Source organism: Caballeronia sp. LZ062, from assembly GCF_031450785.1.
Lineage (GTDB): Bacteria > Pseudomonadota > Gammaproteobacteria > Burkholderiales > Burkholderiaceae > Caballeronia.
Map to the genome: position 1 here is coordinate 969,748 of NZ_JARTWB010000002.1, position 57,671 is coordinate 1,027,418.

Sequence of the window (57,671 nt, forward strand, 5' to 3'; positions counted from 1 at the left end):
GAGGCGCGGCAGGTCATGATCGAGCGCAATCTGCGGCTGGTCGTCAGTATCGCGAAGGGATATCTGAATCGCGGGGTGCCGCTGCTCGATCTGATCGAGGAGGGCAATCTCGGCCTCATGCACGCCATCGAAAAATTCGATCCGACGCGCGGTTTCCGCTTTTCGACCTATGCGACGTGGTGGATACGTCAAAGCATCGAGCGCGCCATCATGAATCAGGCGCGCACGGTGCGGCTGCCGGTTCACGTGATTCGTGAACTGAATCAGGTGCTGCGCGCGAAGCGCCATCTGGAGAAGAATTCCGCCAACGCGAACGATCCCGTGGCGCCCGAACGCCGTGACGCCAGCATCGACGACATTGCGTACCTCACCGGCAAGACGCCCGAGGAAGTCACCGACATTCTCGCGTTGAACGAACACACGGCTTCGCTCGATGCGCCGCTGGACCTCGATCCCGGCAGCAGCCTGCTCGACCTGCTTTCCGACGATCAAAGCCAGTCGCCGGACGCCGAAGTGCAGCACCGCGAACTGGAAACGCTGACGCGGTTGTGGCTGTCGCGCTTGTCGGACAAGCATCGGCATGTGATCGAGCGTCGTTTCGGACTCAATCACATCGAGCCGGCCACGCTCGAAGAGCTTGCCGACGAAATGGGCCTCACGCGCGAGCGTGTGCGCCAGATTCAGCAGGAGGCGCTTGTCAGGCTCAAGCGTTTCTTCGCGTCCAACGGCGTTCGCAAGGACGCCGTGCTTTGATGCTTCCATGGCGCCCGCGCGGGCGTCGCATTTGTTTTGCCGCTTTCGCAGGATTCAATGACACCGATTCTCGTATTCGACATCGAGACGATCCCTGATGTCGACGGCATTCGCCGTCTCGAAGATTTGCCCTCCGATCTTTCGGACCGCGAAGTCGCCGACTATGCGTTTCAGATGCGCCGTGAGCGCGTCGGCAACGATTTTCTGCCGCACCATTTGCAGCGCGTCGCGGCCATTTCCTGCGTGTTCCGCGACAACAACGGCTTTCGCGTGCGCTCGCTCGGCGCGCCCGGCGACGGCGAGGCGGCGCTGATTCAGTCGTTTTATCGCGTGATCGAGAAATACACGCCGCAGCTCGTTTCATGGAACGGCGGCGGTTTCGATCTGCCGGTGCTGCATTACCGCGCGCTCGTGCACGGCATCACCGCGCCACGATATTGGGATCTCGGCCAGGACGACCGCGAATTCAAATTCAATAACTACATCAGTCGGTATCACATGCGGCATATCGACCTGATGGACGTCCTCGCGATGTATCAGGCGCGGGCCAACGCGCCGCTCGACGCGCTCGCGAAGCTTTGCGGCTTTCCCGGCAAGCTCGGCATGGACGGCGGCAAGGTGTGGGACGCGTTCTGCGACGGCCAGCTCGACGAAATTCGCAACTATTGCGAGACCGATGTCGTCAATACGTATCTGATGTATTGCCGCTTTCAGTTGATGCGCGGCGGCTTTTCGGCCGACGAGTACAGCGACGAAGTCAATTTCGTCAAAAACGCGCTCGCGCAGGAAACGTCGCCGCACTGGGCCGAGTATCTCGCCGCGTTCGGCCGATGAGTTCTTGACGCTTCGTCTACAATCTCGCCTTCGCTATCACGTCAGTCAGGAAGTACGCAGGTGTCTGAAGCCGCTCGAAAAAATCCGCATCGCCGCCGCGCGGCGCCCGCGAAGTCCGTCACGCCCGATCCGTCGTTCGTCGCGCCTGAAATCGAAATCGACGCGCTCGATATGGACGCGCGCGGCGTCGGCCGCACGGTGAACGAGGACGGCGAGCCGGGCAAGGTCATTTTCGTGGAAGGCGCGCTGCCGGGCGAGCGCGTGAGCTATTCGAGCTATCGCAAAAAGGCGAGCTTCGAGCAGGCGCAGGTCGTCAAGGTGCTGCGCGAAAGCGTGATCCGCACGCGCCCGAAATGCCAGTTCTTCGGCACGTGCGGCGGCTGCTCGATGCAGCATCTGGACGTGCGCGCGCAGATCGCGGTCAAGCAGCGCGTGCTGGAAGACAATCTGCAGCATCTGGCGAAACTGCGGCCCGAAACCATGTTCCGGCCGATTCACGGCCCGTCGTGGGGCTACCGTTATCGCGCGCGGCTCACCGTGCGCCATGTCGAAAAGAAGGGCGGCGTGCTGGTCGGCTTCCACGAGCGCAAAAGCAGCTACGTGGCCGACATGACGAGCTGCGAAGTGCTGCCGCCGCACGTTTCCGCGATGCTCGTGCCGCTGCGTCATCTGGTGGCGGCGCTTTCGATCCGCGATCGCATGCCGCAGATTGAACTGGCGGTCGGCTCGGACGTGACGGCGCTCGTCCTGCGCATTCTCGAACCGCTGACAGAAGCCGACGAAGCCCTGCTGCGCACGTTCGCCGACGAGCACGGCGTTCAGTTTTGGCTGCAGCCGAAGGGCCCGGACACCGTCTATCCGTTCTATCCGCTCGACCGCGAACTGGCTTACACGCTGCCGGAGTTCAACGTCCGCATGCCGTTCAAGCCGACCGACTTCACGCAGGTCAATCATCAGATCAACCGTGTGCTCGTGTCGCGCGCGTTGAGCCTGCTGGCGCCGGCGCGCACCGATCGCGTGCTCGATCTGTTCTGCGGCATCGGCAATTTCACGCTGCCGCTCGCGCGCGTGTCGCGGGAAGTGGTCGGCATCGAGGGCAGCGAGGCGCTGACGGCTCGCGCCCTCGAAAACGCGAAGGCGAACGGCGCCGATGGGCACACGTCGTTCGCGTGCCGGAATCTGTTCGAAGTCACCGCTGACGACATTCGGGCGCTCGGCCGCTTCGACAAGTTCCTGATCGATCCGCCGCGCGAAGGCGCGCTCGCGGTGTCGAAGGCGCTCGCGGACATCGCGCAAAGCGGCGACGACGCGATTCTGCCGAAGCGCATCGTCTACGTGTCCTGCAATCCGGCGACGCTCGCGCGCGATGCCGGCCTGCTCGTGCACGAGGCCGGCTACCGGATGAAGGGCGCGGGCGTCGTGAACATGTTCCCGCATACATCGCACGTCGAATCGATTGCGCTGTTCGAGCGCGACTGACGCGTCGCGCGTTTCAGCAGGCAAAAAAAACCGGCCCGAAGGCCGGTTTTTTTTGTCTCAGCGAAGCGTTCCGCGATCAGTTGCGGTTGCCGCCGAAGATGCCGAGCAGCGCCAGCAGGTTCGTGAAGACGTTGTACAGATCGAGGTAGATGGCGAGCGTCGCGCTGATGTAATTCGTCTCGCCGCCGTTCACGACGCGCTGCACGTCGAACAGCATGTACGCGGAGAAAATCACGATGGCGAGCACGGAGATCGTCATCATCAGCGCCGGCAGTTGCAAGAAGATGTTCGCGAATGCGGCGAGCAGGATGACGATCACGCCCATGAACAGGAACTTGCCGAGGCCCGAGAAATCACGCTTGCTGACGGTCGCGATGGTCGCCATGGCCGCGAAGATCACGCCCGTGCCGCCGAACGCCATCATGATGAGCTGCGGCCCGTTCGAGAAGCCGAGTATGAAACTCAGCAGACGCGAGAGCATTAGGCCCATGAAGAACGTGAAGCCGAGCAGGACGACCACGCCCATGCCGCTGTTCTTCGTCTTTTCGATCGCGAACATGAAGCCGAACGCGATGGCGAGGAAGGCGATGAAGCTCATCGCCGGGCTCGTGGCGGCGAACAGCGAAAAGCCTGTCGCGACCCCGATGTACGCGCCGAGCACTGTCGGCACCATGGAAAGCGCCAGCAGCCAGTAAGTATTGCGCAGCACCTTGTTGCGCACCTCGACCGAGGTGACGGCGCCAGTGCGGCCGAAGCCGTAGGGTGATTCGTTCATGGTTTCTCCTTGCTCCAATTGTCCGTCGTTCAGTTGTACCGCGACATTCTGGTTACATGGGATCGTAACGTCGCTCTCTTAAGCCAAAATTAGTACCGCAATGGTGCACGGCCGATTCCATTGCGATACCGCGTTTTGCTCCAATATGGCCGCGGCGCGCGCAGAATTCAATGCTTGCCCGCTCTATTTCAGAGCCTGTATGCAGCCAGCCTACGCATGCTTTGATCCTTACGGCGTCGTAAGGTTTCAATCGCAATCATACATCGCTTCGTGCTACAATTGTCGATTCGTTTTAATCCGTAAACCGTTCATTTTTTGGAGTTTTTCATGGCGATCGAGCGCACCCTGTCGATTATCAAGCCGGACGCAGTGGCAAAGAACGTTATCGGCCAGATCTACAGCCGTTTCGAGAACGCTGGTCTGAAGATCATCGCGTCGCGCATGGTTCACCTGTCGCGCGCCGACGCGGAGAAGTTCTACGCGGTGCACGCCGCGCGTCCGTTCTTCAAGGACCTCGTGGAGTTCATGGTGTCGGGTCCGGTCATGATCCAGGTGCTGGAAGGCGAAAACGCAATCGCACAGAACCGCGACCTGATGGGCGCCACCGATCCGAAGAAGGCTGACAAGGGTACGATCCGCGCCGATTTCGCCGACAGCATCGACGCGAACGCCGTGCACGGTTCCGACGCTCCGGAAACGGCGCGCCAGGAGATCGCGTTCTTCTTCCCTGAAGTGAACGTCTACTCGCGTTAATTCATGTGTTGGTCGCCGCGCCTGTCAAAGGGCGCGGTCAAACGCGCCTCAGCACAAGAATAGCTGCAAAAAAAGTTGTGAATAAGCAGGAATTTGGCGCGAACGGTCCCGGGCGAATGTCCGGGCTTCGCAATCTGGAAATGGCAGAACTCGACATGACGAGCAGCAGCACCGTCAATCTTCTCGATCTCGACGCCGCCGGGCTGGTCGCTTACTGCGGTAGCCTCGGCGAAAAGCCGTTTCGCGCCAAGCAATTGCAACGCTGGATCCATCAATTCGGTGCCGACGACTTCGACGGCATGACGGATCTCGCGAAATCGCTGCGCGAAAAACTCAAGGGCCGCGCCACGCTGGCGATGCCCGACATCATTCGCGACCACGTTTCCGCCGACGGCACGCGCAAGTGGCTGATCGACGTCGGCAACGGCAACGCGGTCGAAACCGTGTTCATCCCCGAAGAGACGCGCGGCACGCTTTGCGTGTCGTCGCAGGCGGGTTGTGCGGTCAACTGCCGGTTTTGCTCCACCGGCAAGCAAGGCTTTTCCCGCAATTTGACGACCGGCGAGATCATCGGCCAGTTGCGCATGGCGGAGTTTGCGTTGCGCAAGTCGCTCGGCCGCGAAGTCGGCGGGCCGGGCAAGGGCGAGCGCGTCGTCACCAACGTCGTGATGATGGGCATGGGCGAGCCGATGCTCAACTACGACGCCGTCGTGCCGGCGATGCGCCTGATGCTCGACGACAACGCTTACGGCCTGTCGCGCCGCCGCGTCACGCTCTCAACGTCCGGCGTCGTGCCGATGATGGACCGGCTCGCGGCGGATCTCCCCGTGGCGCTCGCGGTGTCGCTGCACGCGCCGAACGATCCGCTGCGCGACATGCTCGTGCCGCTCAACAAGAAGTATCCGTTGCGCGAGCTGATGGCGGCCTGCCAGCGGTATCTGAAGGTCGCGCCGCGCGACTTCATCACGTTCGAGTACTGCATGCTGGACGGCGTGAACGACAGCGAGGCTCACGCCCGCGAATTGCTCGCGGTGACGCGCGACGTGCCGTGCAAGTTCAACCTCATTCCGTTCAATCCGTTCCCGGAATCCGGCCTTACGCGCTCGAAGAACGAGCAAATCAAACGGTTCGCGCAGGTGCTGATCGACGCGGGCGTCGTCACGACGGTGCGCAAGACGCGCGGCGACGACATCGACGCGGCATGTGGTCAGCTCGCCGGTGCGGTGCAGGATCGCACGCGGCTCGCCGAGCGCACGAACCGCTCAGGAAGCAAGGTGATCGAGGTGCGCGCGGTCTGACGGGATCGCGGCTGCCCGGGCGTCGACATGGCGCGACGGCCGCGATCAGGCAGCGACCATGAAGCGAACGCCGCGCGAAGGCGAACATTTTGTTATAAAGCGGTCTGCAACGGCGCCAGGGTTGTATCGTTCAGTGCTTTGGAAACTGACGGCGCAGCAGCGCAATATAAAAGAATCGATGCGAGGAATTTGGGATGAGTGAGCCGCAACACCCGACGCCTTTCGGCAGTCATACCGACGAAATGTCCGGCGATCAGCATGATGCCCGGACGCGAGTCGGAGGGGCGGCATCGCGCGAAAGCCAGCCGGTGACGCTGGACTCGCTGCAGGCAGTCGGCGCGCGTCTCGCGCAGCTCCGAAGCGCGAAAGCATGGTCGATCGACGACGTTTCGGCCCGGCTCAAGGTGTCGCCGCAGAAGCTTGCCGCGCTCGAAGAGGGCGATATCAGTCAATTGCCCGACCGGACGTTCGCCGCGGGCATCGTGCGCAGCTACGCCAAAATCCTTGGTGCCGACCCGGCGCCGTTCACGCAGGCGTTCCGCCGCGATGGCATGCCGGTCGAGCACAATCTGAAGGTGCCGGCCTCGTCCGGCGCGGGATTGCCGCGCGGCCGTGTGTCCGTGCCGCTCGGTAATTCGTCGGGTCGCAAGCGTTCGTGGCTGTGGGGCGTTCTGGCAATCGTCGCGGTGCTGGCAGTGCTCGTGATGTGGCACACCGGTGGCGATTCGTCGGCATGGCTCGCGCGGATCAAGTCGAGCACGGGCGCGGGAGTCGCCGCGACGTCGGGCGACAAGCCCGCGGCGTCGCAAGTCGCGACGCCCGACGAAGCCGCCGCCGCGAATACCGGCGAGGCGTCGCTGCCCGAAGTGGCGGCCGCGCCCGGCGAGCAGCCGATGCCGCGTCCGCTCGGCACGAACGCGCTGCCGGCGTCGTCCTCGACGATCACGGCGGTGCAGGCTGCAAGCGCTCCCGCAACGACCGCACCGGCGCCGAAGGCAGCATCGGCGGCTGCGGCTGCGGCTTCGGCGGCGACGGTCGCAAGCACCGGCAAGGGCGCGAACGCCGTCGAACTGAAAGTGAAGGAAGATAGCTGGTTCAGCGTGCGCGGCAAGGACGGCAAGGAAGTGTTCTCCGGCCTCGTGCGTGCGGGCAGCACACAGCGTGTTCAAGGCGAGGCGCCGTTCAAGGTGACCGTCGGAAACGCGCGAGGCGTCGAATCGCTGTCGGTGGACGACGAGCCCGTCGACGCCAAGAAGTATTCTTCCGCTCGCGGAAACGTCGCGCGCTTCTCGCTGCCGTAAGGAAATCATGCGGGCGGCTTGAGGCCCCGCGCGACGCGCGGACAAGTCAGGGGCGTCTCGGTATTGGCCGTGACGCCCGTTCGAGGTTCCATTCAAGCAACTTCCGCTGCCTTGCAGCGCCCCGGTTGCCATAGGGTTTTTCGATGCAATCCGAAGCTCAATCCCTGATCAGCAGCAAAGTGTGTTCGACCGAGCCGGTCTTCGGCGGTCCGTTGCCGCGCCGTTCGTCCCATGCAGTGGACGTGCGCTGGGGCGGCCAGCTCGTGACCATCGGCGGCGACGCGCCCGTTCGCGTCCAGTCGATGACCAACACCGATACGGCCGACGCCATCGGCACCGCGATCCAGATCAAGGAACTCGCGCAAGCCGGCTCCGAACTCGTGCGCATCACGGTGAATACGCCGGAAGCCGCGGCCGCCGTCCCGCATATTCGCGAGCAACTCGACCGCATGGGCGTGACCGTGCCGCTCGTCGGCGACTTCCACTACAACGGCCACTTGCTGCTGCGGGATCATCCCGCGTGCGCCGAGGCGTTGTCGAAGTATCGGATCAACCCGGGCAACGTCGGTCAGGGCGCCAAGCGCGACACGCAATTCGCGCAGATGATCGAAGCGGCCATCCAGTACGACAAGCCGGTGCGTATCGGCGTGAACTGGGGCAGTCTCGATCAGGACCTGCTCGCGCGCATGATGGACGAAAACGCCGCGCGCGCCACGCCGTGGGAGCTCCAGAGCGTGATGTACGAGGCGTTGATCCAGTCGGCGATCGGCTCTGCGGAGCGCGCGGTGGAATTGGGGCTCGGACGCGACAAGATCATCCTGTCGTGCAAGGTGAGCGGCGTTCAGGACCTCATCGCTGTTTATCGCGAATTGGCGAAGCGCTGCAGCTTCGCGCTGCATCTCGGCCTGACCGAGGCCGGTATGGGCTCGAAGGGCATCGTGGCGTCCACGGCGGCGCTGTCGGTGCTGCTGCAGGAAGGCATCGGCGACACCATTCGCATTTCGCTCACGCCCGAGCCGGGCGGCGCGCGCACGGGCGAAGTGGTCGTCGGACAAGAGATTTTGCAGACCATGGGCTTGCGCTCGTTCACGCCGATGGTCATTGCGTGCCCCGGCTGCGGGCGCACGACGAGCACGCTGTTCCAGGAACTCGCGTCGCAAATCCAGACGTACCTGCGCAGCTCGATGCCCGTCTGGCGCGATCAGTATCCCGGCGTTGAAAAGATGCACGTCGCCGTGATGGGCTGCATCGTCAACGGCCCGGGCGAGTCGAAGCACGCGAACATCGGCATCAGCCTGCCGGGTTCGGGCGAAAATCCGGCCGCGCCCGTGTTCGTCGACGGCGTGAAGGTGAAGACGCTGCGCGGCGAGCGCATTGCCGAAGAATTCCAGCAAATCGTTAGCGACTACGTCGAGCGCACTTACGGCAAGCGCGTCGAAACGTCCGCGGCATCAATCTAAAGACAGATGACTGAACAGAAGAAACGGCTCGCGAAGCTGACGGGCGTGAAGGGCATGAACGACATCCTCCCGCAGGATGCCGCGCTGTGGGACTTTTTCGAGACCACCGTGAAGTCGATGCTGCGCGCATACGGCTATCAGAACATTCGCACGCCGATTGTCGAGCACACGCAGCTTTTCACGCGCGGCATCGGTGAAGTGACCGATATCGTCGAGAAAGAGATGTACAGCTTCACCGACGCGCTGAACGGCGAGCATCTCACCATGCGCCCGGAAAACACGGCGGCCGTCGTGCGCGCGACTATCGAACATAACCTGCTGTACGACGGTCCGAAGCGCCTGTGGTACATCGGCCCGATGTTCCGGCACGAGCGTCCGCAGCGCGGGCGTTACCGCCAGTTCCATCAGGTCGGCGTCGAGGCGCTTGGCTTCGCGGGTCCGGACACGGACGCCGAAATCATCATGATGTGTCAGCGTTTGTGGGACGACCTCGGGCTGACGGGCATCCGTCTCGAACTGAACTCGCTCGGTCAGGCAGCGGAGCGCGCGGCGCATCGCGAAAAGCTAATCGCGTATCTGGAACAGCACGTCGATGTCCTCGACGAGGAAGCGAAGCGCCGTCTCTACACGAACCCGCTGCGCGTGCTCGACACGAAGAATCCGGCGATGCAGGAGATCGCGCAGAACGCGCCGAAGCTCGTCGATTTTCTGGGCGAAGAGTCGCGCAAGCACTTCGAAGGCGTGCAGCGGCTGCTCAAGGCGAACAACATTCCGTTCACGATCAACCCGCGTCTCGTGCGCGGGCTCGATTACTACAACCTCACCGTGTTCGAGTGGGTGACCGACAAGCTCGGCGCGCAAGGCACGGTGGCGGGCGGCGGGCGCTACGATCCGCTGATCGAGCAGCTCGGCGGCAAGCCGACCGCCGCGTGCGGCTGGGCGATGGGCGTCGAGCGTATTCTCGAACTGCTGAAGGAAGAAAATCTGGTGCCGGAAGCCGAGGGTACGGACGTCTACGTCGTGCATCAGGGCGAGCAGGCAGCAGAGCAGGCGTTCATCGTGGCCGAGCGTCTGCGCGACACGGGGCTCGACGTGATTCTGCATTGCAGCCCGGACGGCGCGTCTTCCAGCTTCAAGTCGCAGATGAAGAAGGCGGACGCGAGCGGCGCGGCGTTCGCCGTGGTGCTGGGCGAAGACGAACTCGCGCAGGGCATGATCGGCGTGAAGCCGCTGCGCCGCTCGGGCGGCGAAACATCCGATGCGGAAAAGAACGAACAGGTGAACGTTCCGGCGGAAGACTTGACCGAATACCTAATCAATGCGATGGTTGCAACCGCCGCCGACGAGGATGCCTAATAGATAGGCATTGCAGCGCAGCCGGGCGCATTCGGCGGAGCGGCGTGAGAGCGCATTAAGCGCATGCAAGCACGTTCCGCCATCGCGACACGCGAACGAAGGGCAATGAAACGCAGGAAGGAATAGCTGGACGATGAGTTACCACGACGAACAAGAATCGCTGGAAAGTGTCAAGGCCTGGTGGGCTAAATGGGGTAACGCCACGACGTGGATCGTGCTCGTGGCGCTCGTCGTTGCGGCTGCTTTCAACGGCTGGAATTACTGGCAACGCCGTCAGGCTGCCGAGGCGTCAGTGCTGTACGACCAGCTTCAGCAGGCCGTGAACGGCAACGATCAGAAGCTGGTCGCGCGCGTCGCATCGGACATGGAAGACAAGTTCGGCCGCACCGCTTACGCCGAGATGTCCGCGCTCGCGGCGGCGAAGTCGCTGTATATGGCAGGCGACACGGCCGGCGCCAAGGCGCAGTTGCAGTGGGCCGTCGATCACGCGAAGGACGACGAGTACAAGCAGATCGCAAAGCTGCGCCTCGCGCTCGTGCTTTTCGACGAGAAGAACTACGACGCGGGCCTGAAGCTCCTCGCCGATGCGCCGCTCGATGCGTTCAAGGGCGTCATCGCGGACCGCCGCGGCGATCTGCTCGCCGCACAAGGGAAACGCGACGATGCGCGCACTGCCTACAAGACGGCGCTCGAAGCATTACCGGCGAACGACACTTCTGCGCGGCAACTCGTCCAGTTCAAGCTCGATGCGCTCGGCGGCTGATTCGCATCGCTTCCGACGTCCGGCGCTTCGTTAGCGCCGGAGCCGTTTCGCCAATCAAGCCGCCGCGCCGTGCATCGCCCGTAAGCGATCCGCGGCTGCGCCGGTCAACCGAATTCACCCATTCATGTTGCGTCCACCGATGATTCAATTGAAACGCTACGCCGTGCCGTTCGCCTGCGCGATGACCGTGCTACTGGCCGCCTGTTCGTCGACCAAGGACGAGCGGCGCGTGCCGACTCCGCTCGTCGATTTCAAGCCGGTGCTCAACGTCAACCAGGCGTGGAAGGCGAGCGTCGGCAAGGCCGGCCGCTATCTGTTCGCGCCGGTTGCCGTGGGCGATGCCGTCTATGCGGCGGGCGAAAACGGCACGGTCGCGAAGATCGATGCCAAGACCGGGCAGGATGTCTGGCGCACGAAGCTGAAAGATGATCTGTCGGCGGGCGTCGGCAGCGACGGCAATCTGACCGCGGTCGGCGGGCTGAAAGGCGCGGTTTACGCGCTCGGATCCGACGGCAAGCAGTTGTGGACCGCGATTGCGCCGGGCGAGATCATCTCGCCGCCGCTCGTCGGCAACGATCTCGTGATCGTGCGCACCATCGACGGCAAGGTCATTGCGTTCAACGCGCAGACCGGCGAGCAGAAGTGGATCTTCCAGTTGCGCGCGGTGCCGTTGAACCTGCGCGTGGCCGCCGGCATGACGTTCGCCGGCAGCCAGGCGGTGCTCGCGGGCTTCCCGGGCGGTAATTTCGCCGCCATCAATCTGCAAACGGGCGATGCCTACTGGCAAGCGCCGGTGTCGTATCCGAAGGGCGTGACCGAAGTCGAGCGCATCAACGACGTGACGGGCGCGCCCGGCCTCGTCGGCGCGCAGACCTGCGCGGTCACGTTCCAGGGCAAGATCGGCTGCTTCGACGCCAATTCGGGCCGTCCGGTGTGGGAGAAGAACTTTTCGAGCGACAGCGGCCTGGCGCAAGACGAACAAATCGTCGCGGCGGGCGACGACTGGTCGGTTGTGAACGCGTTCCGTGCCGCTGACGGTTCGCCCGTCTGGAAGAGCGACAAGCTCAAGAATCGTCAGGTCAGCGTGCCGTTCATCCTCGGGCGCGCGGTCGTTTTGGGCGATTACAAGGGCTTCGTCCATTTCCTCAGCGCGGACAACGGCGAACTCGTCGGTCGCGCGCCGACCGACGGCAGCCCGATCACCGCTGCGCCGGTTCTGGCGGGCAATACGCTCGTCGTCCAGACGCATGACGGTGATCTCTACGGCTTCCGTCCGCAGTAAGTTCCAAGAAAGGCGCTTCGGCTCGCCCGAGACGAAGCGCCGCAAAAAGCCGTGCTGACGGGTTCGTCCGCGTGGCAAGCAGCAAGCGGAGCGCGTCCACCGTGCGCGCCCGACGACACTACCTGATACGCAGGGCGTGACAGAACATAGCGCGTCGCGCGGTGACGCGGCGCGAGAATAGCCCTCGGACTGGCAACAGACCGGCGCACCGCGCCGATGCTCGACCGCTACGCGCTCTCGCGTGGCGCGAGCCAAATCCATGCTAATTTTCGACAAGCGCAGCCATTGCGCGGCGTATGCGGGACGACCTGTCCCATCGCACGTTTCGCGTCCGCCTTGCGTTCAACCGTGAACAACATCTGATGAAACCCGTGATTGCCCTCGTCGGGCGCCCCAATGTGGGGAAATCGACTCTCTTCAACCGGCTGACGCGCTCGCGTGATGCGCTCGTCGCCGACCTGCCCGGCCTAACGCGCGACCGCCACTATGGCGAAGGCCGCGTCGGCGGCGAACGGCCGTATCTCGTCGTGGATACGGGCGGCTTCGAGCCGGTCGCGAAAGACGGCATCCTGCACGAAATGGCGCGCCAGACGCGGCAGGCCGTGGAAGAAGCGGACGTCGTCGTGTTCATCGTCGATGGACGCAACGGGCTCGCGCCGCAGGACAAGTCGATCGCCGACTATCTGCGCAAGACCGGCCGGCCGCTTTTTCTCGTCGTGAACAAGGCCGAGGGCATGAAGTACACGGCGGTCGCGTCGGATTTCTACGAGCTCGGTCTAGGCGATCCCCGAGCCATCTCGGCCGCGCACGGCGACGGCGTGACGGAGATGATCAACGATGCGCTCGACATCGCCTATGCCGGTCAGCCCGAGGAAAGCGAGGAAGAGAAGGCGCAGCATGGCGTGAAGATCGCTATCGTCGGGAGACCGAACGTCGGCAAGTCGACGCTCGTCAATACGCTGATCGGCGAAGAGCGCGTGATCGCGTTCGACATGCCCGGCACCACGCGCGATTCGATCTATGTTGATTTTGAGCGACAAGGCCGCAAATACACCTTGATCGACACGGCCGGCCTGCGTCGTCGCGGCAAGGTGTTCGAGGCGATCGAGAAGTTCTCGGTCGTGAAGACGCTACAGTCGATCTCGGATGCGAACGTCGTGATCCTGCTGCTCGACGCGCAGCAGGACATCTCGGATCAGGACGCGCACATCGCGGGTTTCGTCGTCGAACAGGGACGCGCGCTGGTGGTTGGTGTGAACAAGTGGGACGGTTTGGACTCGCATGTGCGCGAGCGCACCAAGGCCGATCTCACGCGCAAGCTCAAGTTTTTGGACTTTGCTAAATTCCACTACGTCTCCGCGCTGGAGAAAACCGGCATCGGCGCGCTGATGAAATCGGTGGACGACGCCTACGCCGCCGCGATGGCCAAGCTGCCGACGCCGAAGCTCACGCGCGCGCTGATCGAAGCCGTCGAGTTCCAGCAGCCGCGCCGCCGCGGGCCCGTACGGCCTAAGCTTCGCTATGCGCACCAGGGCGGTCAGAATCCGCCGATCATCGTCGTGCATGGCAACGCGCTCGATGCGGTCACCGATACCTATAAACGGTATCTGGAAGGGCGCTTTCGAGAAACTTTTGGACTGGCCGGCACTCCATTGCGCATAGAGTTCCGCTCGAGCAAGAACCCTTATGCGGACAAGGACTGAGAGCCGCTTGAGTCAAGCGTTGCGGCCCGATTGGCCGGGTGGCCGATCTCTTGCGGAAACGAAAATCAGCTATAGTGTAGCGATTGTCGGCGGATCTCTTTTTCTTCGTCCACAATACTTCTAACCTGCAAAAAAATACGGAGTTTGCTATGAGCAACAAAGGGCAATTGTTACAAGACCCGTTTTTGAACGCACTGCGTAAAGAGCACGTGCCGGTGTCGATCTACTTGGTCAACGGCATCAAGCTTCAAGGGAACATCGAATCGTTCGACCAGTACGTCGTGTTGCTCAGAAATACGGTCACCCAGATGGTCTACAAGCACGCCATTTCTACGGTCGTGCCGGCCCGTCCGGTGAATTTCCATCCGGACGCCGAATCGTCCTAAACCTCGTCGCGACCGGCGGCAAGATCGCACTTAATGCGACTCGCCGGTCGCTTCAAAACGAATACATCAATTTGATTAACGCCGCACTCGTCGGCATCGACTTCGGCAAGATCGATTTCGAAGCCAGTCTCGAAGAACTCAGTCTGCTCGCAGAAAGCGCGGGCGCCCATCCCGCCGTTACGCTCACCGGACGCAGGTCCAGTCCGGACGCCAAAATGTTCATCGGCAGCGGAAAGGTCGAAGAATTGCGCCTTTCCTGCGAAGCGAACGACGTCGAACTCGTCATCTTCAATCACGCCCTTGCACCGGCGCAGCAGCGCAATCTCGAGGTGGCGCTGAACCGCCGCGTGGTGGATCGCACGAGTCTCATTCTCGATATTTTCGCGCAGCGCGCACGCAGCCACGAAGGCAAACTGCAGGTCGAACTGGCCCAGTTGCAGTACCTGTCGACGCGGCTCATTCGCGCGTGGACCCACCTCGAACGGCAGAAGGGCGGCATCGGCTTGCGCGGTCCCGGCGAAACGCAGCTGGAAACCGACCGCCGCCTGATCGGCGAGCGCATCAAGGCGCTCAAGACGCGTCTCGCGAAGCTGCGCCGTCAGCACGGCACGCAGCGGCGGCAGCGCACGCGCAATCGCACGCTGTCGGTGTCGCTCGTCGGTTATACGAACGCCGGCAAGTCGACGCTCTTCAACGCGCTGACCAAGGCACAGGCCTACGCCGCCAATCAACTCTTCGCCACGCTCGACACCACTTCGCGCCGCGTGTTTCTCGGCGAAGAGGCGGGGCAAGTGGTCGTGTCCGATACGGTGGGCTTCATCCGCGAGCTGCCGCACCAGCTCGTCGCCGCATTTCGCGCGACGCTGGAAGAAACCGTCCACGCGGACCTGCTGCTGCACGTCGTGGATGCGTCGAGCCCCGTGCGCCTCGATCAGATCGATCAGGTGAACGAGGTATTGCGCGGCATCGGCGCGGAGTCGATCCGTCAGGTTCTCGTCTTCAACAAGATCGACGCAGTGCCGGAACTCGCGGCCCGCGGCGAAGCGGTTGAAAGGGACGAGTATGGTAATATTTCGCGCGTCTTTTTAAGCGCGCGCACCGGTCAGGGACTCGACGCGCTGCGCGCCGCCATCGCCGAAATTGCTGCGGCCGAAGAAGGGGTACCCGAAGAAAGCTTACCCAGCGTGCTCGCCGAAACACAACCGCCGGCGGAACCCTCGGATGCGCCGGAAGCCACGCAGTCCGCGCAATCCGGGCCGAACGAGACACACGACGCCAACGCGCAGCCGGAAGACCACCGGCCAGCCGAACAACGTGACGGCCACAAGGTTCCCGAGCACGGACACTGAACTGCTCCGCAATACCGACGCGGCATCGAACCGGCTGTCTAATGGTGAATCACCGAGTGAACGATTACAACGAGCGGACTAACAGGCAGCGCATGCGTGCTGTCTTTTCGATCAACGATCCGCGCTGGGGGCGAGGCGACGGCAATGGTGTCAAGAACGATGCGAAGCGTCCGCAGGACGGCAAGCGCGGCAATGGCAAGGAAGAAGGCCCGCCCGACCTCGACGAGATGTGGCGCGAATTCAACCGCCGTATCGCGGGCATCTTCGGCCGCAAGCCGGGCGGCGGCATGCCGCGCGACAACGGCCGCGGAACCAAGATCGGGGTCGGCATCGTCATTGGCGTGCTGATTGCCATTTATCTTGGCAGCGGCGTGTTCGTCGTGCAGGACGGGCATGTGGGCGTGGTCTCCCAGTTTGGCCAGTATCGGCAGACGGTGCCGCAAGGCATTCACTGGCGCCTGCCGTATCCGTTTCAGTCGCACGATATCGTCGATACGTCGCAGATCCGCTCGGTCGAGATCGGCCGCGGCGTCGCGCTCGCGCAGGGCAACGTGCGCGATGCATCGCTGCTGACCAACGATGCGGACATTCTCGACGTGCGCTTCGCCGTGCAGTACCAGATCAAGTCGCCCACCGACTTCCTCTTTCGCAATCTCGATCCCGACCAGAGCGTGACCGAAGCCGCGCAAGCTGCCATCCGCGAGATCGCGGGCGCATCCGCGACGGACGATCTGCTCTACAAAGACCGCGACACGCTGCGCGCGCGTCTTGCCGAGACCATCCAGCATTCGCTCGACGCCTACCGCACTGGCTTGCAAGTGACGGGCGTCACGGTGCAGAGCGTGCAGGTGCCCACTCAAGTGCAGGCCGCGTTCGAAGAAGCGTCGCGCGTGCGGCAGGACAACGAGCGCGCCCGCGACACCGCCGAAGCCTACGCAAACCAACTGCTGCCGCGCGCGAAGGCCGATGCCGCGAAGATGATCGACGAAGCGACCGCTTACAGCAATCGCGAAGTCACGCAGGCGCAGGGCGACGCCGAGCGCTTCAAGCAGGTCTACGCCGAATACTCGAAGGCGCCCGCCGTCATTCGCCAACGCATGTACCTGGACACGATGCAGCAGATCTACTCCCGCACCACGAAGGTTTTCGTGGACAGCAAGGCTGGCAACAACGTCGTGTATTTGCCGCTCGACAAGCTCGTCGAAGCGAACCGGCAGCAGGCGAAGGACGCAGCCGCGAACACGGGCGACGCCGCGTCGGCCAGTGCGCCCGCCGCCGCGAACGCCGAAGTGCGCCCCCAAGGCGCGACGGCCGCTTCGGCCGCTGCGGTGCCCGCGAGCGGGGCGGCAGGCGCGAGCGCGCCGAACGCCGCGAGCGGCGCAGGCGATCCGCTGCGCTCGCGCGACGCGTTCCGCTCGCGCAGCCGTCAAGACGACCTGCAGTAAGGAGCGCCGAACATGAATCGAATCATTGCGCTCGTGGTCGCTGTCGTCGTCGTGCTGTTCATCGGCTCGTCGATGGTCTTTACCGTCGACGAACGGCATGCGGGCGTCGTTGCCGCGCACGGCGACAGCAACCCGCATCTCGACGGTCCGGGCCTGCATTTCAAGCTGCCGCCGCCGTTTCAGACGCTGACCCTCATCGACACGCGCACGCTCACCATCGACGAGGGCGGGGCAGACCGCTTCACCACGTCCGACAAGAACGAAGTGCTGGTGAACACGGTCGTCAAATATCGCGTGGCTGATCCGCTCAAGCTCTTCGTGAGCAACGAGAAGAACACGCAAAGCGCGCAAGAACGCCTGACCGGGCTGATCCGCACGGCGCTCGCGAGCGCGTTCGCAAATCGCACGCTCATCGATGCGCTCGCCAATCAGCAGACGCTGGAGACCGAGGCGCAAAAGGCCGTTGAAGGCGCGGCGTCGGCGTTCGGCGTGCAGCTGGTCGACCTGCAGATGGCGCGCGTCGACTTTCCGTCGGCGGTGGCGGATTCCGTCTACAAACGCATGATCGCGGCGCGCCAGCAAGCGGCCGCGAGCGAGCGCGCGAAAGGCACGGCGGACGCCGACAAGATCAAGGCCGACGCAGAGCGCGAGCAGCAGCAGATTCTTGCCGACGCCTACAGCCAGGCGCAGTCCATCAAGGGCGAAGGAGACAGCAAGGCGGCAGCCATCGCCGCCGATGCCTATGGACGCGATCCGCAGTTCTATCAGTTCTATCAGAGCCTCGAAGCGTACAAGAAGACGTTCAAGCCGGGCGACGTGATCGTGGTCGACCCGAGCAGCGATTTCTTTCGCTTCATGAAGAGCCCGAACGGCGGCGCGGACGCGTCCGCTTCCGCCGCGCCGAGGCGCTGACCGCACCCGCGCCGCGCGGCTCGCTCGCCGCGCGGTGCTCATCCACCGTAGACAATGGTCGAGACGATACTGCTCGCTCTTGCGTTGATGCTGATTATCGAAGGCATGTTTCCCTTCGTCTTTCCGACGGCCTGGCGCGATACGTTCCGCCGCATCGCCGAGCGGCCGCCGCATCACATCCGCATCGGCGGGTTGATCGCGATGGTCCTCGGGCTGATTCTGCTCGTCATCGCGACCTAGCCGCGAAGCTGCGTCTTTTCGCCTATCTTTGTTCTTATCCTTCCATGCGCGCCGCGCTTTGACGCGTCGCGCCCCGCAGGAAACGTATCGATGTCCACCTGGCTCCTTCCCGAGAATATTGCCGACGTGTTGCCGTCGGAAGCGCGCAAGATCGAAGAGCTGCGCCGCCGTCTGCTCGACCGGTTCCGTTCGTATGGCTACGAACTCGTCATGCCGCCGATGCTCGAATATCTCGAATCGCTTCTGACGAGCGGCGGCAGCGACCTGAACCTGCGCACGTTCAAGCTCGTCGATCAGCTTTCCGGGCGCACGCTCGGCCTGCGCGCGGACATCACGCCGCAGGTGTCGCGCATCGACGCGCACCTGCTCAACCGGCAGGGCGTGACGCGCCTGTGCTATGCCGGCGTCGTGCTGCACACGCGTCCGCGCGGGCTACATGCGACGCGCGAGCAGATTCAGATCGGCGCGGAGATTTTCGGTCACGCCGGGCTCGAAGCTGATCTCGAAATTCAGCAGTTGATGCTCGATTCGCTGCATCTCGCCGGTCTGACGAAAGTGCGACTCGATCTGTGCCACGCCGGCGTGCTGGCGGCGTTGCTGGATCTAGAGCCGGCGGCGGCATCGCTCGGCGAGGCGCTCTACGACGCGCTCGCAGCGAAGGACGTGCCGCGCCTGAACGAACTGACGGCGCATCTCGGTCACGTGCCGCGTGAGGCGTTGCGCGCGCTGCCGTCGCTGTACGGCGATGCGTCGGTGCTGGAGGCGGCGCGCGCGCGCTTGCCCAATCTGCCCGTGATCGCGCGCGCGCTCGACGACCTCGCGTTTCTCGCGGCGCAGGCCAATGGCGCCGAACTGATGATCGATCTCGCGGACCTGCGCGGCTACGCATACCACAGCGGCGTGATGTTCTCGGCGTATGTCGATGGCGTGCCCAACGCGGTCGCGCGCGGCGGCCGTTACGACGACGTGGGTCTCGCCTACGGCCGGGCGCGCCCCGCGACGGGCTTTTCGCTCGATTTGCGCGAAGTCGCGCGCATCTCGCCCGTCGATGCACGCGGCAGCGCGATCCTCGCGCCGTGGAAGCACGACGAACCGCTGCGCACGGCAGTCGCGGCGCTGCGCGATGCGGGAGAAGTCGTCATTCAGGCGCTGCCGGGCCACGATCACGACCTCGACGAGTTCGCGTTCGACCGCGTGCTCGTGGAGCGCCACGGCCGCTGGATGGTGGAAGAGCGGGTGACGCCGGTGCGCGCAGGCGTCTGATCGGCAAGGACTTTTGCGAAGGCGCGCGTCGCGCGCGCCGACGTGACGGAATCGCGAAACGTATCCCGAAAAATTCGGAACGCGCCGCGAACATAGGTAAAATACGTTTTTAACCAGCTAACGAATCAACATGTCTGCCAGTGCAGTGAATGTGAACCCAGGACGCAATGTCGTCGTGGTGGGCACCCAGTGGGGTGATGAGGGCAAGGGCAAGATCGTCGACTGGCTGACGGACCACGCCCAGGGCGTCGTGCGCTTCCAGGGCGGTCACAACGCCGGACACACGCTCATCATCGGCGGCAAGAAAACCATTCTGCGCCTCATCCCGTCGGGCATCATGCGCGCCGGCACGGCCTGTTACATCGGCAATGGCGTCGTGTTGTCGCCCGAGGCACTGTTCAAGGAAATCGACGAACTGGAAGGCGCGGGCATCGACGTTTCCAAGCGCCTTTTCATTTCCGAAGCCGCCACGCTGGTTCTGCCGTATCACGTCGCCATCGACCAGGCACGCGAAGCGAAGCGCGGCGCCGGCAAGATCGGCACGACCGGCCGCGGCATCGGCCCTGCGTATGAAGACAAGGTCGCGCGTCGCGGCTTGCGCGTGCAGGATCTCTTCGACCGTCCTGTCTTCGAGGCACGTCTTGCCGAGGCGCTCGACTTCCATAACTTCGTGCTGACGCAGTACCTCGGCGCGAAGGCCGTCGACTTCCAGGAAACGCTCGAGGCTATGCTCGGCTTCGCCGACCGTCTGGCGCCCATGGTCACCGACGTTTCCCGCCGTCTCTACGACGAAAACCACGCTGGCCGCAATCTGCTGTTCGAAGGCGCGCAAGGCACGCTGCTCGATATCGACCACGGCACGTACCCGTTCGTCACGTCGAGCAACTGCGTCGCGGGTGCGGCGACGGCGGGCGCGGGCGTCGGTCCGCAAAAGCTCAACTACATTCTCGGCATCACGAAGGCGTATTGCACGCGCGTCGGTTCGGGCCCGTTCCCGAGCGAGCTGTACGACGCGGACAACGCCGAGCGTCAGGATCAGGTGGGCCTGAACCTGGCCACCGTCGGCAAGGAGTTCGGCTCGGTCACGGGCCGTCCGCGCCGCACGGGCTGGCTGGACGCCGCCGCGCTGCGCCGCTCGATCCAGATCAACGGCATCTCGGGCCTGTGCATGACCAAGCTCGACGTGCTCGACGGCCTCGAAGAAGTGAAGCTGTGCGTCGGCTATACGCTCGACGGCAAGCCGGTCGATATCCTGCCGCGTGGCGCATCGGAAGTGGCGCGCTGCGAGCCGGTCTACGAGACGTTCGGCGGCTGGAAGGAAAGCACTATCGGCATCACGCAGTGGGACAGCCTGCCGGACAATGCGCGCGCCTATCTCACGCGTGTGCAGGAAGTGGCCGGCGTGCCGATCGACATGGTCTCGACCGGTCCGGACCGCGACGAAACCATTCTGCTTCGTCATCCGTTCAAGGTCTGAGCGCCGCCGCGCCTCGACCTGAACCGGACGCTGTAAAGAATGTGGCCGCTTCATGCGGCCACATTTCGTATATAACCGCAGTATGCAATTGAAAGAGCCTCACCATGATCGCGATGACCGACCCGCGTAACGACGACAAGAATCTCTGGGTCAACTGGGACGAGTATCACCGGTTGATCGAACTGCTCGCGCTGACCGTGCACGACTCCGGATGGAAGTTCGACAAGATCCTGTGTCTCGCGCGCGGCGGCCTGCGCGTGGGGGACCAGCTGTCGCGAATCTACGATTTGCCGCTCGCCATCCTCGCAACGAGTTCGTATCGCGAAGCCGCGGGTACGCAGCAGGGCGACCTCGACATCGCGCAGTACATCACGATGACGCGTGGCGAATTGTCGGGCAACGTGTTGCTGGTCGACGATCTGGTCGATTCGGGCGTCACGCTCGCGCGCGTGCAGGAGCATCTCAAGGAGCGTTATCCGGCGATCACGGCCGTGCGTTCGGCGGTGCTGTGGTACAAGGCGTGCTCGAAGGTGAAGCCCGACTACCACGTTCAGTTTCTCGAAACGAATCCGTGGATTCATCAGCCTTTCGAGGAGTGGGACACCGTGCGTCCGCACAACCTCGGCGCGTGGATCAAGCGGGGCATGCAGAACAGCCGCGCGTAAGGCAGCACTCGATTGTTTCGACGCCAAGCGCCGTTGTGTCCGGGCCTTCGCCCGGCGCAACGGCGTTTTGCGTTTCGGGCCGCTTTCGGTGTGACGCGCATGCCAAGCTGCGCGAAGGCGGCGTGAAAGCGCGCGCCGCGCGCCGACGCGTTCGGGGCACGATGCTAAACTTCCAGTCGCGTCTCTCGTGGCGCGTGAGCAACATGCGAGAGGCGCGTTTTCGCGTGCGGCGTTAGATAGAATGGCGTTCGGTTTTTCTCCGCTCTGGACGGACATCTCGCTTCTATGACTACCCTGACTCACGCGCAAGAGCGCAAACAGCCGTTGCCTTCGCTTGCGCTCGCGGCCATCGGCGTCGTCTTCGGCGACATCGGCACGAGTCCTCTCTACGCGCTGAAGGAAGCCTTCAGCCCCTCGCACGGCATCGGACTTTCCGAAGCCTCGATTCTCGGCGTCATCTCCTTGCTGTTCTGGGCCATCGTGATGGTGGTCGCGATCAAATACGTGCTTTTCGTGATGCGTGCCGACAACAACGGCGAAGGCGGCGTATTCGCGATGATGACGCTCGCGCTGCGCAGCGTGAAAGATCCCGGCCGCCTGTCTGGCGTGCTCATGATGCTCGGCATTTTCGGCGCCTGCATGTTTTATGGCGACGCCGTCATCACGCCGGCCATGTCCGTCATTTCGGCGGTGGAAGGTCTTGAGATCGCCGCGCCCAAGCTGTCGCCGTACGTGATCCCCATCACGATGGTCATCCTCATCATGCTGTTCTGGATTCAACGGCATGGCACGGCGGTCGTCGGCAAGCTGTTCGGGCCGATCATGCTGCTGTGGTTCCTGACGCTCGCCGTGCTCGGCGCGTATCACATCGCGCTGGCGCCCGGCGTGTTGATTGCGCTGAACCCGTACTACGCGATTTCGTTCATGGCCGACCATGTGCTGCAAGCGTATATCGTGCTCGGCTCGGTCGTGCTGGTGCTGACGGGCGCGGAAGCGCTCTACGCGGACATGGGGCACTTCGGCGCGAAGCCCATTCGCTGCGGATGGTATGCCATCGTGATGCCGTCGCTGCTGCTGAACTACTTCGGTCAGGGCGCGTTGCTGATGCACTCGCCGAAAGCCATCGAAAGCCCGTTCTTTCTGCTCGCGCCCGAATGGGCGTTGCTGCCGCTCGTCATTCTCTCGACCATCGCCACCGTCATCGCCTCGCAAGCGGTCATTTCGGGCGCGTATTCGCTGACGAGCCAGGCTATTCAGCTCGGCTACGTGCCGCGCATGAAGATCCTGCATACATCGGAACTGGCCATCGGGCAGATCTATATTCCGCTGGTCAACTGGATGCTGCTGTTCATCATTCTGTGCATCGTCGTCGGCTTCAAGAGTTCTGAGAATCTGGCGGCGGCCTACGGTCTCGCCGTCACCGCGACAATGCTCGTGACCACCATCCTCGTGTCCGTGGTCATGACGAACCTGTGGGGCTGGAACCGCTTTCTGGTCGGCGCGATGATCGCGGTGTTTCTGGTGATCGACATCGGTTTCTTCGGCGCGAGCCTCCTGAAAATCGAGCAGGGCGGCTGGCTGCCGCTGTGCATCGGCGGGGCGCTCTTTTTCCTGCTGATGACCTGGTACAAGGGCCGCATGATCGTGAAGGACCGCACCGCCGCCGACGGTATCCCTTTGATGCCATTCCTGCAGGGGTTGCTGGCGCACCCGCCGCATCGCGTGTCGGGCACGGCCATCTATCTGACGGGCAGCGACTCGCTGGTTCCGGTCAGCCTCTTGCATAATTTGAAACACAACAAGGTGCTGCACGAGCGCACGATCTTCCTGAACTTCCTCACGCGCGATATTCCGTATGTAGACGACTCTCATCGCGTGGAAGTGAAGGATATCGGCGGCGGGCTCTTTCTCGTGAAGGCGGCGTACGGCTTCAACGAGACGCCGGACGTGAAGGCCGTGCTGGAGCAGATCACCCGCACGCACGCGATGACTTTCGAGCTGATGGACACGTCGTTCTTTATGGCGCGCGAAACCGTGGTGCCGACTGAGTTGCCGGGCATGTCGGTGTGGCGGGAACGCGTGTTCGCATGGATGCATCAAAACGCCGCGAAGCCGACCGATTTCTTCAGCATTCCGGCAAACCGCGTGGTCGAACTCGGTACGAAGATCGAAATCTGATCGCGCTTCCAAGCGCCGCGCACAAAAAAACCCACGCTGCTAAGCGTGGGTTTTTTGTTGCAGCCTGCCGAATCAGCGTTTGAGCTTGGCGAACGCTGCGGCCATCGCGCCTGCCGGTTCCGGCTCGCGGCGCTGATTCGAACGCGCGTCGCGCCCGCCGCCGCCCGCGCGACGATCCTGCCCGCCGCGCGCAGGCGCCCCCGCGTTGGCTGTGGATGCCGGCGCGAAGTCGTCGTCGAGGCGCATGGTCAGCGAAATGCGCTGGCGCTTCACGTCCGTTTCGAGCACTTTGACTTTCACGACCTGACCGGCCTTCACGACTTCGTGCGGGTCCTTGATGAACTTCGTCGACATGGCCGACACGTGCACGAGTCCGTCCTGATGCACGCCGATATCGACGAACGCGCCGAACGCCGCGACGTTCGTCACGACGCCTTCGAGCACCATGCCCGGCGCTAGATCCGAGATTTTCTCGATGCCTTCGCGGAACGTCGCGGTCTTGAACTCCGGGCGCGGATCGCGGCCCGGCTTTTCCAGCTCCGCGAGAATGTCGCGCACGGTCGGCAGACCGAATCGATCGTCGACGAAGTCGGCCGGCGAAAGTCCCGCGAGCGCCTCGCGCTTGCCGAGCACATCGCCGACATGCTTGTTGATCTTCGCGAGGATCCGCTGAACCACCGGATACGCTTCCGGGTGCACCGACGAGCGGTCGAGCGGATTCTCGCCGTTGTTGATGCGCAGAAAGCCCGCTGCCTGCTCGAACGTTTTGTCGCCGAGACGCGGAACCTTGCGCAGATGCTCGCGCGACGGGAACGGCCCGTTGGCGTCGCGATAATCGACGATATTGCGCGCGAGCGTCGCATTGAGACCCGACACGCGGGCGAGCAGGGCGACGGAAGCCGTGTTCGCATCGACGCCGACGGCGTTCACGCAGTCTTCCACGACTGCATCGAGCGAACGCGCGAGTTCGCGCTGATTCACGTCATGCTGATACTGGCCGACGCCGATGGCCTTGGGCTCGATCTTGACCAGTTCCGCGAGCGGGTCTTGCAGACGCCGCGCGATCGACACCGCGCCGCGCAGCGATACGTCCAGTTCCGGAAACTCCTTCGCCGCGAGTTCGGAGGCCGAATAGACCGACGCGCCCGCTTCCGACACCACGATCTTCTGCAGCTTGAGATCCGGATGCTTCGCGATGAGCTCGCTCGCGAGCTTGTCGGTTTCGCGCGACGCCGTGCCGTTACCGATGGAGATCAGCTCGGCCTTCGTCTCACGCGCAATCCGCGCGAGCTTCGCAAGCGAGCCGTCCCAGTCGCGGCGCGGCTCGTGCGGATAGATCGTATCGGTGGCGAGCAGCTTGCCGGTGCGGTCGACGACCGCGACCTTCACGCCGGTGCGCAGACCCGGATCGAGACCGATCACGGCCTTCGGTCCAGCGGGCGCGGCGAGCAGCAAGTCCTTCAGATTGCGCGCAAACACGCGAATCGCTTCGTGTTCGGCTTCTTCGCGCAGTTGCGTGAGCAGTTCGTTCTCGATATGCGGCTGCACCTTCACGCGCCAGCACCAGCGGCAGACGTCGGAAAGCCACTTGTCGGCCGGGCGGTTGCGATTCGCGATGCCGACGTGGTGCGCAATCATTGCTTCGCACGGATGCGGCACTTGTGTATCCAGCTCTTCGCCGAGACCGAGCTTCACCGACAGCACGCCTGCATTGCGCCCGCGAAAGAGCGCGAGCGCCCGATGCGACGGCACGGTGCGCACGGTCTCGCTGTAGTCGTAGTAATCGCGGAATTTCTCGCCTTCTTCGCCTTCCTTGCCGTCCACCACGCTCGATATGACGAGCCCCTGGTTGAATAGATAGTCGCGCAGCTTGCCGAGAATCTCGGCGGTTTCGCCGAATTGCTCGGAGAGGATGTCGCGTGCGCCGTCGAGCGCGGCTTTTGTGTCTGCGACGCCCTTTTCGGCATCGACGAATTTGGCGGCTTCGGCTTGCGGATCGAGCGTCGGATCCGCGAGCAGCGCCTGCGCGAGCGGCTCGAGCCCGGCTTCGCGCGCGATCTGGGCACGCGTGCGGCGCTTCGGCTTGTACGGCAGATAGAGGTCTTCGAGCACCTGCTTGCTGTCGGCGCTTTCGATCGCGCCGCGCAGGTCGTCGGTCAGCTTGCCTTGCTCGTCGATGCTTTGCAGAATCGCCGCGCGGCGGTCTTCGAGTTCGCGCAGATACAGGAGGCGCTCTTCGAGCGTGCGCAGTTGCGTGTCGTCGAGATTGCCGGTGACTTCCTTGCGATACCGGGCGATGAACGGGACAGTGGAGCCTTCGTCGAGAAGCTGCACGGCGGCGGCGACCTGGCGCGGCTGCACGGTGAGCTCGGTGGCAATGCGCTGTACGATCTTGAGTGCTACGGTTTCCGTCATGATTGCGCTGTCTGCTGTCTCGTCTGCGCGCGGCGCGGGCGTCCTGCTTCGCCGGGTCCGGGCGGGCGGCGCTGAGTGTTCGCGGCGCGCTGCGACGAGTGATGGGCCGGGTTTCTGAGCGGGGCATTTTGCCATAAATGCCGGAGCGCTCCGGCGCGCGGTGATAGAATTTCGGGACCGCGCAAGCCCGTTTTTCACCTTCGCGCACCTGATTCCTTATCACGTTGCCGTTCATCAATTTGCTCAACTTTCGCCTTTCGAAGCTCGTGCCGATGGCCACGGCCGCATCGTCGATATGCGCGCTTGCCGCCGTCTTGCCGCAGCCTGTGAACGCCCAGACGCCGAAGCCCATCGACCCGACGACGGCGGTGAGCACACAGCCGCTCGACGCGTCCCAACACAGCTCGGCCAGCGCCGACAGCAGCGCGGACGCCGCTCTACGGGCCGACTACGAGCGGCGCCAGAAGGCGCTCGACCAGCGCACGTCGGAGAATGACTACCGCTACGGCGTGAAGCAGCATGACTGCTACAGCAAGTTCTTCGTGAACCATTGTCTCGACAATGCGCGCACCGTGATGCGCGAGGCGCGTCAGCAGATCCGGCAGGAGCAACTCGCACTGGACGACGAGCAACGCGCCGAACGAGTGAAGGAGCGCGACCGGCAGACGGCGCTGAAGCAGGCGCAGTACGACGCGGAAGCGCCGCAACGCGCGGCCAACGAACGCGCGAACCAGCAGGCGTACGAGGACAAGCAGCGCCAGAACGCACTGGCCGCGGCGCAGCGCGACGCCCAGGCGCCGCAGCGCGCGGCGAACCAGAAGGCTTACGACCAGAAGCAGGCGGACTACCAGAAGAAGCTGGACGAAGCGCGTGCGCGCGGCGTGCAGGACGCGCAGGAACGCGAGCAGAAGGCGCAGCGGTTCGAGCAGAAGCAGCAAGAAGCCGCGCAGCACCGCGCGGAAGTGGAGGCGCGTCAGAAGGAAGCCGCGCGCAAGCAACAGGAAAAGGCGCAACAGGCGCAACAGGCTCAGCAGGACCAGTTGAAGCAACAGCAGCAAGGCAAGTAGCGCCGCGTCGGCGCTAAGACCGGGCCACCGGGCCGACCGCGTGTCCCGGGACAGGAGGCGAGCATGCAGCAACGCTTGAACGCACCCCGACAAACGGCCGTGGATGCCGGCATGATCCGCGACCGGATCGCGCAGTTACAGGACGAGCATCGCGGTCTGGACACGCTCATCGACAAACTGTCCGGCATCGACGACCTCGAGCTGCGGCGCTTGAAGAAGCGCAAGCTCAAGGTGAAAGACACCATACTCCTGCTGCAATTGCAGCTGGACACGGACCCGCACTGAGCCGCCTCGCCGCGCGAGCAGGACTCGCTGACGCATCAGGCGCCCGCGTGCGTGGCGCATCGCACGAAACCCGCAGCATTCGCAGGATCTAGCTCCCTTTGAACTCTCCCGCCCAACCGTCCGATGCCGCGAGCGCGCCGCTCGCGCTGACGAACAAACGCAGCGTCGAACTCGATGCCATCTTCTCCGCCGACGGCCTGCTCGCCCGCGCCATCGACGGCTATCGGCCGCGCGCATCGCAGATCGAAATGGCGCGCTCGGTCGCCGCGGCGATGGAAGCGTCCGGCCGCGCCATGCCCGAGCCCGCGATGTTCGAGGCGCAGCGCCGTCCGGCGCGCAAGCTCGGGCCGTCGGACAAGCCGCATGCGCCGGACGAAGAGACTGCCGACGATGTGGGCATCGCGACCGCGAAAGCGGCCATCGACGGCGGCGAGAACACGTTGATCGTCGAGGCCGGCACCGGCACGGGCAAGACCTACGCGTATCTCGTTCCGGCCATGCTGTGGGGCGGCAAGGTCATCGTCTCGACGGGCACGAAGCATCTGCAAGACCAGCTTTTCCAGCGCGACATTCCGACCGTGCGCGACGCGCTCGCCGTGCCGGTCTCCGTCGCCATGCTCAAGGGCCGCGCGAATTATCTCTGCCACTACTATCTGGAGCGCACCGCCGACAACGGCCGGCTGCCGTCGCGGCAGGACACGTCGCATCTGCAGGAGATCGTCCGCTTCGCCAAAATCACGCGCACCGGCGACAAGGCCGAACTTGCGAGCGTCCCCGAGAATTCGCCTGTCTGGCCGATGGTCACGTCCACGCGCGACAACTGCCTCGGTCAGGACTGCCCGTACTACAAGGACTGCTTTGTGATGCAGGCGCGCAAGGAAGCGCAGCAGGCGGACATCGTGGTGGTGAATCACCATCTGTTCTTCGCGGACGTGATGCTGCGCGACACCGGCATGGCCGAACTGCTGCCGATGGCCAACACCATCATCTTCGACGAGGCGCATCAGTTGCCCGAAACGGCGACGCTGTTCTTCGGCGAGACGCTTTCCACGACGCAACTGCTGGAACTGGCGCGCGATACCGTCGCGGAAGGCTTGAGTCACGCGCGTGATGCTGCGGACTGGACCAAGCTCGGCGCGGCGCTGGAGCGCGCGGCGCGTGACCTGCGGCTCGCGTTCAAGGAAGACTCGGCGCGCTTTTCGCTCGGCCAGCTTCCGGACGAGCATCCGCTCTTCGAGGCGCTCGATACGCTCGAAACGCATCTCGATGCGCTCGCGGCGGCGTTGTCGTCGCATGCGGAACGGGCCGAATCGCTGCAGGCGCTCGTGCGCCGCGCGCGCGAGTTGCAGGACTTGCTCGCGGGCTGGACGACTCCGCCGACGCCGTTGGAACGCGCGGTCGCCGGCGACGAAGACACCGCGCAACAAACGGCGAAGGACGAGCCGAACGAGATGGTCCGTTGGGTCGAGGTGTTCTCGCATACGGTGCAGTTGCACGAGACGCCGCTATCGGTGGCGCCGATTTTCGCGAAGCAGCGCGCGGGCGTGCCGCGCGCGTGGATCTTCACGTCGGCGACGCTTTCGGTGCGCGGCGACTTCACGCACTACGCCGCGCAGATGGGCCTGAACGCTCGCCGCTCCATGACGCTGCCGAGCCCGTTCGACTATCCGACGCAAGGGCTGCTGTACGTGCCGCGCAATCTGCCGCAGCCGTCGTCGCCGCAGTTCACGGATGCCGTCTTCGAGGCGGCGCTTCCCGTGATCGAGGCGGCGGGCGGCGGCGTGTTCGTGCTCTGCACGACGCTGCGCGCGGTCGATCGCATTTCGGCGCGCCTGCGCGATGTGATCGAGCGTCGCGGCTGGCAAAACCCGCTGCTCGTTCAGGGCGATGCGAGCCGCACCGAATTGCTGGACCGTTTTCGCGCGTACGGCAACGCCATTTTGGTGGGCAGCCAGAGCTTCTGGGAAGGCGTCGACGTGCGCGGTGATGCGCTTTCGCTCGTCGTCATCGACAAGCTGCCTTTTGCACCGCCGGACGATCCGGTGCTGGCCGCGCGGCTCGATGCGCTCACGAAGAAGGGACTGAGTCCGTTCGCCGTGCACCAGTTGCCGCAGGCGGTCATCACGCTGAAGCAGGGCGCGGGCCGTCTGATTCGCGCGGAAACGGATCGCGGCGTGCTGATGATCTGCGACACGCGCCTCGTCGACAAGCCATATGGACGGCGCATCTGGCAAAGCCTGCCGCCGTTCAAGCGCACGCGCGAACTGGATGTCGTGCGCGCGTTTTTCAGCGATTCGCGCAGCTCGGCGGTGGAACTGGCCGACTAGCTCCCGGTGATGCTGCGCACGTTGGAAATGGCTTGAACGAGCCGCGCGGCACGCTCAGAGCAGACGGCGGTCGCAGGCTTACGCGCGAGGCGGACGTGCATCGATTGCCGCTCGTATGTCCTGCCAAAGCTCGGGGGCGCGGCGGATTGACCGGCGCGCATTTCGGGTGCGCTCACGTCGCGCCGGCCCGGCCCGTCCGCCAGAATGCGCGCGTTGACGATTGCGCCCGGCTTCACGCGGATGCCGTTCGCCGCCAACACACGGTTCACTTCGGCTGCCAACGGCCGCGCGCGTTCGCCCGATTGCAAGTCGCTGGGAAACTGCCGGATGGCTTGCGCATCGGGAAGGATGCCGCGCTCGACGTCGATCCGTGCGAATCGCTGCAAGCCGATGCTGTCGGTAAGGGCGTCTTCGCAGTCGCGATCGGACAGACCGAACCAGCTTTGCAGCAGACAGATGCGCAGCATGCGCTCCGTGTCCGCGTGCGCCTGCCCATGCGGCTCCACGATCGCGCACAGGCTCGGCCAGGGCAGAAGGGAGTCCATGGTGTCGAGAAATGCGTCGCGCTGAGTGCGGGCAACGGTGTGCGTCATACTGATCTCTCGCAAAAACGTGATGCGGGCAAGGCCGACCGCTTGCTCGCGTTCGCTGCCGGCACCCTGAGGATTGCTAAATTTTGTTGCCAAACGACAAAAACATGGACGAAAAAATAGGGCGATTCGAACGCCCTTGCAAAGGAAGCCGGCGCGAGCGCGCCGGCGGTCCAACATGCATTACCAGATCTGATACCAGGGCTTATCCGTGCCCGCGCGGCGCTTGCCGGTGACATACGGGCTGTCCGGGAAAGTCGCCGCGAGCACGCGCTTGGTGTCGTCGGCGAGTTGCGGCTGATCGAGCCGCTGATACGACATCATCATGATGTGCAGCGCGTCTTCGGTCGCCGGGGCGTTCTTGTATTCGCGAATGGCGAGTTGCGCCCGGTTGATCGCGGCCACATACGCGCCGCGACGATAGTAGTAATCCGCCGCATGCACTTCGTGCGACGCGAGGGCATTTACGATGTAGCGCATGCGCTGCGCGGCGTCCGGCGCGTACTTGCTTTGCGCGTACTTGTCGACCACCACCTTGAAGGCGTCATACGACTCGCGCAGTGACTTCGGATCGCGCTCGCTCATGTCCTGACCGGAGAAGCGGCCGAAGAGACCGAGGTCGTCGTTGAAGTGGATCATGCCCTTCAGATAGTACGCATATGCGATATCCGGATGATCCGGATGCAGCCGGATGAAACGGTCGATGGCCTGATCGGCAGAGGCGGTCTCGCCGTCCTTCCAGTTGCAGTACGCGACGTTGATCTGCGCCTGCTGCGCGAAGTGGCCGAACGGATCGCGGCCTTCGAGCGCCTCGAAGTACTTGGCGCACTTGCCCCAGTCGCTGCCCGATAGCGCGTCCTGGGCCTCCGTATATAATTTGTTGTTATTCCACGTTGCCGTTTCGTCGGTCTTCTCGGGCAGGCCGTGGCAGGCCGTGACGATGGCGACGCTCGCGGCCAGCGCCAGATATTTGATCGATCGCTGCATCGCTTGATGAATGATGTTGAAGGCTTGCATCAGTGCTTGCATTTCCTGGGCTGATTTCTGGCTTGCTTCTTAACTGATTCCAACTGTGTGCGGCGGTGCTTCCGGTGCAGTCTTTGCGCACGGCGCGCTGCTCGGTCGATCGCGTAGTGTCTCGTCGTCTCGCAGCTTGCAACGGTCACGCGTGGCGACTCGTCAGGCGGTCGGCTTCGATCGAGGCCGTGGCCGTGGGTCGTGGCCGACTCCCCGTCAATCTCTCGTTCAAATGACCCGCTCAAGTACTCGTCGTACCAAAGACCAACTCAAAGATTATAGCCCATGCGCTACCCGTGACGACTCGGCTTTGCCCGAATCGGAAGGCGGCGCGGGCGGGCAGGCAGGCGCCGATGCGCCGCGCACCGCGCGCGTGCCCGACGAACTCGCGGGCGACCGGCTCGACAAGGTTCTCGCCAAGGTTTTCCCGGAATTCTCGCGCAGCCGCCTGCAAAGCTGGATCGAAGAGGGCCGGGTGCTCGTGGACGGCGCGAGCGCGAAGGTGCGCCAGCCCGTGCCGCTCGGCGCCACTATTTCGCTCGTCCCGGACCTGCTGCCCGAGCAACTCGCCTTCACGCCGGAGCCGGTGCCGCTCGACATCGTCTATGAAGACGAGACGCTCGTCGTCATCAACAAGCCGGCCGGTATGGTCGTGCATCCTGCAGCCGGAAACTGGAGCGGCACGCTGCTTAACGGCCTGCTGCACCGGTACGGCAACGCGGCCGCCGGCCTGCCGCGCGCGGGCATCGTGCATCGGCTGGACAAGGAGACCTCGGGACTGATGGTCGTCGCGCGCACGCTCGAAGCGCAAACGGACCTCGTGCGCCAGTTGCAGGCGCGCACGGTCAAGCGCCGCTACGTCGCTTTCGTGTGGGGCAGGATGCCGGAGGACGGCACGATCGACGCGCCCATCGGCCGCGACCCGCGCGAACGCACGCGCATGGCCGTGGTGCAGAGCGCGGCGGGCAAGCCGGCGCGCACGCATTTTCGGACCATCGACCGCGCGACGTGGCAAGGCCAGCCGGTCAGCGCGATCCACTGCGATCTGGAGACGGGCCGCACGCATCAGATTCGCGTGCATTGTGCGCACGTCGGGCATCCGCTGCTGGGCGATCCGGTCTACGGGCGCGCGCGCGGCAAGCGTTCGGTGACGCCGCTGCCCGACGGCTTCGCGCGCCAGGCGCTGCATGCGTGGCGGCTCGGACTGGTTCATCCGCTGACGGGCAAGGCCGTGCACTGGCGCGCCGACGTGCCCGACGATATGACCGCGCTCGCCGCGGAACTCGGTTTCGGACGCGACGACGAAGCGGAATTCGACGACGAAGACGAAGACGAAGGATTTGTGCAGGTCTACGAGGCGGATGACGACTGGGAAGAAGGCGACGATTACGAGGACGACGAAGAATGACCGACTCACACGCCGAAACGCCGTCCGCATTGGACCCGGAACATTGCCTCTGGCCGCAATGGCGCGTGGCGCCGCGTGTTCGCGCCTTCGTGACAACGCGCGCGGGCGGCGTGAGCGACGCACCGTATGACGGCGGCGCGCCGCAAGCGGGCGGACTGAACCTGGGCCTATCGACGGGCGACGCGCCCGATGCGGTGCTGGAGAACCGCCGCCGCGCGCTGGCACTGACCGACGCCCGCGATGCCGCGTGGCTCGAACAGGTCCACGGCACGCAGGTAGTGGACGCGTACGCCGTTATCGAAGCGCGCGCTGGCGGGCCGACGCGCGCCGACGCGAGCGTCACGGATCGTCCGGGCATCGTCTGCGTCGTGATGACGGCGGACTGCCTGCCGGTCCTCTTCTGCGATGACGAAGGCCGCGCAGTCGGTGCCGCCCATGCGGGCTGGCGCGGGCTGGCGGGCGGCATCGTCGAAAAGACGGGCGAGCGCGTCGCGGCGCTCGCGGGCGCGCCGGCATCGACATTGAACGCGTATCTCGGACCGGCCATCGGACCGGGGGCGTTCGAAGTCGGCGAAGACGTGCTCGAAGCGTTCGTCGCGGCGAGCCGGGCCGATCGCCGCGATGCGACCGCTGCGGCATTCAAATCAGGAGAAACGCGCGGCAAATACTTCGCGGACATCTACGCGCTCGCGCGTTTGCGCCTCGCCGAAATCGGTGTGAACGCGTCACGCATTCACGGCGGAACGCACTGCACGGTGACGGAAGCATCGCGCTTCTATTCCTACCGGCGCGATCGCGTGACGGGCCGCATGGCCGCGATGATCTGGCTCGCCGATTGATTCGGAAGCGGCTTTACCGCGCGCCGAAAAACGCGCGGTAAACAGGCATTTCTTTCATGGGGGAAAACGATAATTATAAAAACATCGCGCTGCGGCAAAATCGGGACGAAGCATTGACATGCTTGACGCCCCAGCGCAAGAATGTTCCCAGAATGTGTTCAATCGGGCACGGCGTGGCGAGGGCGGCTTCTGCCCGGCGCGCAAAGGCGCACCCATACTTTTCGCGCGCTGGCCGAAACGGCCCGGCAATGCCTGCATCAGCAATCAGTCTTTCGAGACTCAGAGGTCAAAGGCGGGTATGGCTTCCAAAACATCTTCCACATCTTCCCGCTCCCGTTCCGCCGAAGAAAGCACCCCGGCGCAGCAGCCAGCAGCCGACAACACGGCAGGCGTACAGCAAGCGTTCGAGCAATGGCTGAATGCGTGGCGCGCCGTGGCCGATCCGGCTCAATGGGCCAAATTCAGTCAACAGACGAATCCTGCGGCTGACGGTTCGCCGTCGGGCGGCGGCGCGTCGGCTTCGGCTCCATTCGGCGGTTTTCCGTTCCAGGGTTTCGGCGGTCTGCCAGGGGCGCTTCCAGGCACGCTTCCCGGTGGATTTCCGACCGCGTTTCCCACCATCGCCAGCATGCCGCAGATGCCGGACCTCACGAAGATGAACGGTCTGGCGGAATTCGCGAAGCTCGCGAGCAGCATGCCGGGCTTCGGCGCGTCGATGCAGGGCCTGCCGACCTTGCCGAAGATTCCGACTGCGGCCATCGCGCCCGAGCGCCTGCATCAGCTGCAAAGCGACTACACGCGCGACGTGACCGAACTCATGAAGCAGGCGAGCGGCCAGAGCATCGACCCGTCGGCGCTCAAGGATCGGCGCTTCAAGGACACCGCCTGGCAATCGACACCCGCGTTCGCATTCACGGCCGCGTGGTATCTGCTGAACGCGCGGTATCTGCAAGAATTGGCCGATGCAGTCCAGAGCGACCCGAAGACGCGCGAACGCATTCGCTTCGCCGTGCAGCAATGGGCCGCTGCTGCCGCGCCGAGCAACTACCTCGCGCTCAATCCCGAAGCGCAGAAGGCGCTCATCGAGAGCAAGGGCGAAAGCCTGCGGCAGGGCATGCTGAACCTGCTCAACGACATGCAGCGCGGCAAGATTTCGCAGTCGGACGAATCGGTGTTCGCCATTGGCAAGAACGTCGCGACGACCGAAGGCGCGGTGGTGTACGAGAACGAGCTCATGCAGCTCATTCAGTACAAGCCGCTCGCGCCGAAGGTCTACGCGCGGCCGCTTTTGATCGTGCCGCCGTGCATCAACAAGTTCTACATTCTGGATCTCTCGCCGGAAGGCTCGCTCGTGCGTCATGCGCTCGAATCCGGCCAGCAGGTGTTCATGATCTCGTGGCGCAATGCGGACCAGTCCATCGCGGACAAGACATGGGACGATTACGTCGGCGATGGCGTGATGCAGGCGATGCGCGCTGTCTCCGACATCTCCGGCGCGGACAAGATCAACACGCTCGGCTTCTGCATCGGCGGGACGCTGCTCGCCACGGCGCTCGCGGTCGAAAAGGCGCGCGGCAACGAGCCGGCCGCGTCGATGACCTTGCTCACCTCGATGCTCGACTTCTCCGACACGGGCGTGCTCGACGTGTTCGTCGACGAGGCGCACGTGGCGATGCGCGAGCAGACCATCGGCGGCAAGAACGGCGCGCCGCCGGGACTCATGCGCGGCATCGAGTTCGCCAATACGTTCTCGTATCTGCGCCCGAACGATCTGGTGTGGAACTACGTCGTCGATAACTACCTGAAGGGCCGCACGCCGCAAGCGTTCGATCTGCTCTTCTGGAACAGCGATTCAACGAATCTGCCCGGTCCCATGTGCGTCTGGTATCTGCGCAACACGTATCTGGAGAACAAGCTGCGCGAGCCGGGCGCGGTGACGGTGCTGGGCGTGCCCATCGACTTGTCGACCATCACGACGCCCACATTCATCTACGGTTCACGCGAAGACCATATCGTGCCGTGGAAATCGGCGTATGCTTCGGCGCCGCTGCTGTCCGGGCCGCAGACCTTCGTGCTCGGCGCATCCGGGCACATTGCGGGCGTGATCAATCCGCCGTCGAAGAACAAGCGGAGTTTCTGGATGCTCGACGGCGCGGGCGAGCGCCTGCCGGAGACTGCCGACGCCTGGTTCGACGCCGCGAGCGAGCATCCCGGCAGCTGGTGGCCCACGTGGACGCAGTGGCTTGCGAAGCAGTCCGGCGAGCAGCAGACGGCAAGCGCAGGGCTCGGCTCGAAGGATTATCCTGTGATCGAGGCGGCGCCGGGCCGTTACGTCCTGAAGCGCGACAGTTGATCGGCGCGAACGGATCAGCCGCGGGCAAACCGCTCTAACATTCGATGCCAAAGGAAACGGAAATGACTGACGTAGTGATCGTATCGGCCGCGCGCACAGCGGTCGGCAAATTCGGCGGCTCGCTCGCGAAGATCGCGGCGCCGGAACTGGGCGCTACCGTGATTCGCGCCGTGCTCGAACGCGCGGGTCTCAAGCCCGAACAGATAAGCGAAGTCATTCTGGGCCAAGTGCTGACGGCAGGCTCAGGCCAGAACCCGGCGCGTCAGTCGGTGATCAAGGCGGGCTTGCCCGAAATGGTCCCCGGCATGACGATCAACAAGGTCTGCGGCTCCGGCTTGAAGGCAGTGATGCTCGCCGCCAACGCGATCATCGCGGGCGATTCGGAGATCATCGTCGCGGGCGGTCAGGAGAACATGAGCGCGGCGCCGCACGTGCTGCCGGGTTCGCGCGACGGCTTTCGCATGGGCGACGCGAAGCTGATCGACTCGATGATCGTCGATGGTCTGTGGGACGTCTATAACAACTACCACATGGGCACCACGGCAGAAAACGTCGCAAAGGAATACGGCATCACGCGCGAGGCGCAGGACGCGTTCGCCGCGCTTTCGCAGAACAAGGCCGAAGCTGCTCAGAAGTCGGGCCGCTTCAACGACGAAATCGTGCCCGTGTCGATTCCGCAGCGCAAAGGCGAGCCGATCCAGTTCGCCAGCGACGAATTCGTGCGCCACGGCGTCACGGCCGAAGCGCTCGCGGGACTCAAGCCCGCGTTCTCGAAGGAAGGCACGGTGACGGCCGCGAACGCATCGGGTATCAACGACGGCGCGGCGGCGGTGGTCGTCATGTCGGCGAAGAAAGCCGAGGCGCTCGGTCTCACGCCGCTTGCGCGCATCAAGGCTTACGCGAGCGCGGGCGTCGATCCGAAAATCATGGGCATGGGTCCGGTGCCGGCATCGAAGCGCTGTCTGGAGCGCGCGGGCTGGAGCATCGACGATCTCGATCTGATGGAGATCAACGAAGCGTTCGCCGCGCAGGCGCTCGCGGTCCACAAGCAGATGGGCTGGGATCAGGAAAAGATCAACGTGAACGGCGGGGCGATCGCGATCGGCCATCCGATTGGCGCGTCGGGCTGCCGCATTCTGGTCACGCTGCTCCACGAAATGCAGAAGCGCGATGCGAAGAAGGGCCTCGCGTCGCTGTGCATCGGCGGCGGCATGGGCGTCGCGCTGGCCGTCGAGCGGCCGTAAGAGGGGAAGCGGCTGCGAGCGGCATCGCACAACGGAAGGGACAAGCGGGCGGCGCTCTCGGGCGCGCGCCGCATAACGAAAAGGGAGTCGAGCATGACGAAGCGCGTAGCGTATGTAACGGGCGGGATGGGCGGCATCGGCACCAGCATTTGCCAGCGGCTGCACAAGGACGGCTTCACGGTCGTCGCGGGCTGCGGGCCGAATTCTCCGCGCCGGGTGAAGTGGCTCGAAGATCAGAAGGCGCTCGGTTTCGACTTCATTGCCTCCGAGGGCAACGTCAGCGATTGGGAATCGACCAAGAACGCGTTCGACAAGGTGAAGGCCGAAGTCGGCGAAGTCGACGTGCTCGTGAACAACGCGGGCATCACGCGCGACGTCGTGTTCCGCAAGATGACGCACGATGACTGGACCGCGGTCATCGACACGAACCTGACGAGCCTCTTCAACGTCACGAAGCAGGTGATCGACGGCATGGTCGAGCGCGGCTGGGGCCGCGTCATCAATATTTCGTCGGTGAACGGGCAGAAGGGCCAGTTCGGCCAGACGAACTATTCGACGGCCAAGGCCGGCATTCACGGCTTCACCATGGCGCTCGCGCAGGAAGTGGCGACCAAGGGCGTGACGGTCAACACGGTCTCGCCGGGCTACATCGGCACGGACATGGTGAAGTCCATTCGCCCGGAAGTGCTGGAGAAGATCGTCGCGACAATTCCGGTGCGGCGTCTCGGCACGCCGGACGAGATCGGCTCGATCGTCGCGTGGCTCGCGTCGGAGGAATCGGGTTTCTCCACCGGGGCGGATTTTTCGCTCAACGGTGGATTGCACATGGGCTGACGGGCCGCGATCGCAGGCGGGGCGCATGGGGCGCCCGCGCCGGCGAATGCCGCCTGCCGGATACATCAACGATGCGGCGAACCCGCAGCAACGCTTTTTTGCGACAACGCAAGACATGCTTGCTGCCATCGCAGTAAAGTCTCGCGTTTTGAAGGCGTTCAATGACCACCACGACTACTACAAAGAAATCCGCCGAACGACTCATCAAAAAATATCCGAACCGGCGGCTCTATGACACGGAGACGAGCACCTACATCACGTTGTCCGACGTGAAGCAGCTCGTGCTCGATCAGGAAGACTTCAAGGTGCTCGACGCCAAGTCCAACGACGACCTGACGCGCAGCATACTCCTGCAGATCATTCTGGAAGAAGAGAGCGGCGGCCTGCCGATGTTCTCGTCCGTGATGCTCTCGCAGATCATCCGCTTCTACGGCCACGCCATGCAGGGCATGATGGGCACGTATCTGGAGAAGAACATCCAGGCGTTCATCGACATTCAGCAGAAGCTCTCCGAGCAGAGCAAGGGCATCTACGACGGCAACGCGCTCAACCCGGAAGTGTGGTCGCAGTTCATGAACATGCAGGCCCCGATGATGCAGGGCATGATGACGAGCTACATCGAGCAGTCGAAGAACATGTTCGTGCAGATGCAAGAGCAGATGCAGAATCAGGCGAAAACGATGTTCAACACGTTCCCGTTTCCGACACCGACTGCGCCGTCAGGAGAAAAGAAGTAGGGTAGCCGGGCGTTCTCGCTTCGGGCGAGCGGCCCGGAACGGCTTTCGGGATGCTCCGGGGTAAAATACGGGATTGGCCTCGTGCGTCCGGCGACGCCCCTCATCCGACCGTTTCCCCGTGAAAAATTCCACAGATTCAATCGTCAAGACGAATTCCGCGCCGAAGATCGGCATGGTCAGCCTCGGCTGCCCGAAAGCCCTCGTCGATTCGGAGCAGATCATCACCCAGTTGCGCGCCGAGGGTTATCAAATCTCCGGCAGCTATGACGGCGCCGACCTCGTCGTCGTCAACACGTGCGGCTTTATCGACGAAGCCGTGCAGGAAAGCCTCGACGCCATCGGCGAGGCGCTCAACGAAAACGGCAAGGTCATCGTGACCGGCTGCCTCGGCGCGAAAAAGAGCGCGAGCGGCAGCGGGCTCATCGAAGAAGTGCATCCGAAGGTGCTGGCCGTCACCGGCCCGCACGCGACCAACGAAGTGATGAACGCGGTCCACGCGCACTTGCCGAAGCCGCACGATCCGTTCGTCGATCTCGTGCCGCCCGCCGGCATCAAGCTCACGCCGCGCCACTACGCGTATCTCAAGATTTCCGAAGGCTGCAACCACCGTTGCACGTTCTGCATCATTCCGTCGATGCGCGGCGATCTCGTTTCGCGTCCCGTCGCGGAAGTGATGCTCGAAGCCGAGAATCTCTTCAAGTCGGGCGTGAAGGAACTCCTCGTCATCTCGCAGGACACGAGCGCGTATGGCGTCGACGTGAAGTACCGCACGGGTTTCTGGAACGGCAAGCCGCTCAAGACGCGCATGACGGAACTCGTCGGTGCGCTGGGCGAACTGGCCGCGCAGTACGGCGCGTGGGTCCGCCTGCACTACGTGTATCCGTATCCGAGCGTCGATGAAGTCATCCCGATGATGGCGGAAGGCCCGCTCAAGGGGCACGTCTTGCCGTATCTCGACGTGCCGTTCCAGCACGCGCATCCCGAAGTGCTCAAGCGCATGAAGCGCCCGGCCAACGCCGAAAAGGTGCTGGAGCGCGTGAAGGCCTGGCGCGCCATGTGCCCGGATCTGACGATTCGCAGCACGTTCATCGCGGGCTTTCCGGGCGAGACGGAAGAGCAGTTCCAGACGCTGCTCGACTTCATCGAGGAAGCGGATCTGGATCGCGTCGGCTGCTTCGCGTATTCGCCAGTCGAAGGCGCCACCGCCAACGAGCTCGACGGCGCGCTGCCCGACGAGCTGCGCGAGGAACGCCGCGCGCGTTTCATGGAACTGGCCGAGGAACTGTCGGCGAAGCGCATGAAGAAGAAGGTCGGCAAGACGCTGAAAGTGCTGGTCGATGAAATCAGCGCGGAAGGCGGAATCGGGCGCACGGCAGCGGATGCGCCGGAAATCGACGGCGTCGTGTATATCGCGCCGCCGACGAAGGCGTCGAAGCGCTACAAGGCGGGCGACTTCGTTTCGGTGAAGATCACGGGCGCGGACGGCCACGATCTCTGGGGCGAGGTCTGATCGATGACCCCGCAAACGCCGCACATCCTCGCGCTCGGCGAGGCGATGATCGAGTTCAATCAGTCCAAGCGTGACGAGCCGGCGTATCTGCAAGGCTTCGGCGGCGACGTGTCGAATTTCCTGATTGCGGCGGCGCGGCAGGGCGCCGCGACCGGCTTCGTTTCGGCGGTCGGCAACGATGGTTTCGGGCAACTGCTGCTCGATCTGTGGCGCGCGGAGAACGTCGATACGTCCGCCGTTCGCGTCGATCCGGACGCGCCAACGGGCGTTTATTTCGTGTCTCACGGCCCGAGCGGGCATCGCTTCGACTATCTGCGCGCGGGGTCGGCGGCGAGCCGCTATGCGCCGTCGCATCTGCCGCTCGACATGATCGCGGCGGCGAAAGTGGTGCATCTGTCGGGTATCAGTCTCGCCATCGGCGCGAGCGCGTGCGATGCCGCGTTCGCCGCCATCGACCATGCGCGCATCAACGGCGTGCAGGTCAGCTTCGACACGAACCTGCGCTTGAAGCTCTGGCCGCTCGCCCGCGCCCGCGCGGTGATGCTCGAAGCGATCCGCCGGAGCGACATCTGCCTGCCGAGCTGGGACGACGTCACCGTGCTCACGGGCCACGAAGACAAAGACGCCATCGTCGACACGCTGCTCGCGCTCGGCCCGAAGATTATCGCGATGAAGCTCGGCCGCGAAGGCGCGTATATCGCGACTCCGGACGAGCGGCGCGTGGTGCCGGGCCGTGTCGTGAACGCGGTCGATGCGACCGGCGCGGGCGATTGCTTCGGCGGCGCATTCATCGCGCGGCTGGTTGCGGGCGACGATCCTTTCACTGCGGCGCACTACGCCAACGCGGCGGCGGCCTTGTCGACGCAGGGTTTCGGCGCGGTTGCGCCGATTCCAGACCGGGCGGCCGTCGAACGCGCGCTGGCGTGAGCTCTCAAAAAAATCACTCGATAGAAACAGGAGACGACATGGAACGCGAAGTGGTGGTGGCAAGCGGCGTGCGCACGGCAATCGGCGATTTCGGCGGCGCGCTCAAGGATTTCACGCCGACCGATCTCGGCGCGCGCGTGGTGCGCGAGGCGCTGTCCCGCGCGAACGTCGCGGGCGAGGAAGTCGGACACGTCGTGTTCGGCAACGTGATCCAGACCGAGCCGCGCGACATGTATCTCGCGCGCGTCGCGGCGCTCGACGGCGGCGTGTCGCAGCACGCGCCCGCGCTCACCGTCAACCGGCTGTGCGGCTCGGGCTTGCAGGCGATCGTCTCCGCCGCGCAGTCGATTCTGCTCGGCGATGCGGATATTGCCATCGGTGGCGGCGCGGAAAGCATGAGCCGCGCGCCTTACGTGATGCCCGCCGCGCGCTTCGGTCAGCGCATGGGCGATGCCCGCGTCGTCGACATGATGCTCGGCGCGCTGAACGACCCGTTCCACAAGATTCACATGGGCGTGACGGCGGAGAACGTCGCGAACAAGTACGGCATCACGCGCGAGGCGCAGGACGCGCTCGCGCTGGAATCGCACCGTCGCGCGGCCAACGCCATCGAAGCCGGTTATTTCAAGGAGCAGATTCTGCCGATCACGCTGGCATCGAAGAAGGGCGACACCGTCTTCGACCGCGACGAGCATGTGCGCATGAACGCGACGGCGGAAGACTTCGCGAAGCTGAAGCCGGTCTTCGCGAAGGAGAACGGCACGGTGACGGCGGGCAACGCGTCCGGCATCAACGACGCGGCGGCGGCCGTCGTGCTGATGGAGCGCGGCGTGGCCGAGAAGCGCGGCGCGCGGCCTCTCGCGCGGCTCGTCGCTTACGCGCACGCGGGCGTCGATCCGACGATCATGGGCATCGGTCCTGTGCCGGCCACGCGCAAGGTGCTGGAGCGCGCGGGCCTCTCCGTCGACGATCTCGACGTGATCGAAGCCAACGAGGCGTTCGCCGCGCAAGCCTGCGCGGTCACGCAGGAACTGCGGCTCGATCCCGCGAAGGTGAACCCGAACGGCTCGGGCATTTCGCTCGGACATCCGATTGGCGCGACCGGCGCGCTCATCACGGTGAAGGCGCTGTACGAACTGCAGCGCATCGGCGGGCGGTATGCGCTCGTGACCATGTGCATCGGCGGCGGGCAGGGCATCGCGGCGATTTTCGAGCGTATCTGACGTGGTATCGAAGGGAAGAAGGATGAAGGAAGCATTCAGGCGGCCGGGCTTGCCGGTCGCGGTCACGATCATCGCCGGCTTGACCGCGGCGTTCGCGCTCGCGGGCTGCAATTCGCCGATGCCGCCGGATTCGTCGGCGGCGGCGTCCACTAGCGCCGCCCGGAGCGCCCCGAGCGGCGAATCGTACGGCGCGGACAAGGCGATTCGGACACTCGCGCTGCCGCCGCAGAAACCGCTTTCGCCGAACCCGGAGTACGCGCATTTTCCGCGCTACGTGGGCACGCTCGGCGGCAGGCAGATCGAGATGAAGCTCGGCGCCAAGACCGACGATGCGTCCGGCGTGCACGGAGAATATCGCTTCGCCGACAGTTCCTCGGTGATTCTCGTGGCGGGCGACCGCGACGGCGAAACGCTCGAAATCGAGGAATCGAACGACGGGACGCACATCACCGGCAACTGGGTCGGCAAGTTCGAGGCAGACGGAAGCGTTTCGGGCGAGCGCATGGATCCGGACGATTCGAATGCGCAGCCTTTCGAGTTGCGGCCTGCCGTGGCCGGCGTCATGCTTCCGCGCCTGCCTGCGGGCAATGCTGCGCCTGCCGCGCCATCGCTTGAGCCGGCGCCTCCTGCGCTGCCGCCGTCGCCGCCGAACGCCGTCGGCGGCACGAGCAACGTCATCATCGGCGAATAAAGCCTTCTCTCATCTCCGCTCACAGCAAGCCCATGACCGATTCCAGCAGCAAGGACCGCGACCTGCAAACGCGCATCGTGCAGCCGAACGACCGCATCACGCCCGGCTTCGAGTCGTTCGCCGTGCCGGTGGCGCGGGCATCGACGGTCGTTTTTCCCGACCTGGCAACCATGCGCGCGCTCGTCTGGAGCGATGACGCCAAGTGGCGCTACGGTCTGCACGGCACGCCCACGACGATTGCGCTCGCGCAGCGGCTCGCGGCCATCGAGGGCGGCGATCATGCGCTCTTGCAGCCGTCCGGCCTCGCGGCGATTTCGAACGTGTACTTCGGCCTCGTCAAAGCGGGCGATCATGTGCTCGTGCCGGACAACGCCTATTCGCCGAATCGCGAACACGCGGACTGGCTCGCCGCCGATTTCGGTCTCGAAGTCAGCTACTACGATCCGATGATCGGCGCCGGCATCGCCGATTTCATCCGTCCGAACACGAAGCTCATCTGGCTCGAAGCGCCCGGCTCGGTCACGATGGAAGTGCAGGACGTGCCCGCTATTACCACGGTCGCGCGCGCACGCGGCATCGTGACCGCGATCGACAACACGTTCTCGGCAGGACTCGCGTTCAAGCCGTTCGATCACGGCGTCGATATCTCGGTGCAGGCGCTGACGAAGTATCAGTCGGGCGGCAGCGACATTCTGATGGGCGCAACGATCACGCGCGATGTCGAACTGCATAAGAAGCTCAAGCGCGCGCGGATGCGTCTGGGCGTAGGCGTGTCGGCGGACGATGCATCGCTCGTCGCGCGCAGCCTGCCTTCGATGAAACTGCGTTACGGAGCGCATGACCGCTCGGCGCTCGCGCTCGCACGCTGGCTCAAGACGCGTCCGGAAGTGGCGGCGGTCCTGCATCCGGCGCTGGACGATTGCCCCGGCCACGCGTTTTTCGAACGCGACTTTTCGGGCGGTGCGGGCGGATTGTTCTCGATCGTATTCGATGCCCGTTACAGTGCCGCTCAGGTCGATGCGTTCGTCGAGGCGCTCGAGTTGTTTTCCATCGGCTGGAGCTGGGGCGGCGCGCATAGCCTCGCGATGCCGTACAACGTGCGCTCGATGCGCACCGCGTCGCAATGGCCGCACGAAGGCGTGCTCGTGCGGCTGTACGTGGGTCTGGAAGACGAAGCGGACTTGCGCGCGGATATCGAATCCGCGTTCGGCAAGGCGCTCGGATAACGCGACGGACGATACGATCGCCTGGTTCAGAACAGGCGAAGCAGTCCGTCCAGTCCGACGAAGTTGAACGCGACGCTCGCCGACTCACGCACGACGGGCTTCGCGCGAAACGCCACCGACAGGCCGGCTTCGGCCATCATCTTGAGATCGTTGGAGCCGTCGCCCATCGCAATTGCGCGCTTAGGATCGATGCCGATCTTCTCGCACGTTTCGCGCAGCGTGCGCGCCTTTACGTCGGCATTCACGATCTCGCCGACGACCTTTCCGGTCAGTTTGCCATCGATGATTTCGAGAGTATTCGCCCGCGTGTAGTCGAGACCGAGCCGCGCTTTCAGCCGCTCGGTGAAGAACGTGAATCCGCCCGACACGAGCAGCGTCTTGAGCCCCGCCGCGCGCGCGCCTTCGAGCATGCGCTCCGCGCCCGGCGACAATCGCAGCCGTTCTTCATAGACGCGTTCGAGCGCCGCCGCGTCGAGGCCCTTCAGCAGCGCGACGCGGCGCGTGAGACTCTCGTTGAAGTCCTTGATTTCGCCGCGCATCGACGCCTCCGTGATCGCGGCGACTTCGGCCTTCAGCCCGCAAAAGTCCGCGATCTCGTCGATGCATTCGATCGTGATGAGCGTCGAATCCATGTCCATCGCAACGAGGCCGAAGTCGGAAAGCCGCGCTTGCGGCTCGATGTAGGCGTAGTCCAGCGCGTGTGTTCCGCAATAGGCATCTATATCGGGACGCTGGAGCACATCGGCATCGTCGAGACGCACGAGCGTGTCGTCGATGCGCGAGGCCGCGCGCGAGCGGGCGAGGGCGGCGAGCGGCCTCAGGTGCGAATCGGCGATCGGGGCGGGGCTTTGGATGACGAGGTTCATCGGAGGGTTCTTTCGTGCGATGGCGCGGGAAGCGGGTATTGTACGGGCGAGGGCGTTGGTTCAACGCGGGGCGGGGAGTCTCGGCGTTTGTATGCGACATTCGGCATGCAAACGCGAGAGTCTCTACCGGATGACAGCAGCCGGCTCGACACTTCAATACGGCGGCCCGTTGAATCGTTTCGCGAGATGTACGGGAAGGAGCGCTGCTTCGACGCCGGGCGGCAGCGTCGGCATTTTGCATGCGGCACCCGGCATGCAAAACGCAATACCCAATATGGCCGCTCGTCAAACCGCTTCACGGAATGTGCGGGCGGGGGGGCGTTGTTCCGACGCCGGACGGGCAGTCTCGGCGTTTTGCATCCGGCATCCTGCATGCAAAACGCAAACTCCCTACCGCATGACCGCAGCCGGCTCGACATCCCAATACGGCGGCTCGCCAAACCGTTTCGCGAGAAACTCGATGAACGCCAGCGTCTTCGGCGGTACGAAAGCGCGACTCGGATACACCGCCCAGATCGCGACCGTTTGCGCCACCGGATAATCATCGAGCACTGTGACAAGCTCGCCGCTCGCGAGCAACGGCGCGACGCTCCACGTCGACTTCAGCCCGATGCCGATGCCCGCCGCAAGTGCATCGCGGATCACTTCGCCGTTGTCCGTCACGAGCCGGCCGGACACGCGCACGTCGGTCACGCCCGTCGGCGTGACGAAGCTCCAGTCGCGCTGATCCGCCAGAATCACGCATTCGTGCAGCGCAAGATCCGCCGGATGACGCGGCGTGCCGTGTTGCTCCAAATATGCAGGCGACGCGCACAACACGCGCCGGTTGCTCGCGAGTTTGCGCGCGACGAGCGTCGAATCCTTCAGCGCGCCGATGCGTATCGCGAGATCGATGCCTTCATCGACGAGATCGACAATCTGATCCGTCATGCGCAAGTCCATCGTGACGCCCGGATACTGCTCGAGGAAAGCCGGAATCAGCGGCGAAATGTGCTGACGGCCGAGCGAAGAAGGCATCGTCACGCGCAGCCGGCCGTGCGGTTGCGCCAGCGCCCGGCCGACGGAAGCGCGCGCCGCTTCGGCGGCGTCCAGCAACGCACGCGCATGCGCCGCGAAGATCTCGCCTTCCTGCGTGACGCTGACACGCCGCGTCGTCCGATGCAAAAGGCGCGCGCCGAGCATACGCTCCAGCCCTGCAATCCGCGCGCTCGCCACGGCGGGCGACAAACCGAATTCCCGGGCCGCCGACGACAGATTCGCCAGCGCCGCAGCCCGCATGAACAGGCTCACGTCGAGCAGATCAAGCCGGTCCCGCGTGGGGCCTTCGAGCCATGCATCGCTCGCCATTCGATGGATTTCCCGAAAAATGTTTCAAGCATTATGGCGGTTTTCCGGAAGCGTGGCGCGGGCTACCATGCGCCTACCGTTTGCATGAAGAATTCAATTCACCTCGAACCAAGGACACATCATGAAAGCCATCGGTCTGACCCGCTACTTGCCGATCTCCAATCCCGAATCGCTCGTGGATGTCGAACTCGATAAACCCGCACCGACCGGCCGCGATCTGCTCGTGAGAATCGAGGCTATCGCGGTCAATCCGGTCGACACGAAAGTGCGCGCGCCGAAGGACAAGGTCGAAGAAACGCCGCGCGTGCTCGGCTGGGACGCGGCCGGCGTCGTGGAAGCGGTCGGCCCGGACGTCTCGCTCTTCAAGGCGGGCGACGAGGTCTACTACGCCGGCGACATCACGCGGCAAGGCGCGAACAGCGAGTTCCACCTGATCGATGAACGCATCGTCGGCGCGAAGCCGAAGTCGCTCGACTTCACGCACGCGGCCGCGCTCCCGCTCACCACCCTCACTGCGTGGGAAGCCCTGTTCGACCGGCTGAAGGTGTCGGCCGAAGGCAAGGACGCCGAGAAGACCGTGCTCATCATCGGCGGCGCGGGCGGGGTCGGCTCCATCGGCATTCAACTGGCGAAGCAGGTGGCGAAGCTGCACGTCATCGCGACGGCTTCGCGGCCCGAATCGGCGAAATGGGCGACGGAGCTGGGCGCGGATCGCATCGTCGATCACTTCGGCGACATCCCGGCGCAATTGAAGGAGGCCGGCATTCCGCAAGTCGATTACGTGCTCATCTTCAACGACACCGACAAGCATTTTCCGGCCGCGGCGGAAGTCGTGAAGCCGCAGGGCAGCATCTGCACGATCGTCGAGAATGCAGCGCCGCTCCCCGTCGAACTGTTGAAGGCGAAGAGCGCGGCGTTCCACTGGGAATTCATGTTCACGCGCGCGATGTTCCAGACGCCCGACATGATCGAGCAACACAAGCTGCTTTCCGAAGTGGCGCGGCTGATCGACGCAGGCGTGATCCGCACGACGCTCGGCAAGAACCTCGGGAAGATCAATGCGGCCAATCTCAGGGAAGCGCATCGCCTTTTGGAAGAAGGGCGTGCGATCGGCAAGCTCGTATTGACGGGATTCTGAAACGCTTCCGCGCATTTTTTCCGGAGTGCGCGTGCGCGGGTTTTCCCTGACGAAGCCCGCGCAAGCTCGGCGCTAGACTGACTTCGCCTTGAGCCGATCCGGCGCTCGCCGCGCCGGATCTTCTTCGCGCTTATCGCGGTTATTCAGGAGATGCCGGATGAATCGACGTTCCAACGCACTGCGCGCTGTCATCGCGGCCGTACTGGCATCCGGCGCGCTCGCGACGGCTCACGCAACGCCGGGCATCCGGGTGCTGTCCGAGGCGCCTAACGACGGGCCGATCAAGTACACGGTCAAGATGACGTCGAAGACCTTTGGCAACGAGCAGGAGACGCGCACCATCCGCTCCGGCGAAAGCGACGACTTCACCTGGCAAGCGTCGGCGGCCAAGGGCGCTCAGCCGGTGCCGGACGGCTGCCCGCAGCTTTCTTCGATCCCCCGCAGCGCGGACGGGGCGGCAGTGCGGCAAGTGCAGATCCGCTTCGCGCCGGTCGTCGCGGACAACGGCTCGGCCAACGTGCAACTCAGTTTCCGCGGCTATGCGCCGAAGGGCACGAGCAAGGTCACAGTCGCGGGCAAGGCGCTGCAGTGTCCTGTCGATTCGCGCGTGAGTCAGATCGTCCGCTTCACGATGCCGACGTCCAACGGATCGAAGAAGACCGTCACGCTCGATGACGGCACCCAGTTGGCCATCACGGCGAGCCGCAAATGATCGACCGTGCCGCGCTTTCTTGCGGCATCGCTGATCGCAACTAACGGTCTTTCCGATCCGCGAACTCAAGACCGGAACGGTATCTCCCGTCGAGCATCTAAGCGCGTCGGCGCGCTTGGCATCGTTCCTGCTACGTGGATCGATGCGCATTGCGCCGCGCCCAAGCGCGCGCAGAAGCGCTCAAGCGCCAACAACGCCAACGCATCGACCGTTCCGACAGCGAGGTAATCGCGATGCCGCACATGATCTGGAAGGGCGCGATCAGCTTCGGGCTGGTCCACGTGCCAGTGCAACTTTATCCGGCCACGCAGTCGGAGAAAGTCGGATTCAATCTGCTCGACAAACGGTCGATGGACCCCATCGGCTACAAGCAGATCAACAAGAACACCGGCAAGGACGTCACGCGCGACAACATCGTGCGCGGTTTCGAATATGAGAAGGGCAAGTACGTCGTGATGACCGACGCCGAAATCCGCGCGGCCAATCCCGAATCGACGCAAACGGTCGATATCCTTTCGTTCGTCGATGCCCCCGAGATCTCGTTCCTCTCGCTCGATACGCCGTACTACCTCACGCCCGACCGCAAGGGCGAAAAGGTCTATGCGCTGCTGCGCGACGCGCTGAAGGATACCGGCAAGGTCGGTATCGCCAGCGTCGTGCTGCATAACAAGCAACACCTCGCCGCGCTGATCCCGGTCGGCCCTGCGCTCGCACTGAACACGCTGCGCTGGGGCGACGAGGTGCGCGATTTCTCGCAGTTCACGTTTCCGGACGAAGACACGAAGAAGGCCGGCGTCACGTCGAAGGAACTGGACATGGCCAAGCGCCTCATCGACGACATGAGTGACTCGTGGGACCCGACCAAGTATCACGACACGTTCCGCGACGACATCATGGCGCTCGTCGAGAAGAAGGTGAAGGAAGGCAAGGTCGCCGAAGTGATGAAGTTCGATGAAGGCGGCGAAGCGAAGGCGAGCGCGGACATTCTCGACTTGTCCGAACTGCTCAAGCGCAGCCTGAAGAAGGGCGGCGCGACCAAGCGCGGCGGCAATGCCGACGACGGCGGGGACGATGCAGGCAAGGACACAGGCAAGGACGCCGGCGAAGAACCCGCGCGCCCGGCGCGCAAGACGGCGCGTCGCAAGCGCGCCTGACGCGGGTTGAACGGCCATCGGACGACATCAAGAAGGACTCACGACGATGACGGGCAAGCTCGAAACCTACCAGCGGATGCGGCGTTTCAACGAGACGCCGGAGCCTTCCGGCGAAAATACCGCCGCACGCAAGACCGCGCGGCGCAAGAAGCCGGCCGCGCAGGCGCTTTCGTTCGTGATTCAGGAGCACGACGCGCGGCGCTTGCACTACGACTTTCGGCTCGAACTCGACGGCACGCTTAAATCGTGGGCAGTGCCGAAAGGCCCGAGCCTCGATCCGTCGGTGAAGCGGCTCGCGGTGCATGTCGAAGATCATCCGATCGACTACGGCTCGTTCGAAGGCGACATTCCCGAAGGCAATTACGGCGCGGGCAGTGTCATCGTGTGGGATCGCGGAACCTGGGCCCCGCAGACCGGCACCGCCGAAGATGCCGCCCGCGAGTACGAGAAAGGCAAGCTCAAGTTCACGCTCGACGGCGAGAAGCTGCACGGCGGCTGGACGCTCGTGCGCAGTCACATGCGCGGCAGCGGCGACAAGGAGCAGTGGTTCCTCATCAAGGAGCGCGACGACGAAGCGCGGCCCGAATCCGAATACGACGTACTCCTGAAGAAACCCGGCAGCGTGCTTTCCGATTCGCTCGGCGCGCGGCTCGAGACCGGCGAACTGCGCGATCGCGATGAACGCAAGGCGAAGCCGGCCGCGCGAAGAACGGCGCCGCGGCGCGCCAGCGATGCAGCGGATGGTCACGCGCACCCGGATATCGTCGCGACGCGCAACAGCGAATCGCTGCGCGCGTTGTCGCACGATCCCGCGATCGAGGGCGCCGAGAAAGCGAAGCTGCCCGCGTTGCTCAAGCCGCAGCTCGCCACGCTCGTCGATGCCGCGCCGCCCAGCGACGACTGGTCCTACGAGATCAAGTTCGACGGGTATCGCGTGCTCGCGCGCATCGAGCCGACGAACGGCAAGACCGATATCCGGGTTTTCACGCGCAACGGCAACGACTGGACCGCCAAGTTTCCGAAGCAGGTCAAGGCGCTGGAAAAGCTCGATATCGAAAGCGGCTGGCTCGATGGCGAAGCGGTCGTGCTCGACGACCGCGGGCTGCCGGATTTTCAGGCGCTGCAGAACGCGTTCGATGTCGGGCGCCCGCAGGGCATCGTCGTGTACTTCTTCGATCTGGCGTTTCTGAACGGCTACGACCTGCGCAACGTGCCGCTCGTGCAGCGCCGCGCGCTCTTGAAAGCGATCGTCGAACCGGTCGACGATCCGGCCTTGCGCTATTCCGAAGACTTCGCCTTCAGCGCCGACGATCTGCTGAAGAGCGCATGCGACATGGCGCTCGAAGGCATCATCGGCAAGCGGATCGACTCGACGTATGTGTCGGGGCGCAGCAACTCGTGGATCAAGCTCAAGTGCCGCCGCAGACAGGAATTCGTCGTCGCAGGTTACTCGGAGCCGTCCGGCAGCCGCGGGCAGTTCGGCGCGCTGCTGCTCGGCGTCTATGACGCCAAGGGCAAGCTGCAATACGCGGGGCGCGTGGGCAGCGGCTTCGACCATGCGACGCTCGTCGCGGTCAAGAAGGAACTCGACAAGCGCGCGACCGATCGCATGCCGTTCGAGAAAGAGCCGCAGGAACGCAGCCGCACGCCGGTGCATTGGGTGAAGCCCGAACTCGTGGCCGAGTGCAATTTCGCTGAATGGACCAAGGAGCGCATCGTGCGACAAGCATCGTTCGTCAGTCTGCGCGACGACAAGCCCGCGCGGCAGATCGTCAAGGAAGAGCCTGCATCGGCCGAGAAGGTCGAGGCCGAGGAAGAAACCAAGACGGCCGCGAAGCCGAAAGCACGCAAGACGGCCGCCAAAACCACCGCCAAAACAGCGACGAAGACCGCGGCGAAGACAGCCGCCAAGTCCCGCGCGAACGCGACCGAAATCGAAGGCGTGAAGATCAGCCATCCGGACCGCGTGATCGACAAGTCGACGGGATTGAGAAAGATCGATGTCGTAGAGTATTACGCGTCGATTGCCGAATGGATGCTGCCGCACTTGCAGGACCGGCCGGTGTCGCTCGTGCGCGCGCCCGACGATATTGGCGGCGAACTGTTCTTCCAGAAGCACAGCGCGCGGCTCGCGATTCCGCACATCACGCAGCATCCGGACGTCGACCCCGGGCATCCGCCGCTTTTGACGGTCGAATCGGCGCAGGCGCTCGTCGGCACCGCGCAAATGGGCACGATCGAGCTGCATACGTGGAATTCGGTGGCGTCGAATATCGAGAAGCCGGATCGCATGGTGTTCGATCTCGATCCGGGCGAGGGCGTCGGCTGGGATCGGATGGTGGAGGCGGCGAGGCTGACACGCGATCTGCTCGAAGAACTCGGCCTTACTTCGTTCTGCAAGACGAGCGGCGGCAAGGGGCTGCATGTGGTCGTGCCGCTCGCGAAGCAGGCGGGCTGGGACGAGATGAAGGGCTTCTCGCAGGCCGTCGCGCAGTTCATGGCAAAGACGCTGCCGAAATTTTTCTCGGCGAAAATGGGCATGCAAAATCGGCGGGATAAGATTTTCGTCGATTATCTGCGCAACAACCGCGGCTCCAGCACGGTCTGCGCGTTCTCGCTGCGGGCGCGGCCGGGCATGGGCGCGTCGATGCCGATCAGCTGGGACGAACTCGACGACACCACGCGCGGCGATCAATGGAACATCGGCAATGCGCGCGAGCGGATGGACGCGCTGACCGCCGATCCGTGGGAAGGCTACGCGAAGGCGCGTCAGCGGCTCACGGCGCAGATGAAGAAGCGCCTCGGCATCGACGGCTCGCGCGGGTGAGCCACGCACCGGCATCGACGGAGATGATCATGAAGCAGGCGAAAGACGAACCGCGCAGCGCGCCGCAAGCGCCGCAAGGAGGCGAAACCGACGAGCGGGCGAAGCCGCCGCTGCCGCACGAGACCGACCAGAGCGTGCAATCGCAGGACGAGGAAGCGCCACGCGATGTCGGCAGGCAGGCGCATGAGGACCTCGAACGCGGTCTTGTCGATACGGACCGGCAACGCGGCCCGACGGAGTAAGTCTTACGCCCGGGTGCCACAAAGGGTCGCGCCGAAGTGCCGATGTCCATGACATCGCCCGGGCGGGTTGCGTAGAATGATTGCCTGTCTCAAAAAAGATCAGCGACATTGCCGTTTTTACCGGTTCCCAGGCGCAACGCTTTATCGGCCGGTAAGCCGTTCCGCGCAGCATGCCTTTTGCCGCATATCCGGCGCAACAAGCCACACAACCGAACATGCGACACGACCTTCTGTCCCGCCTGAAGCAAGAAACCGCTGCGTGCCATTCCCGCCTGGAGCACGCGCTCGATTTGATGCGGGACGGCTTGCTTCGCGACCACTACATCGCGCTGCTCGGACGTTTCTATGGCTATGTCGCGCCGTGGGAAGACGCGGTGGCCGTGTGCCTGCCCGCATCGCTTCAGGCGTTTTTCGATGAACGCCGCAAGGCGCCGCTCCTTGCCGCCGACCTCGCCGCGCTGAGCGGCGAACGTGCCGCCGCCGAGTCCGTCGTGGTCGCGGACGCACGGAGTCTGCCGCGTCTCGACGACCTCGGCAGCGCATTCGGCTCGCTCTATGTGATGGAAGGCTCGACGCTCGGCGGGCGCTTTATCGCGCCGCACGTCGCCGCGCAACTGAGTCTTGCGCCGGGCGTCGGCAACGCCTACTTCGACGGATACGGCTCGCGCACGGGCAGCATGTGGAATGCGTTTCGCGAAACCGCCGCCGCGGTCGTCCCCGAAGCGCAATACGACGCGGCGGTGCGCGCCGCCATCGAAACGTTCGAGAGTCTGCAGGCCTGGCTGTGCGTGGGATCGCTCGACGCCCCCGCGATCTCGGGAGCCGCCGCATGAGCAACAACGCAGAGACGCCGCTCGGCGCGGGTTGTGACCCGGCTCATGTGAATGGTCCGCCGGACGCGGAAGCGCGTCGCCGCACGCTCGATTCGGGCGTGGCGGGCAAGGACTGCGACGCGGAGCCGATCCATATTCCTGGCGGCATTCAGCCGCACGGTTATTTGCTTGTGCTGGCCGAAGACGCCGGTGATGAAGCCGGTCCACGCATCGCGCAGGCGAGCGAGAACGTCTCCGCGCTGACGGGTGAAAACGTCGAGGCGCTGCTCGGCAAGCCGCTCGGTGCGCTGCTCGGCGAGGATTCCGCCCGGCGTATCGTGCATGCAGCCTCGACGATGCGAGTGGACGACGCACCGCTTTACGTCGGCGTGACGAACGCGCCCGTGCCCCTGGACGTCACGGTGCATCGCCACGACGGTGTGCTGATCGTCGAGATGGAAGCGGCGGCGCAGCCGGGCGAGGCCACGTTCTCGTCGATATATCCGCTCGTGCGCACCTTCGCGCGCGACTTGCAAGATGCCGGCACGGTGGACGAGCTTGCCGAACTGACCGTGCGTCAGATGCGCGCGATCTGCGGGTTCGGTCGCGTGATGCTCTATAGCTTCGATGCCGAAGGCCGCAGCCACGTGCTCGCCGAAGATCGCGACCCGCGCTATGCGTCCTTTCTGCACCAGTTTTTCCCTGCGTCGGATATTCCGCGTCAGGCGCGCGCGCTCTATCTGCGCAACCGCATCCGCCTCGTTTCGGACGTGAACTACGTGCCCGCGCGGCTCGTGCCCGCCGTCAACCCCGCGACCGGCCGCCCGACCGATCTCAGCTACGCCTCGCTGCGCAGCTTCTCGCCGGTGCATCTCGAATACATGCGAAACATGGGCACGCATGCGTCGATGTCCGTGTCGATCGTCGTGCGCGGTCAGTTGTGGGGCCTCATTTCCTGCCACGATCACGATGCGCGCCGCGTGCCGTTCAGCACGCGCGTGGCGGTCGAGCATCTCGGGCACATGCTGTCGCTGCAAATCGAGGCGAAAGAGGAGCGTAAGCAGGGCGAATATCTGACCGAATTGCGCCGCACGATGGCGCGCCTGATCTCGGCGATGGGCGAACACGAGAGCTTCGTCACCGGGCTGCAGGATGTGCCGCGCGATCTTCTCAGCTTCACGCGCTCCGAAGGCGCGGCCATCGTGATGAACGAGCAGATCACGCTGATCGGCGCGACGCCCGACGAAGAGACGGTGCGCGCGCTCACGCTCTGGCTCGCGGAAAACACGAGCGGCGTCTGGTCGACGGATTCGCTCGCGCGCCAGTGGCCGCCCGGAGAGGCGCATCAGGACACCGCGTGCGGCGTGCTGGCGGTGCCGGTCTCACAGATTTTTCGGAACTATCTGGTGTGGTTCCGGCCGGAGGTGATGCAGACGATCGAATGGGCCGGCGAGCCCGTGAAGATTGCTCGCGCGGACGGCGCGAGCGCGCCCCGCACGAGCTTCAGTCCCTGGCTGGAAACCGTGCGCGGGCACTCGGTGTCGTGGCGGCAAGCAGAACTCGAAGTCGCAGGCGAGTTGCGTGCCGCGTTGCTGAACATCGTGCTGCGCCGCGCCGAAGAGCGCGCCGAACTCGCGACGGAACTTGCCCGCGCGAACAAGGAACTGGAAGCGTTCTCGTATTCCGTGTCGCACGACCTGCGCGCGCCGCTGCGTCATATCGCCGGCTACGGAGACTTGCTGCGCGAGCTCGAAGCCGAGCGCATGTCCGACAAGAGCCGGCGCTTCCTGAACAACATGCTGGAGTCGGCGCGTTTCGCGGGAACGCTCGTCGACGATCTTTTGACGTTCTCGCAGATGGGCCGCGCCGCCCTGCGTCCCGCGCCGGTCGATCTCGGACAACTGGTGCGCCTGATCGTGCGCGAGTACGAAGCGGAGACCGCCGGCCGGCGCATCGAATGGGTGATCGGCGATTTGCCGCGCGTCATCGGCGACGCCGCTTTCCTGCAGTTGGCCGTGCGCAATCTCATTTCGAACGCGGTGAAATATACGCGGACGCGGGAATCGGCGAAAATTGAGATATTCGCGACGCGAAGCGGCGACGAGCACGTCATCGGTGTCCGTGACAACGGCGTCGGCTTCGACATGAAGTACGAAGGCAAGCTGTTCGGCGTGTTCCAGCGGCTGCATCGCGCGGAAGAATTCGAAGGCACGGGCATCGGCCTCGCGAACGTGCGGCGTATCGTCGAGCGGCATGAAGGGCGGACGTGGGCAGAAGGCCGGCTTGGCGAGGGCGCCGTATTTTATTTCTCGCTGCCGGTCGAGTTTCAAAGCGTGACGGGCCGGGAGGCCGGAAAGTCGAAGGCTGCCTCCGCAACGTCAGTGACAAAATCAAGACCAGACCATGCTTAAACCGATACTGCTTGTCGAAGACAACCCGAACGATCTCGAGCTCACGCTGGTCGCGCTCGACAAGAGTCAGCTCGCCAACGAAGTGATCGTCGCGCGCGACGGCCAGGAAGCCATCGATTTCCTCACTTGCGAAGGCCAGTGGAAGGAACGCGCGCCGGGCAATCCCGCGGTCGTCCTGCTCGATCTGAAGCTGCCGAAGATCGACGGACTCGAAGTGCTCGACATGGTGCGCACGAACGCGGGGCTCAAGAGCATTCCGGTCGTCATGCTGACTTCGTCGCGCGAGGAGCAGGACCTCTTGCGCAGCTACGAACTCGGCGTGAACGCCTACGTGGTGAAGCCCGTGGAATTCGCGGAATTCGTCGAGGCGATCAGCGATCTCGGCGTCTTCTGGGCCGTGCTGAACGAGCCGCCGCCGGGCTCCACGCGCTTTCGTCGTCCGTCGGCGGGGCAGTGACCTGTGTCCATGTTCGCCCTTGTGATTCTTCCCGCGCGAGCGCGCCCGCTTACGAGCGAGGCCGCCTAAACCATGCAGCCCCTGCATTTGCTTCTCGTCGAAGATAACGCACTCGATGCGGAACTGACGATCGCCCAGCTCGAACGCGCCGATTACGTCGTCGACGCGACCATCGTCTACGACTCCGCGAGCTTCATCGCCGCAATCGACACCCAACGCTTCGACGTGATTCTCGCCGACTTCGTGATGCCCACGTTCTCGGGCATCGAGGCCTTGTCCCTCGCGAGCGAACGTGCGCCGGACACGCCGTTCATCTTCGTATCGGGCTTGCTCGGCGAAGAACACGCCGTCGACATGCTCAAGCGCGGCGCGACCGACTACGTGCTCAAACAGCGCCTGCAACGCCTGCCAGCGGTGGTGCGCCGCGCGATGCGCGAAAGCGCCGAACGCGCCCAACGCATCGCGGTGGAGCGCGCGCTGCGCGAAACCGAAACGCACTTTGGCCTCTTGATCGACGCGCTGAAAGACTACGCCGTCATCACGCTGGATCCGGAAGGCCGCATTCGCACATGGAACGCGGCGTCGGAGCGCATCCTCGGTTTTCCGGCGCAGGACGTGCTCGGACAGAGCGCGAGCATCTTCTACAGCCAGGAAGACCGTGAAGTCGGCGTCTACGACAACGAACTGGAGACGGCGCGGCGCGAAGGCAGCGCGAGCGACGATCGCTGGCTGTGGCGCAAGGACGGGCATTCGTTCTTCGCGTCCGGCGTGACGACCGCGATTCGCACCGAGCACGACGAGCTGATCGGGTTCTCGAAGATCGTGCGCGACGCGACCGAGGCCCACATGGCCGCCGATGCATTGCGGCTCGCCAAGGATCAGGCGGAATCCGCGAACCGCGCGAAGGATCATTTTCTGGCGGTGCTCTCGCACGAACTGCGCACGCCGCTCACGCCGATTCTCGCGGCCGTCCGGCTCCTCGAAATCAAGCATCCGTTGCCGCCCGAGGCGCACCCGACGCTCGATCTGATCCGCCGCAACGTCGAACTGGAAGCGCGGCTGATCGACGATCTGCTCGACCTGACGAGCATCGCGCGCGGCAAGTTGAGCCTCAACTTCGCGAACGTCGCGCTGGATACGCTGCTCACGAGCGCGGTCGACATGTCCGAGGCCGATCTGCGCGCAAAGCGGCTCACGCTCGAAACGAAGTTCGAGGCGGAGCGCTTCGTCGTGCTGGGCGATGCCGCGCGCCTACAGCAGATCATCTGGAACCTGATGAAGAACGCGGTCAAGTTCACGCCGGCGAGCGGGCGCATCGAAGTGCGCACGTGGAATCCCGA

Annotated in this window: 49 protein-coding genes (2 of these 49 only partly in view); 43 read left to right on the forward strand and 6 right to left on the reverse strand. The window is 64.2% G+C overall.

The features are described 5' to 3' along the window. The 3 genes in view from rpoS to rlmD are tightly spaced (at most 60 nt apart) and all read left to right on the forward strand, a layout consistent with a single transcriptional unit that may run on beyond the window. On the forward strand, window positions 1-753 hold the 3' portion of the coding sequence (gene rpoS, locus P9239_RS10625) for an RNA polymerase sigma factor RpoS (RefSeq protein WP_309750511.1). Its footprint begins 354 nt before the window's first position; only the last 753 of its 1,107 coding nucleotides appear in the window; its start codon lies beyond the left edge, outside the window; it ends in the stop codon at window positions 751-753. 57 nt (window positions 754-810) lie between these two features. After that, on the forward strand, window positions 811-1,587 hold the full coding sequence (locus tag P9239_RS10630) for a 3'-5' exonuclease (protein WP_309750513.1): 777 nt from the start codon (window positions 811-813) through the stop codon (window positions 1,585-1,587). Between the two features lie 60 nt (window positions 1,588-1,647). Further along, window positions 1,648-3,066 carry a 23S rRNA (uracil(1939)-C(5))-methyltransferase RlmD gene (rlmD, locus tag P9239_RS10635; RefSeq protein WP_404980035.1) on the forward strand — a complete coding sequence of 473 codons (1,419 nt, stop codon included), beginning with the start codon at window positions 1,648-1,650 and terminating at the stop codon, window positions 3,064-3,066. 76 nt (window positions 3,067-3,142) lie between these two features. Here the strand turns inward: rlmD and P9239_RS10640 are convergent, their stop codons facing one another. Next, window positions 3,143-3,841 carry a Bax inhibitor-1/YccA family protein gene (locus P9239_RS10640; RefSeq protein WP_206466506.1) on the reverse strand — a complete coding sequence of 233 codons (699 nt, stop codon included), beginning with the start codon at window positions 3,839-3,841 and terminating at the stop codon, window positions 3,143-3,145. A 327-nt stretch (window positions 3,842-4,168) separates the two neighbouring features. On the opposite strand from P9239_RS10640, the gene ndk reads away from it, so the two are divergent. The 17 genes from ndk to P9239_RS10725 all read left to right on the forward strand — a co-directional run bounded on the left by ndk (window position 4,169) and on the right by P9239_RS10725 (window position 23,672). Then, a complete protein-coding gene (gene ndk, locus P9239_RS10645) occupies window positions 4,169-4,594 on the forward strand; it encodes a nucleoside-diphosphate kinase (RefSeq protein WP_250472446.1) in 426 nt (141 codons plus the stop codon). 155 nt (window positions 4,595-4,749) lie between these two features. Beyond that, the gene (gene rlmN / locus P9239_RS10650) at window positions 4,750-5,892 is read left to right on the forward strand and encodes a 23S rRNA (adenine(2503)-C(2))-methyltransferase RlmN (protein WP_309753990.1); all 1,143 of its coding nucleotides are present in this window, start codon (window positions 4,750-4,752) and stop codon (window positions 5,890-5,892) included. Between the two features lie 194 nt (window positions 5,893-6,086). Continuing rightward, entirely contained in the window at window positions 6,087-7,193 is a 1,107-nt protein-coding gene (locus P9239_RS10655; protein ID WP_309750518.1) for a RodZ domain-containing protein, read from the forward strand. Between the two features lie 143 nt (window positions 7,194-7,336). Further along, window positions 7,337-8,653 (forward strand): flavodoxin-dependent (E)-4-hydroxy-3-methylbut-2-enyl-diphosphate synthase, encoded by a 1,317-nt coding sequence (gene ispG, locus P9239_RS10660; RefSeq protein ID WP_309750519.1) that lies wholly within the window; start codon window positions 7,337-7,339, stop codon window positions 8,651-8,653. Between the two features lie 6 nt (window positions 8,654-8,659). Then, window positions 8,660-10,009, forward strand: a complete 1,350-nt coding sequence (hisS, locus tag P9239_RS10665; protein WP_309750521.1) for a histidine--tRNA ligase — start codon at window positions 8,660-8,662, stop codon at window positions 10,007-10,009. A gap of 133 nt (window positions 10,010-10,142) precedes the next feature. Further along, window positions 10,143-10,772, forward strand: a complete 630-nt coding sequence (locus P9239_RS10670) for a tetratricopeptide repeat protein (RefSeq protein ID WP_309750523.1) — start codon at window positions 10,143-10,145, stop codon at window positions 10,770-10,772. Between the two features lie 139 nt (window positions 10,773-10,911). Then, window positions 10,912-12,054, forward strand: a complete 1,143-nt coding sequence (gene bamB / locus P9239_RS10675) for an outer membrane protein assembly factor BamB (protein WP_309750525.1) — start codon at window positions 10,912-10,914, stop codon at window positions 12,052-12,054. 362 nt (window positions 12,055-12,416) lie between these two features. Beyond that, entirely contained in the window at window positions 12,417-13,757 is a 1,341-nt protein-coding gene (gene der / locus P9239_RS10680) for a ribosome biogenesis GTPase Der (protein WP_309750526.1), read from the forward strand. 149 nt (window positions 13,758-13,906) lie between these two features. Further along, window positions 13,907-14,143, forward strand: coding sequence for an RNA chaperone Hfq (gene hfq, locus P9239_RS10685; protein WP_006999489.1), 237 nt, complete (start codon window positions 13,907-13,909; stop codon window positions 14,141-14,143). A gap of 71 nt (window positions 14,144-14,214) precedes the next feature. After that, window positions 14,215-15,492 (forward strand): GTPase HflX, encoded by a 1,278-nt coding sequence (gene hflX, locus P9239_RS10690; protein WP_309750534.1) that lies wholly within the window; start codon window positions 14,215-14,217, stop codon window positions 15,490-15,492. Between the two features lie 56 nt (window positions 15,493-15,548). Next, a complete protein-coding gene (hflK, locus tag P9239_RS10695; RefSeq protein WP_309750536.1) occupies window positions 15,549-16,937 on the forward strand; it encodes an FtsH protease activity modulator HflK in 1,389 nt (462 codons plus the stop codon). 12 nt (window positions 16,938-16,949) lie between these two features. Then, window positions 16,950-17,849, forward strand: a complete 900-nt coding sequence (gene hflC, locus P9239_RS10700) for a protease modulator HflC (protein ID WP_309750538.1) — start codon at window positions 16,950-16,952, stop codon at window positions 17,847-17,849. Window positions 17,850-17,903: 54 nt separating this feature from the next. Continuing rightward, window positions 17,904-18,089, forward strand: coding sequence for a DUF2065 domain-containing protein (locus P9239_RS10705; RefSeq protein ID WP_175940433.1), 186 nt, complete (start codon window positions 17,904-17,906; stop codon window positions 18,087-18,089). Window positions 18,090-18,179: 90 nt separating this feature from the next. Next, entirely contained in the window at window positions 18,180-19,352 is a 1,173-nt protein-coding gene (locus tag P9239_RS10710; protein ID WP_309750541.1) for an ATP phosphoribosyltransferase regulatory subunit, read from the forward strand. 130 nt (window positions 19,353-19,482) lie between these two features. Further along, the gene (locus P9239_RS10715; protein WP_309750543.1) at window positions 19,483-20,829 is read left to right on the forward strand and encodes an adenylosuccinate synthase; all 1,347 of its coding nucleotides are present in this window, start codon (window positions 19,483-19,485) and stop codon (window positions 20,827-20,829) included. Window positions 20,830-20,933: 104 nt separating this feature from the next. Beyond that, window positions 20,934-21,494 (forward strand): phosphoribosyltransferase, encoded by a 561-nt coding sequence (locus tag P9239_RS10720; protein ID WP_309750545.1) that lies wholly within the window; start codon window positions 20,934-20,936, stop codon window positions 21,492-21,494. A gap of 285 nt (window positions 21,495-21,779) precedes the next feature. Next, window positions 21,780-23,672: a potassium transporter Kup gene (locus P9239_RS10725; RefSeq protein ID WP_309750547.1), complete on the forward strand. Its 1,893-nt coding sequence runs from the start codon at window positions 21,780-21,782 to the stop codon at window positions 23,670-23,672. Between the two features lie 72 nt (window positions 23,673-23,744). Here the strand turns inward: P9239_RS10725 and P9239_RS10730 are convergent, their stop codons facing one another. Beyond that, a complete protein-coding gene (locus P9239_RS10730) occupies window positions 23,745-26,087 on the reverse strand; it encodes a Tex family protein (RefSeq protein WP_309750549.1) in 2,343 nt (780 codons plus the stop codon). Between the two features lie 272 nt (window positions 26,088-26,359). Here P9239_RS10730 and P9239_RS10735 point away from each other — a divergent pair, with 272 nt between their 5' ends. The 3 genes from P9239_RS10735 to P9239_RS10745 all read left to right on the forward strand — a co-directional run bounded on the left by P9239_RS10735 (window position 26,360) and on the right by P9239_RS10745 (window position 29,766). After that, a complete protein-coding gene (locus P9239_RS10735; protein WP_309750551.1) occupies window positions 26,360-27,154 on the forward strand; it encodes a colicin transporter in 795 nt (264 codons plus the stop codon). Between the two features lie 63 nt (window positions 27,155-27,217). Continuing rightward, the gene (locus P9239_RS10740) at window positions 27,218-27,439 is read left to right on the forward strand and encodes a DUF465 domain-containing protein (RefSeq protein ID WP_309750552.1); all 222 of its coding nucleotides are present in this window, start codon (window positions 27,218-27,220) and stop codon (window positions 27,437-27,439) included. Between the two features lie 98 nt (window positions 27,440-27,537). Further along, window positions 27,538-29,766, forward strand: coding sequence for an ATP-dependent DNA helicase (locus P9239_RS10745; protein WP_309750555.1), 2,229 nt, complete (start codon window positions 27,538-27,540; stop codon window positions 29,764-29,766). On the opposite strand, the gene P9239_RS10750 is transcribed toward P9239_RS10745, so the two are convergent. After that, on the reverse strand, window positions 29,763-30,536 hold the full coding sequence (locus P9239_RS10750) for a transposase (RefSeq protein ID WP_309750556.1): 774 nt from the start codon (window positions 30,534-30,536) through the stop codon (window positions 29,763-29,765). The genes P9239_RS10745 and P9239_RS10750 overlap by 4 nt on opposite strands. A gap of 3 nt (window positions 30,537-30,539) precedes the next feature. After that, complete coding sequence (locus P9239_RS10755; protein ID WP_404980099.1) at window positions 30,540-31,343, reverse strand: outer membrane protein assembly factor BamD; 804 nt, start codon at window positions 31,341-31,343, stop codon at window positions 30,540-30,542. 262 nt (window positions 31,344-31,605) lie between these two features. On the opposite strand from P9239_RS10755, the gene P9239_RS10760 reads away from it, so the two are divergent. From P9239_RS10760 to P9239_RS10810, 11 genes are all read left to right on the forward strand, one after another. Next, window positions 31,606-32,781, forward strand: a complete 1,176-nt coding sequence (locus P9239_RS10760) for an RluA family pseudouridine synthase (protein WP_309750560.1) — start codon at window positions 31,606-31,608, stop codon at window positions 32,779-32,781. Beyond that, the gene (gene pgeF, locus P9239_RS10765; RefSeq protein ID WP_309750562.1) at window positions 32,778-33,620 is read left to right on the forward strand and encodes a peptidoglycan editing factor PgeF; all 843 of its coding nucleotides are present in this window, start codon (window positions 32,778-32,780) and stop codon (window positions 33,618-33,620) included. Before P9239_RS10760 ends, pgeF begins: the two co-directional genes overlap by 4 nt. 298 nt (window positions 33,621-33,918) lie before the next feature. Next, window positions 33,919-35,973 (forward strand): class I poly(R)-hydroxyalkanoic acid synthase, encoded by a 2,055-nt coding sequence (gene phaC, locus P9239_RS10770; protein ID WP_309750564.1) that lies wholly within the window; start codon window positions 33,919-33,921, stop codon window positions 35,971-35,973. 62 nt (window positions 35,974-36,035) lie between these two features. Next, entirely contained in the window at window positions 36,036-37,217 is a 1,182-nt protein-coding gene (locus P9239_RS10775; RefSeq protein WP_309750567.1) for an acetyl-CoA C-acetyltransferase, read from the forward strand. 93 nt (window positions 37,218-37,310) lie between these two features. Further along, the gene (locus tag P9239_RS10780; protein ID WP_309750569.1) at window positions 37,311-38,051 is read left to right on the forward strand and encodes a 3-ketoacyl-ACP reductase; all 741 of its coding nucleotides are present in this window, start codon (window positions 37,311-37,313) and stop codon (window positions 38,049-38,051) included. Between the two features lie 161 nt (window positions 38,052-38,212). Further along, the gene (phaR, locus tag P9239_RS10785; protein WP_309750570.1) at window positions 38,213-38,788 is read left to right on the forward strand and encodes a polyhydroxyalkanoate synthesis repressor PhaR; all 576 of its coding nucleotides are present in this window, start codon (window positions 38,213-38,215) and stop codon (window positions 38,786-38,788) included. Window positions 38,789-38,960: 172 nt separating this feature from the next. Next, window positions 38,961-40,298 carry a 30S ribosomal protein S12 methylthiotransferase RimO gene (gene rimO, locus P9239_RS10790; RefSeq protein WP_309753992.1) on the forward strand — a complete coding sequence of 446 codons (1,338 nt, stop codon included), beginning with the start codon at window positions 38,961-38,963 and terminating at the stop codon, window positions 40,296-40,298. Between the two features lie 3 nt (window positions 40,299-40,301). After that, on the forward strand, window positions 40,302-41,225 hold the full coding sequence (locus P9239_RS10795; protein WP_309750572.1) for a sugar kinase: 924 nt from the start codon (window positions 40,302-40,304) through the stop codon (window positions 41,223-41,225). A 38-nt stretch (window positions 41,226-41,263) separates the two neighbouring features. Then, entirely contained in the window at window positions 41,264-42,448 is a 1,185-nt protein-coding gene (bktB, locus tag P9239_RS10800) for a beta-ketothiolase BktB (RefSeq protein WP_309750575.1), read from the forward strand. Window positions 42,449-42,470: 22 nt separating this feature from the next. After that, window positions 42,471-43,139: a hypothetical protein gene (locus P9239_RS10805; RefSeq protein ID WP_309750577.1), complete on the forward strand. Its 669-nt coding sequence runs from the start codon at window positions 42,471-42,473 to the stop codon at window positions 43,137-43,139. Window positions 43,140-43,171: 32 nt separating this feature from the next. Continuing rightward, on the forward strand, window positions 43,172-44,365 hold the full coding sequence (locus P9239_RS10810; RefSeq protein ID WP_309750578.1) for a cystathionine beta-lyase: 1,194 nt from the start codon (window positions 43,172-43,174) through the stop codon (window positions 44,363-44,365). A 26-nt stretch (window positions 44,366-44,391) separates the two neighbouring features. Here the strand turns inward: P9239_RS10810 and serB are convergent, their stop codons facing one another. Both serB and P9239_RS10820 read right to left on the reverse strand, forming a co-directional pair. Beyond that, on the reverse strand, window positions 44,392-45,231 hold the full coding sequence (gene serB / locus P9239_RS10815; RefSeq protein WP_309750580.1) for a phosphoserine phosphatase SerB: 840 nt from the start codon (window positions 45,229-45,231) through the stop codon (window positions 44,392-44,394). Between the two features lie 390 nt (window positions 45,232-45,621). Further along, window positions 45,622-46,578: a LysR substrate-binding domain-containing protein gene (locus P9239_RS10820; RefSeq protein ID WP_309750582.1), complete on the reverse strand. Its 957-nt coding sequence runs from the start codon at window positions 46,576-46,578 to the stop codon at window positions 45,622-45,624. A 121-nt stretch (window positions 46,579-46,699) separates the two neighbouring features. On the opposite strand from P9239_RS10820, the gene P9239_RS10825 reads away from it, so the two are divergent. The 9 genes from P9239_RS10825 to P9239_RS10865 all read left to right on the forward strand — a co-directional run. Beyond that, window positions 46,700-47,716, forward strand: coding sequence for a zinc-binding alcohol dehydrogenase family protein (locus P9239_RS10825; RefSeq protein ID WP_309750584.1), 1,017 nt, complete (start codon window positions 46,700-46,702; stop codon window positions 47,714-47,716). Between the two features lie 157 nt (window positions 47,717-47,873). Beyond that, complete coding sequence (locus P9239_RS10830; RefSeq protein WP_309750585.1) at window positions 47,874-48,428, forward strand: DUF6013 family protein; 555 nt, start codon at window positions 47,874-47,876, stop codon at window positions 48,426-48,428. Window positions 48,429-48,661: 233 nt separating this feature from the next. Beyond that, window positions 48,662-49,582, forward strand: coding sequence for a Ku protein (locus tag P9239_RS10835; protein WP_309750587.1), 921 nt, complete (start codon window positions 48,662-48,664; stop codon window positions 49,580-49,582). A 46-nt stretch (window positions 49,583-49,628) separates the two neighbouring features. Further along, entirely contained in the window at window positions 49,629-52,409 is a 2,781-nt protein-coding gene (gene ligD, locus P9239_RS10840; RefSeq protein WP_309750589.1) for a DNA ligase D, read from the forward strand. A gap of 29 nt (window positions 52,410-52,438) precedes the next feature. After that, window positions 52,439-52,651, forward strand: coding sequence for a hypothetical protein (locus P9239_RS10845; protein ID WP_309750591.1), 213 nt, complete (start codon window positions 52,439-52,441; stop codon window positions 52,649-52,651). Window positions 52,652-52,866: 215 nt separating this feature from the next. Continuing rightward, on the forward strand, window positions 52,867-53,484 hold the full coding sequence (locus tag P9239_RS10850) for a biliverdin-producing heme oxygenase (protein WP_309750593.1): 618 nt from the start codon (window positions 52,867-52,869) through the stop codon (window positions 53,482-53,484). Next, window positions 53,481-55,874: an ATP-binding protein gene (locus P9239_RS10855; RefSeq protein WP_309750595.1), complete on the forward strand. Its 2,394-nt coding sequence runs from the start codon at window positions 53,481-53,483 to the stop codon at window positions 55,872-55,874. Before P9239_RS10850 ends, P9239_RS10855 begins: the two co-directional genes overlap by 4 nt. Continuing rightward, window positions 55,867-56,331, forward strand: a complete 465-nt coding sequence (locus P9239_RS10860; protein ID WP_309750597.1) for a response regulator — start codon at window positions 55,867-55,869, stop codon at window positions 56,329-56,331. The genes P9239_RS10855 and P9239_RS10860 overlap by 8 nt, the downstream gene beginning before the upstream one ends. Window positions 56,332-56,403: 72 nt before the next feature. Continuing rightward, window positions 56,404-57,671, forward strand: partial view of a response regulator gene (locus P9239_RS10865; protein WP_309750598.1) — the 5' portion only. It continues 670 nt past the right edge of the window; 1,268 of the gene's 1,938 nt are visible here — the first part of the coding sequence; the start codon lies at window positions 56,404-56,406; its stop codon lies beyond the right edge, outside the window.

Coding starts and splice junctions, on each gene's coding strand:
- P9239_RS10630 (WP_309750513.1), top strand. CDS start 811: ATGACACCGATTCTCGTATTCGACATCGAGACGATCCCTGATGTCGAC.
- P9239_RS10640 (WP_206466506.1), bottom strand. CDS start 3,841: ATGAACGAATCACCCTACGGCTTCGGCCGCACTGGCGCCGTCACCTCG.
- ndk (WP_250472446.1), top strand. CDS start 4,169: ATGGCGATCGAGCGCACCCTGTCGATTATCAAGCCGGACGCAGTGGCA.
- rlmN (WP_309753990.1), top strand. CDS start 4,750: ATGACGAGCAGCAGCACCGTCAATCTTCTCGATCTCGACGCCGCCGGG.
- P9239_RS10655 (WP_309750518.1), top strand. CDS start 6,087: ATGAGTGAGCCGCAACACCCGACGCCTTTCGGCAGTCATACCGACGAA.
- ispG (WP_309750519.1), top strand. CDS start 7,337: ATGCAATCCGAAGCTCAATCCCTGATCAGCAGCAAAGTGTGTTCGACC.
- hisS (WP_309750521.1), top strand. CDS start 8,660: ATGACTGAACAGAAGAAACGGCTCGCGAAGCTGACGGGCGTGAAGGGC.
- P9239_RS10670 (WP_309750523.1), top strand. CDS start 10,143: ATGAGTTACCACGACGAACAAGAATCGCTGGAAAGTGTCAAGGCCTGG.
- bamB (WP_309750525.1), top strand. CDS start 10,912: ATGATTCAATTGAAACGCTACGCCGTGCCGTTCGCCTGCGCGATGACC.
- der (WP_309750526.1), top strand. CDS start 12,417: ATGAAACCCGTGATTGCCCTCGTCGGGCGCCCCAATGTGGGGAAATCG.
- hfq (WP_006999489.1), top strand. CDS start 13,907: ATGAGCAACAAAGGGCAATTGTTACAAGACCCGTTTTTGAACGCACTG.
- hflC (WP_309750538.1), top strand. CDS start 16,950: ATGAATCGAATCATTGCGCTCGTGGTCGCTGTCGTCGTCGTGCTGTTC.
- P9239_RS10705 (WP_175940433.1), top strand. CDS start 17,904: ATGGTCGAGACGATACTGCTCGCTCTTGCGTTGATGCTGATTATCGAA.
- P9239_RS10710 (WP_309750541.1), top strand. CDS start 18,180: ATGTCCACCTGGCTCCTTCCCGAGAATATTGCCGACGTGTTGCCGTCG.
- P9239_RS10715 (WP_309750543.1), top strand. CDS start 19,483: ATGTCTGCCAGTGCAGTGAATGTGAACCCAGGACGCAATGTCGTCGTG.
- P9239_RS10720 (WP_309750545.1), top strand. CDS start 20,934: ATGATCGCGATGACCGACCCGCGTAACGACGACAAGAATCTCTGGGTC.
- P9239_RS10725 (WP_309750547.1), top strand. CDS start 21,780: ATGACTACCCTGACTCACGCGCAAGAGCGCAAACAGCCGTTGCCTTCG.
- P9239_RS10730 (WP_309750549.1), bottom strand. CDS start 26,087: ATGACGGAAACCGTAGCACTCAAGATCGTACAGCGCATTGCCACCGAG.
- P9239_RS10735 (WP_309750551.1), top strand. CDS start 26,360: ATGGCCACGGCCGCATCGTCGATATGCGCGCTTGCCGCCGTCTTGCCG.
- P9239_RS10740 (WP_309750552.1), top strand. CDS start 27,218: ATGCAGCAACGCTTGAACGCACCCCGACAAACGGCCGTGGATGCCGGC.
- P9239_RS10750 (WP_309750556.1), bottom strand. CDS start 30,536: ATGTTGGACCGCCGGCGCGCTCGCGCCGGCTTCCTTTGCAAGGGCGTT.
- P9239_RS10755 (WP_404980099.1), bottom strand. CDS start 31,343: ATGCAGCGATCGATCAAATATCTGGCGCTGGCCGCGAGCGTCGCCATC.
- P9239_RS10760 (WP_309750560.1), top strand. CDS start 31,606: ATGACCCGCTCAAGTACTCGTCGTACCAAAGACCAACTCAAAGATTAT.
- pgeF (WP_309750562.1), top strand. CDS start 32,778: ATGACCGACTCACACGCCGAAACGCCGTCCGCATTGGACCCGGAACAT.
- phaC (WP_309750564.1), top strand. CDS start 33,919: ATGGCTTCCAAAACATCTTCCACATCTTCCCGCTCCCGTTCCGCCGAA.
- P9239_RS10775 (WP_309750567.1), top strand. CDS start 36,036: ATGACTGACGTAGTGATCGTATCGGCCGCGCGCACAGCGGTCGGCAAA.
- P9239_RS10780 (WP_309750569.1), top strand. CDS start 37,311: ATGACGAAGCGCGTAGCGTATGTAACGGGCGGGATGGGCGGCATCGGC.
- phaR (WP_309750570.1), top strand. CDS start 38,213: ATGACCACCACGACTACTACAAAGAAATCCGCCGAACGACTCATCAAA.
- rimO (WP_309753992.1), top strand. CDS start 38,961: ATGGTCAGCCTCGGCTGCCCGAAAGCCCTCGTCGATTCGGAGCAGATC.
- P9239_RS10795 (WP_309750572.1), top strand. CDS start 40,302: ATGACCCCGCAAACGCCGCACATCCTCGCGCTCGGCGAGGCGATGATC.
- bktB (WP_309750575.1), top strand. CDS start 41,264: ATGGAACGCGAAGTGGTGGTGGCAAGCGGCGTGCGCACGGCAATCGGC.
- P9239_RS10805 (WP_309750577.1), top strand. CDS start 42,471: ATGAAGGAAGCATTCAGGCGGCCGGGCTTGCCGGTCGCGGTCACGATC.
- P9239_RS10810 (WP_309750578.1), top strand. CDS start 43,172: ATGACCGATTCCAGCAGCAAGGACCGCGACCTGCAAACGCGCATCGTG.
- serB (WP_309750580.1), bottom strand. CDS start 45,231: ATGAACCTCGTCATCCAAAGCCCCGCCCCGATCGCCGATTCGCACCTG.
- P9239_RS10820 (WP_309750582.1), bottom strand. CDS start 46,578: ATGGCGAGCGATGCATGGCTCGAAGGCCCCACGCGGGACCGGCTTGAT.
- P9239_RS10825 (WP_309750584.1), top strand. CDS start 46,700: ATGAAAGCCATCGGTCTGACCCGCTACTTGCCGATCTCCAATCCCGAA.
- P9239_RS10830 (WP_309750585.1), top strand. CDS start 47,874: ATGAATCGACGTTCCAACGCACTGCGCGCTGTCATCGCGGCCGTACTG.
- P9239_RS10835 (WP_309750587.1), top strand. CDS start 48,662: ATGCCGCACATGATCTGGAAGGGCGCGATCAGCTTCGGGCTGGTCCAC.
- ligD (WP_309750589.1), top strand. CDS start 49,629: ATGACGGGCAAGCTCGAAACCTACCAGCGGATGCGGCGTTTCAACGAG.
- P9239_RS10845 (WP_309750591.1), top strand. CDS start 52,439: ATGAAGCAGGCGAAAGACGAACCGCGCAGCGCGCCGCAAGCGCCGCAA.
- P9239_RS10850 (WP_309750593.1), top strand. CDS start 52,867: ATGCGACACGACCTTCTGTCCCGCCTGAAGCAAGAAACCGCTGCGTGC.
- P9239_RS10855 (WP_309750595.1), top strand. CDS start 53,481: ATGAGCAACAACGCAGAGACGCCGCTCGGCGCGGGTTGTGACCCGGCT.
- P9239_RS10860 (WP_309750597.1), top strand. CDS start 55,867: ATGCTTAAACCGATACTGCTTGTCGAAGACAACCCGAACGATCTCGAG.